This window comes from Shewanella sp. SM20, from assembly GCF_025654545.1.
In the GTDB taxonomy this organism is placed as follows: domain Bacteria; phylum Pseudomonadota; class Gammaproteobacteria; order Enterobacterales; family Shewanellaceae; genus Shewanella; species Shewanella oncorhynchi.
This window is the reverse complement of record NZ_JAKKRK010000031.1, coordinates 1-56,985: the sequence shown is the minus strand read 5'-3', so window position 1 is coordinate 56,985 and position 56,985 is coordinate 1. Positions and strand designations below refer to the sequence as shown.

At 45.2% G+C, this 56,985-nt stretch carries 58 protein-coding genes and 1 pseudogene; 36 read left to right on the top strand and 23 right to left on the bottom strand.

What is annotated here, in order from left to right; all coding sequences use genetic code 11:
• The first annotated feature begins 97 nt into the window (after positions 1 to 97).
• Entirely contained in the window at positions 98 to 934 is an 837-nt protein-coding gene (locus L5M18_RS14090) for a molybdate ABC transporter substrate-binding protein (protein ID WP_263197418.1), read from the top strand.
• 78 nt (positions 935 to 1,012) lie between these two features.
• Here the strand turns inward: L5M18_RS14090 and mgtE are convergent, their stop codons facing one another.
• From mgtE to L5M18_RS14035, 11 genes are all read right to left on the bottom strand, one after another.
• Positions 1,013 to 2,377 (bottom strand): magnesium transporter, encoded by a 1,365-nt coding sequence (gene mgtE, locus L5M18_RS14085; RefSeq protein WP_113939980.1) that lies wholly within the window; start codon positions 2,375 to 2,377, stop codon positions 1,013 to 1,015.
• A gap of 244 nt (positions 2,378 to 2,621) precedes the next feature.
• Entirely contained in the window at positions 2,622 to 2,897 is a 276-nt protein-coding gene (locus tag L5M18_RS14080; RefSeq protein ID WP_006083073.1) for an HPr family phosphocarrier protein, read from the bottom strand.
• On the bottom strand, positions 2,884 to 3,738 hold the full coding sequence (gene rapZ, locus L5M18_RS14075; RefSeq protein WP_105251390.1) for an RNase adapter RapZ: 855 nt from the start codon (positions 3,736 to 3,738) through the stop codon (positions 2,884 to 2,886). The genes L5M18_RS14080 and rapZ overlap by 14 nt, the downstream gene beginning before the upstream one ends.
• Positions 3,735 to 4,178 (bottom strand): PTS IIA-like nitrogen regulatory protein PtsN, encoded by a 444-nt coding sequence (ptsN, locus tag L5M18_RS14070; protein ID WP_006083071.1) that lies wholly within the window; start codon positions 4,176 to 4,178, stop codon positions 3,735 to 3,737. Before ptsN ends, rapZ begins: the two co-directional genes overlap by 4 nt.
• Positions 4,179 to 4,180: 2 nt before the next feature.
• Positions 4,181 to 4,468 carry a ribosome hibernation promoting factor gene (hpf, locus tag L5M18_RS14065; RefSeq protein WP_006083070.1) on the bottom strand — a complete coding sequence of 96 codons (288 nt, stop codon included), beginning with the start codon at positions 4,466 to 4,468 and terminating at the stop codon, positions 4,181 to 4,183.
• A gap of 28 nt (positions 4,469 to 4,496) precedes the next feature.
• Positions 4,497 to 5,975, bottom strand: a complete 1,479-nt coding sequence (locus L5M18_RS14060; RefSeq protein ID WP_105251391.1) for an RNA polymerase factor sigma-54 — start codon at positions 5,973 to 5,975, stop codon at positions 4,497 to 4,499.
• A 107-nt stretch (positions 5,976 to 6,082) separates the two neighbouring features.
• Positions 6,083 to 6,814, bottom strand: a complete 732-nt coding sequence (gene lptB, locus L5M18_RS14055; RefSeq protein WP_105251392.1) for an LPS export ABC transporter ATP-binding protein — start codon at positions 6,812 to 6,814, stop codon at positions 6,083 to 6,085.
• Positions 6,811 to 7,365 carry a lipopolysaccharide transport periplasmic protein LptA gene (gene lptA, locus L5M18_RS14050; protein WP_105251393.1) on the bottom strand — a complete coding sequence of 185 codons (555 nt, stop codon included), beginning with the start codon at positions 7,363 to 7,365 and terminating at the stop codon, positions 6,811 to 6,813. The genes lptB and lptA overlap by 4 nt, the downstream gene beginning before the upstream one ends.
• Positions 7,352 to 7,912, bottom strand: coding sequence for an LPS export ABC transporter periplasmic protein LptC (lptC, locus tag L5M18_RS14045; protein WP_263197417.1), 561 nt, complete (start codon positions 7,910 to 7,912; stop codon positions 7,352 to 7,354). The genes lptA and lptC overlap by 14 nt, the downstream gene beginning before the upstream one ends.
• A complete protein-coding gene (gene kdsC, locus L5M18_RS14040) occupies positions 7,909 to 8,460 on the bottom strand; it encodes a 3-deoxy-manno-octulosonate-8-phosphatase KdsC (protein WP_028759542.1) in 552 nt (183 codons plus the stop codon). The genes lptC and kdsC overlap by 4 nt, the downstream gene beginning before the upstream one ends.
• Positions 8,460 to 9,437, bottom strand: a complete 978-nt coding sequence (locus tag L5M18_RS14035) for a KpsF/GutQ family sugar-phosphate isomerase (protein WP_168825500.1) — start codon at positions 9,435 to 9,437, stop codon at positions 8,460 to 8,462. The genes kdsC and L5M18_RS14035 overlap by 1 nt, the downstream gene beginning before the upstream one ends.
• A gap of 643 nt (positions 9,438 to 10,080) precedes the next feature.
• On the opposite strand from L5M18_RS14035, the gene mlaF reads away from it, so the two are divergent.
• Genes mlaF through murA form a run of 7 tightly spaced genes read left to right on the top strand, consistent with a single transcriptional unit; the run spans position 10,081 to position 14,712 of the window.
• Entirely contained in the window at positions 10,081 to 10,899 is an 819-nt protein-coding gene (mlaF, locus tag L5M18_RS14030) for a phospholipid ABC transporter ATP-binding protein MlaF (RefSeq protein ID WP_263197415.1), read from the top strand.
• Entirely contained in the window at positions 10,896 to 11,681 is a 786-nt protein-coding gene (gene mlaE, locus L5M18_RS14025) for a lipid asymmetry maintenance ABC transporter permease subunit MlaE (RefSeq protein WP_105251396.1), read from the top strand. The genes mlaF and mlaE overlap by 4 nt, the downstream gene beginning before the upstream one ends.
• 56 nt (positions 11,682 to 11,737) lie before the next feature.
• Positions 11,738 to 12,211 carry an outer membrane lipid asymmetry maintenance protein MlaD gene (gene mlaD, locus L5M18_RS14020; RefSeq protein ID WP_028759401.1) on the top strand — a complete coding sequence of 158 codons (474 nt, stop codon included), beginning with the start codon at positions 11,738 to 11,740 and terminating at the stop codon, positions 12,209 to 12,211.
• 11 nt (positions 12,212 to 12,222) lie between these two features.
• Positions 12,223 to 12,885 carry a phospholipid-binding protein MlaC gene (locus tag L5M18_RS14015; protein ID WP_263197413.1) on the top strand — a complete coding sequence of 221 codons (663 nt, stop codon included), beginning with the start codon at positions 12,223 to 12,225 and terminating at the stop codon, positions 12,883 to 12,885.
• Entirely contained in the window at positions 12,882 to 13,166 is a 285-nt protein-coding gene (locus tag L5M18_RS14010) for a lipid asymmetry maintenance protein MlaB (protein ID WP_105251398.1), read from the top strand. Before L5M18_RS14015 ends, L5M18_RS14010 begins: the two co-directional genes overlap by 4 nt.
• 19 nt (positions 13,167 to 13,185) lie before the next feature.
• Complete coding sequence (locus tag L5M18_RS14005; protein ID WP_006086065.1) at positions 13,186 to 13,443, top strand: BolA family protein; 258 nt, start codon at positions 13,186 to 13,188, stop codon at positions 13,441 to 13,443.
• A 9-nt stretch (positions 13,444 to 13,452) separates the two neighbouring features.
• Complete coding sequence (gene murA / locus L5M18_RS14000; protein WP_105251399.1) at positions 13,453 to 14,712, top strand: UDP-N-acetylglucosamine 1-carboxyvinyltransferase; 1,260 nt, start codon at positions 13,453 to 13,455, stop codon at positions 14,710 to 14,712.
• A 97-nt stretch (positions 14,713 to 14,809) separates the two neighbouring features.
• Here murA and degS read toward each other — a convergent pair whose 3' ends face one another.
• Both degS and degQ read right to left on the bottom strand, forming a co-directional pair.
• The gene (degS, locus tag L5M18_RS13995) at positions 14,810 to 15,892 is read right to left on the bottom strand and encodes an outer membrane-stress sensor serine endopeptidase DegS (RefSeq protein WP_105251400.1); all 1,083 of its coding nucleotides are present in this window, start codon (positions 15,890 to 15,892) and stop codon (positions 14,810 to 14,812) included.
• Between the two features lie 115 nt (positions 15,893 to 16,007).
• Entirely contained in the window at positions 16,008 to 17,360 is a 1,353-nt protein-coding gene (gene degQ / locus L5M18_RS13990) for a Do family serine endopeptidase DegQ (protein ID WP_263197411.1), read from the bottom strand.
• 412 nt (positions 17,361 to 17,772) lie between these two features.
• On the opposite strand from degQ, the gene zapE reads away from it, so the two are divergent.
• The 8 genes from zapE (at position 17,773) to rlmB (ending at position 25,679) form a co-directional block, all read left to right on the top strand.
• Positions 17,773 to 18,885, top strand: coding sequence for a cell division protein ZapE (gene zapE, locus L5M18_RS13985; RefSeq protein ID WP_263142838.1), 1,113 nt, complete (start codon positions 17,773 to 17,775; stop codon positions 18,883 to 18,885).
• A gap of 290 nt (positions 18,886 to 19,175) precedes the next feature.
• The gene (rplM, locus tag L5M18_RS13980) at positions 19,176 to 19,604 is read left to right on the top strand and encodes a 50S ribosomal protein L13 (protein ID WP_105251403.1); all 429 of its coding nucleotides are present in this window, start codon (positions 19,176 to 19,178) and stop codon (positions 19,602 to 19,604) included.
• Between the two features lie 14 nt (positions 19,605 to 19,618).
• A complete protein-coding gene (gene rpsI / locus L5M18_RS13975) occupies positions 19,619 to 20,011 on the top strand; it encodes a 30S ribosomal protein S9 (protein WP_006083052.1) in 393 nt (130 codons plus the stop codon).
• Positions 20,012 to 20,149: 138 nt separating this feature from the next.
• Positions 20,150 to 20,338: a DUF2065 domain-containing protein gene (locus L5M18_RS13970; RefSeq protein ID WP_105251404.1), complete on the top strand. Its 189-nt coding sequence runs from the start codon at positions 20,150 to 20,152 to the stop codon at positions 20,336 to 20,338.
• Between the two features lie 72 nt (positions 20,339 to 20,410).
• Positions 20,411 to 21,706, top strand: a complete 1,296-nt coding sequence (locus L5M18_RS13965; RefSeq protein ID WP_028759421.1) for an adenylosuccinate synthase — start codon at positions 20,411 to 20,413, stop codon at positions 21,704 to 21,706.
• 112 nt (positions 21,707 to 21,818) lie between these two features.
• On the top strand, positions 21,819 to 22,475 hold the full coding sequence (gene motX, locus L5M18_RS13960; protein WP_113939975.1) for a flagellar protein MotX: 657 nt from the start codon (positions 21,819 to 21,821) through the stop codon (positions 22,473 to 22,475).
• A gap of 39 nt (positions 22,476 to 22,514) precedes the next feature.
• On the top strand, positions 22,515 to 24,938 hold the full coding sequence (rnr, locus tag L5M18_RS13955; protein ID WP_263197409.1) for a ribonuclease R: 2,424 nt from the start codon (positions 22,515 to 22,517) through the stop codon (positions 24,936 to 24,938).
• A complete protein-coding gene (gene rlmB, locus L5M18_RS13950; protein ID WP_263197406.1) occupies positions 24,939 to 25,679 on the top strand; it encodes a 23S rRNA (guanosine(2251)-2'-O)-methyltransferase RlmB in 741 nt (246 codons plus the stop codon).
• A 126-nt stretch (positions 25,680 to 25,805) separates the two neighbouring features.
• On the opposite strand, the gene L5M18_RS13945 is transcribed toward rlmB, so the two are convergent.
• Together L5M18_RS13945 and L5M18_RS13940 are read right to left on the bottom strand one after the other, a co-directional pair.
• Positions 25,806 to 27,248 carry an MFS transporter gene (locus L5M18_RS13945; RefSeq protein ID WP_263197404.1) on the bottom strand — a complete coding sequence of 481 codons (1,443 nt, stop codon included), beginning with the start codon at positions 27,246 to 27,248 and terminating at the stop codon, positions 25,806 to 25,808.
• A gap of 242 nt (positions 27,249 to 27,490) precedes the next feature.
• Positions 27,491 to 28,234, bottom strand: coding sequence for a YdiY family protein (locus L5M18_RS13940; RefSeq protein ID WP_168825486.1), 744 nt, complete (start codon positions 28,232 to 28,234; stop codon positions 27,491 to 27,493).
• Between the two features lie 213 nt (positions 28,235 to 28,447).
• Between L5M18_RS13940 and rpsF the strand changes: the two genes are divergently transcribed.
• Genes rpsF through rplI form a run of 4 tightly spaced genes read left to right on the top strand, consistent with a single transcriptional unit; the run spans position 28,448 to position 29,886 of the window.
• On the top strand, positions 28,448 to 28,843 hold the full coding sequence (rpsF, locus tag L5M18_RS13935; RefSeq protein WP_105251410.1) for a 30S ribosomal protein S6: 396 nt from the start codon (positions 28,448 to 28,450) through the stop codon (positions 28,841 to 28,843).
• An 8-nt stretch (positions 28,844 to 28,851) separates the two neighbouring features.
• Positions 28,852 to 29,157 carry a primosomal replication protein N gene (priB, locus tag L5M18_RS13930; protein ID WP_105251411.1) on the top strand — a complete coding sequence of 102 codons (306 nt, stop codon included), beginning with the start codon at positions 28,852 to 28,854 and terminating at the stop codon, positions 29,155 to 29,157.
• Between the two features lie 12 nt (positions 29,158 to 29,169).
• Positions 29,170 to 29,397: a 30S ribosomal protein S18 gene (gene rpsR, locus L5M18_RS13925; protein WP_006083042.1), complete on the top strand. Its 228-nt coding sequence runs from the start codon at positions 29,170 to 29,172 to the stop codon at positions 29,395 to 29,397.
• 36 nt (positions 29,398 to 29,433) lie between these two features.
• On the top strand, positions 29,434 to 29,886 hold the full coding sequence (gene rplI / locus L5M18_RS13920) for a 50S ribosomal protein L9 (RefSeq protein WP_113939970.1): 453 nt from the start codon (positions 29,434 to 29,436) through the stop codon (positions 29,884 to 29,886).
• A 268-nt stretch (positions 29,887 to 30,154) separates the two neighbouring features.
• Here the strand turns inward: rplI and L5M18_RS13915 are convergent, their stop codons facing one another.
• Positions 30,155 to 32,353, bottom strand: a complete 2,199-nt coding sequence (locus L5M18_RS13915; RefSeq protein WP_263197402.1) for a S46 family peptidase — start codon at positions 32,351 to 32,353, stop codon at positions 30,155 to 30,157.
• Between the two features lie 125 nt (positions 32,354 to 32,478).
• On the opposite strand from L5M18_RS13915, the gene dnaB reads away from it, so the two are divergent.
• Together dnaB and alr are read left to right on the top strand one after the other, a co-directional pair.
• Entirely contained in the window at positions 32,479 to 33,885 is a 1,407-nt protein-coding gene (dnaB, locus tag L5M18_RS13910) for a replicative DNA helicase (protein ID WP_105251415.1), read from the top strand.
• 103 nt (positions 33,886 to 33,988) lie between these two features.
• Positions 33,989 to 35,065 carry an alanine racemase gene (alr, locus tag L5M18_RS13905; protein ID WP_263197399.1) on the top strand — a complete coding sequence of 359 codons (1,077 nt, stop codon included), beginning with the start codon at positions 33,989 to 33,991 and terminating at the stop codon, positions 35,063 to 35,065.
• Between the two features lie 424 nt (positions 35,066 to 35,489).
• On the opposite strand, the gene L5M18_RS13900 is transcribed toward alr, so the two are convergent.
• Complete coding sequence (locus L5M18_RS13900; RefSeq protein WP_105251417.1) at positions 35,490 to 35,954, bottom strand: chemotaxis protein CheX; 465 nt, start codon at positions 35,952 to 35,954, stop codon at positions 35,490 to 35,492.
• 745 nt (positions 35,955 to 36,699) lie between these two features.
• On the opposite strand from L5M18_RS13900, the gene dusA reads away from it, so the two are divergent.
• The 3 genes from dusA to L5M18_RS13885 all read left to right on the top strand — a co-directional run bounded on the left by dusA (position 36,700) and on the right by L5M18_RS13885 (position 38,572).
• Positions 36,700 to 37,719 (top strand): tRNA dihydrouridine(20/20a) synthase DusA, encoded by a 1,020-nt coding sequence (gene dusA, locus L5M18_RS13895; RefSeq protein WP_263197397.1) that lies wholly within the window; start codon positions 36,700 to 36,702, stop codon positions 37,717 to 37,719.
• 210 nt (positions 37,720 to 37,929) lie between these two features.
• Positions 37,930 to 38,220 carry a hypothetical protein gene (locus L5M18_RS13890; RefSeq protein WP_263185669.1) on the top strand — a complete coding sequence of 97 codons (291 nt, stop codon included), beginning with the start codon at positions 37,930 to 37,932 and terminating at the stop codon, positions 38,218 to 38,220.
• A 151-nt stretch (positions 38,221 to 38,371) separates the two neighbouring features.
• Positions 38,372 to 38,572, top strand: a complete 201-nt coding sequence (locus L5M18_RS13885; protein WP_263197396.1) for a PspC domain-containing protein — start codon at positions 38,372 to 38,374, stop codon at positions 38,570 to 38,572.
• A 131-nt stretch (positions 38,573 to 38,703) separates the two neighbouring features.
• Here the strand turns inward: L5M18_RS13885 and L5M18_RS13880 are convergent, their stop codons facing one another.
• A complete protein-coding gene (locus L5M18_RS13880; RefSeq protein WP_028761866.1) occupies positions 38,704 to 39,441 on the bottom strand; it encodes an enoyl-CoA hydratase in 738 nt (245 codons plus the stop codon).
• 33 nt (positions 39,442 to 39,474) lie between these two features.
• Between L5M18_RS13880 and L5M18_RS13875 the strand changes: the two genes are divergently transcribed.
• Genes L5M18_RS13875 through L5M18_RS13865 form a run of 3 tightly spaced genes read left to right on the top strand, consistent with a single transcriptional unit; the run spans position 39,475 to position 41,677 of the window.
• Positions 39,475 to 39,957 carry a copper chaperone PCu(A)C gene (locus L5M18_RS13875; protein WP_113941529.1) on the top strand — a complete coding sequence of 161 codons (483 nt, stop codon included), beginning with the start codon at positions 39,475 to 39,477 and terminating at the stop codon, positions 39,955 to 39,957.
• An 11-nt stretch (positions 39,958 to 39,968) separates the two neighbouring features.
• Positions 39,969 to 40,937, top strand: a complete 969-nt coding sequence (locus tag L5M18_RS13870; protein WP_105251468.1) for a DUF2333 family protein — start codon at positions 39,969 to 39,971, stop codon at positions 40,935 to 40,937.
• Positions 40,938 to 40,939: 2 nt separating this feature from the next.
• A complete protein-coding gene (locus L5M18_RS13865; protein WP_131524113.1) occupies positions 40,940 to 41,677 on the top strand; it encodes a TIGR04219 family outer membrane beta-barrel protein in 738 nt (245 codons plus the stop codon).
• A gap of 76 nt (positions 41,678 to 41,753) precedes the next feature.
• Here the strand turns inward: L5M18_RS13865 and tolC are convergent, their stop codons facing one another.
• The gene (gene tolC / locus L5M18_RS13860; protein ID WP_105251469.1) at positions 41,754 to 43,061 is read right to left on the bottom strand and encodes an outer membrane channel protein TolC; all 1,308 of its coding nucleotides are present in this window, start codon (positions 43,059 to 43,061) and stop codon (positions 41,754 to 41,756) included.
• Between the two features lie 244 nt (positions 43,062 to 43,305).
• On the opposite strand from tolC, the gene nudF reads away from it, so the two are divergent.
• From nudF to parC, 7 genes are read left to right on the top strand one after another with little or no spacing between them, the layout of a single operon-like run.
• Positions 43,306 to 43,908, top strand: coding sequence for an ADP-ribose diphosphatase (gene nudF / locus L5M18_RS13855; protein WP_028759445.1), 603 nt, complete (start codon positions 43,306 to 43,308; stop codon positions 43,906 to 43,908).
• Between the two features lie 6 nt (positions 43,909 to 43,914).
• Positions 43,915 to 44,355, top strand: coding sequence for a DUF1249 domain-containing protein (locus L5M18_RS13850; protein WP_263197395.1), 441 nt, complete (start codon positions 43,915 to 43,917; stop codon positions 44,353 to 44,355).
• A 15-nt stretch (positions 44,356 to 44,370) separates the two neighbouring features.
• Entirely contained in the window at positions 44,371 to 45,210 is an 840-nt protein-coding gene (gene cpdA / locus L5M18_RS13845; RefSeq protein WP_173246864.1) for a 3',5'-cyclic-AMP phosphodiesterase, read from the top strand.
• A gap of 26 nt (positions 45,211 to 45,236) precedes the next feature.
• Entirely contained in the window at positions 45,237 to 45,812 is a 576-nt protein-coding gene (locus L5M18_RS13840; protein ID WP_105251472.1) for a YqiA/YcfP family alpha/beta fold hydrolase, read from the top strand.
• 56 nt (positions 45,813 to 45,868) lie between these two features.
• Entirely contained in the window at positions 45,869 to 47,755 is a 1,887-nt protein-coding gene (parE, locus tag L5M18_RS13835; RefSeq protein WP_263197392.1) for a DNA topoisomerase IV subunit B, read from the top strand.
• 52 nt (positions 47,756 to 47,807) lie between these two features.
• Positions 47,808 to 48,980 carry a PQQ-dependent sugar dehydrogenase gene (locus L5M18_RS13830; RefSeq protein ID WP_263197390.1) on the top strand — a complete coding sequence of 391 codons (1,173 nt, stop codon included), beginning with the start codon at positions 47,808 to 47,810 and terminating at the stop codon, positions 48,978 to 48,980.
• Positions 48,973 to 51,249, top strand: coding sequence for a DNA topoisomerase IV subunit A (gene parC / locus L5M18_RS13825; RefSeq protein ID WP_105251475.1), 2,277 nt, complete (start codon positions 48,973 to 48,975; stop codon positions 51,247 to 51,249). Before L5M18_RS13830 ends, parC begins: the two co-directional genes overlap by 8 nt.
• Before the next feature lie 168 nt (positions 51,250 to 51,417).
• On the opposite strand, the gene L5M18_RS13820 is transcribed toward parC, so the two are convergent.
• A complete protein-coding gene (locus tag L5M18_RS13820) occupies positions 51,418 to 52,476 on the bottom strand; it encodes a porin (protein ID WP_263197389.1) in 1,059 nt (352 codons plus the stop codon).
• A 435-nt stretch (positions 52,477 to 52,911) separates the two neighbouring features.
• Positions 52,912 to 53,976 (bottom strand): porin, encoded by a 1,065-nt coding sequence (locus L5M18_RS13815; protein ID WP_263197387.1) that lies wholly within the window; start codon positions 53,974 to 53,976, stop codon positions 52,912 to 52,914.
• 426 nt (positions 53,977 to 54,402) lie between these two features.
• Between L5M18_RS13815 and tcdA the strand changes: the two genes are divergently transcribed.
• A complete protein-coding gene (gene tcdA, locus L5M18_RS13810; RefSeq protein ID WP_219255115.1) occupies positions 54,403 to 55,212 on the top strand; it encodes a tRNA cyclic N6-threonylcarbamoyladenosine(37) synthase TcdA in 810 nt (269 codons plus the stop codon).
• An 86-nt stretch (positions 55,213 to 55,298) separates the two neighbouring features.
• On the opposite strand, the pseudogene L5M18_RS13805 reads toward tcdA, so the two are convergent.
• Together L5M18_RS13805 and L5M18_RS13800 are read right to left on the bottom strand one after the other, a co-directional pair.
• A pseudogene (locus L5M18_RS13805) lies at positions 55,299 to 55,664 on the bottom strand (ATP-binding protein); the annotation flags it as partial.
• A 34-nt stretch (positions 55,665 to 55,698) separates the two neighbouring features.
• Positions 55,699 to 56,910, bottom strand: coding sequence for an IS256 family transposase (locus L5M18_RS13800; protein WP_263195317.1), 1,212 nt, complete (start codon positions 56,908 to 56,910; stop codon positions 55,699 to 55,701).
• Positions 56,911 to 56,985: the final 75 nt, after the last annotated feature.

Below are 56,985 nucleotides of genomic sequence, written 5' to 3'. Positions count from 1 at the left end.
CTTGGGATGACTTCAGCTTGATCCCTTTATCTATTTCACGTTCTGTATGGGGATAAGTCACAAGAATGACTTTTAGTGCCTAAAGGAGAATATGACTATGATAAGCAAAAATATGTTAGTAGCCTTGAGTTTAAGTCCTGTCATCATGGTGACTGCTGTACAAGGAGTGCCGATGAAAGCCGAAGTGACCACAGGAGCCGCGCCGATAGAACTGCGCGCCGCAGGCAGTTTAAAGGCTACGATGAGTGATATTATTGCTGCTTATCAAGCACAGTCGCAAATAAGTGTTGTAGCGCAATATGCGCCCTCAGGTTTATTGTTAAAGCGCATTCAAGAGGGCGAGAAAGTCGATATCTTTGCCTCGGCGAATATGAAACATCCACAGGCATTAGTGGATTCGGGTCAGGGCGAAGCGGTGCAAATGTTTGCCCGTAATCAACTCTGCGCCATTGCTCAAGACACAGTTCAGGTGACGAGTGCGACGTTACTCGATACCTTGTTAGATCCTAAGATTAAAGTCGGTACCTCAACCCCGAAAGCCGACCCCGCGGGGGATTATGCCTGGGCCGTTTTTGCTAAGGCCGAAGCGGTAAAACCCAATGCGAAAGCCGCGTTAGAGACCAAGGCATTACAACTGACGGGCGGCCCTGAGAGCGTTAAACCGCCTAAAGATCGCAACCCCTATGGCTGGGTGATGGAAAACAAGCAAGCGGATATCTTTTTAACCTATTGCACTAATGCTGTGCTGGCTAAAAAAGAAGTGCCAAGTTTACAAATCATTGACTTACCGCAGGAACTCGCCGTGGGTGCCGACTATGGTTTACTGGTTTTACAAGGCGCTAATACTGCCGCTAAGCCGTTAGCTGAGTTTATTCTATCGACAAAAGGCCAAGCGATTCTGAGCAGTTATGGTTTTCAACCTCCGGCAAAATAACCTTTTTTAGCTTTCAAGCCGGATAAAAAACGGCACCTTTGGGGTGCCGTTCTGTGGTTAGCTCAAACTGTTAAAGCGTTAGTTCATCAGGTAGAGCGTCGCTAACCCGAGGAAGGCGAACAGGCCAACCACGTCAGTGACTGTGGTGAGCACCATACCGCCAGCGAGGGCAGGATCGATTTTAAGTCGTTTTAAAATCAATGGAATACTCGCACCTGCAAGCCCAGCTACTGTCATGTTGATCAGCATGGCGCTACCAATTAATCCCGCCAGTGCCATATCATCCTTCCATAGCCACACGGCGACAAAGACTAAAATCGACCACATCAAGCCATTGAGAAAACCAATCGATAGCTCTTTACCGATAAGCCAGCGGGCGTTGCTTTGGCCGATATGGCCTAAAGCAATACCGCGGATCACGAGCGCTAAGGTCTGATTACCGGCAACACCGCCCATGCTAGGGACAATCGTCATTAGGATGGCGATAGTGGCAAATTGTTCAATAGTGCCTTCAAACATATTGCTGACCGACGAGGCGAGCAGGGCGGCGAATAAGTTTATAGTGAGCCAGAGCGAGCGACGTAGGGTACTTTTTAGCACAGGACCAAAGGTATCTTCATCTCCGTCCATCCCCGCCATACCCATCATGGAATGTTCAGCATCTTCGCGGATAACATCGACTACGTCATCGATTGTGATACGCCCGAGCAGCTTACCATCACTGTCGACGACAGGTGCCGATACCCAGTCATTGCGTTCGAATTTCTGTGCGACTTCGCTGTCGGACATGCTCACAGGAATACTTTGAATATTGGGATCCATGATATTGCGAATTGTGGTGCTTGGCGCGCAAGTCAGCAGATCTGCCAGCCTAACACCGCCAAGGACTTTGTCCTGTTTGTCGACCACATATAAGGTATCTGTGGTGTCGGGTAGGTTGCCCCTTTGCCGAAGATAGCGCAGCACCACATCGATATTCACATCGGGTCTTAGGGTGACAGTATCTGTGTTCATCAAGCTGCCGGCGGTCTCATCTGGATAAGATAGGGCTTGTTCTACCCTCAGGCGATTTTGCTCCGTCATCGACTGCAACACTTGTTTGTAAACGGCGTCGGGAAGACTTCGCAGAATATAGGCGAGATCGTCGGTGTCCATGCTTGCTGTCGCTTTCGCGACTCGCTCAGGGCTCATGCTGCGGATCAGTGGGTCTTTGAGTTCTTCACTCAACTCATCGAGTATGTCGCCTATTTGTTCCTGATCGATGAGCTGCCACAGTACTTGTCTGGCACTTGGCGGTGATGATTCTAAGATCAGCGCGATATCTGAGGCGGCCATTTTTTGCAGCATATTGCGCACGTGTACGAACATGCCGCTGCTAAGCGCTTGGTTTAACTGGTCAAGACTATGTCCGGTGTGATCGTTTTCTGCATTATCTACGGGCATTTGTCCTCCATTGTGCGGCAAATTGGTTTGAGATCTTGGTGTTGGGCTATGATTTAGCGGTGACTAAGCGTCAGTCGATGACACAGATTAAGGCGGCTAAGGTAAGGCCAGCGCAATGACCGCTAGTGTAATCGCCAGTAGCTTGTATCGTTGAGCGACAAATGTTTTGCCATGTCTGAATGGCAAGTTTTTTAAACTAGACATGAAGTGAATCTAACTATGAAGTGCTTAGTGTGAAGTGAAACTAACAGGCTTCGTCAAACTTAGCGTCGATTAAGGCACAAATGGCATCGAGAGCCGGCTCTGCATCTGGGCCTTCGGCGATCAGCTTAATGGTTTTACCCATGCCAGTTTCAAGCATCAGTAAGCCAAGTACACTGGCGGCCGATGCTTGTTTATCGCCTTGGATTAAGGTGATGGTCGCATCAAACTCGGAAGCCAGTACCACCAACTTAGTGGCGGCACGGGCATGTAAACCGAGCTTATTACAGATGGTTATCTGACGTTCAAGCTTTGGCATTATTGAGCTCTCGATGACGGGCATACACTTTATGTTTACCGTTACTAAAGCGTTTGGCCAATTGCTCTGCGACGTAAACCGATCTGTGCTGTCCACCTGTGCAGCCAATGGCCACAGTTAAATAACTGCGATTGTTACGCTCGAGGTGCGGCAGCCAAGTCTCCAGTAAATTTTCGATTTGCCAGATGAACTTATTGACCAGTGGTTGGCGATTTAAGAACTCAGCTACGGGTTCATCCAAGCCAGTCAATGGCCGCAGCGCCAGCTCCCAGTGGGGATTGGGCAGGAAGCGCACATCGAACATAAAGTCGGCTTCGGTGGGCATTCCGTGCTTAAAGCCAAAGGACTCGAAGTTGATCACGAGTTCTTTATCGACACTACCAAGGAGAATTTGTCGGACTTGGTCGCTTAAATCATAGATATTCAAATTCGACGTATCTATGTAGTGATCGACCAGTTTTGACATAGGCTCAAGCAGTTTCCCCTCCAGCTTTATCGCTTCTTGCAAAGAGACTCGGCTCTTCGACAAAGGATGCAAACGGCGGGTTTCGCTGTAACGCTTGAGCAGAATTTTATCGCTGGAGTTAAGGAAGAAGCTCGTTAACTCAGTATCTGGAGGTAGGCTAGCGAGTTGTTTCACTAAGACCTTATCCTGCTCAGGCATGTTACGCACGTCGACACTGATGGCGACGAGATCGTTACTGCCTTTGAGTTGCTCAAGCAAACTGCCAATCAATGGCAAGGGAAGGTTATCGACACAATAATAGCCGAGATCTTCGAGTACCCTAAGGGCGACAGATTTGCCTGAGCCTGAGCGGCCCGACACTATGACCAGTTTCATCCAGTGATTACCTGATAGAGTTCCGTTTCATCATGCGTCTTGCGTAATTGCTTTAATATTTGCTTGTCGCTCAGCTTTTCGGCCATGCAAGACAAAGTACTTAAGTGCTGCTGACATTGGTCTGCAGGCACCAGTAGTGCAAATAAAATATCAACAGGTTGCTTATCGATAGCATCAAATGCTATCGGCTCTTCACACTTAATGAGTATGGCAATGGGCTGATCTATATCGGCTAGTCGACCATGTGGAATGGCGATGCCGTTACCTATACCTGTGCTCCCCATCTTTTCGCGCGCCACTAGGCTTTCGAATATCTCTTGAGATGAGAGGGTCGGGTACTGGGCAGCGACTAAGTCGCTGATGAGTTCCAGTACCTTTTTCTTGCTGCCCGGAGTGGCGCAGGTAGTGCACTCCGGCCGCAGTATGGTACAAAGTTCCATTATTAGTGTTTTGTTAACTTCTCTTTGTGTTTAATAACCTGACGGTCAAGCTTGTCAATCAGGGCGTCTATAGCGGCATACATGTCAGCATGCTCTGAAGTTGCAAAAACTTCACCACCTATGAGGTTTATTCTCGCTTCAGCAATCTGTTGCATTTTCTCAACATTGAGCACAACGTGCACATTATTGATCTGTTCGAAATGGCGTTCAAGTTTTGAAAACTTTTCTTCTACATATGCACGTAACGATTCGGTAATTTCGACATGGTGTCCACTTAGGTTTATTTGCATAGAAACGTCCTCCGATATCCACTGTAGGTTATAAACTTTTACGCTGATTAGAAGGTGGAATAAGCATAGCCTCTCGGTACTTCGCAATGGTTCTGCGGGCTACGTTGATCCCTTGTTCTGCCAGAAGTTGTGCCATCTTACTATCGCTTAATGGTTTTTTCTGGTTTTCCGCTGCCACCAGTTTCTTTATAAAGGCTCTGATTGCTGTGGATGAGCACTCACCACCATCGTCAGTCCCGACGTGGCTAGAGAAGAAGTATTTTAGTTCAAAAAGTCCCTTAGGGGTATGCATGTATTTTTGAGTTGTGACCCGTGAGATGGTGGACTCATGCATTTCTACCGCTTCAGCAATATCGTTAAGCACCATAGGCTTCATGGCTTCTTCACCATACTCAAAGAAACCTTGCTGATATTGCACTATGCAATTAGCAACTTTAAGCAAAGTGTCGTTACGGCTTTCTAGACTCTTAATAAACCATTTAGCCTCTTGCAGATGGCCGCGAATAAATTGGCTATCGGCTTGGTTTTTTGTGCTGCGTGCCATAGAAGCATAATGTTGATTTACATTGATTTTGGGCATGCAGTCAGGATTAAGCTCAACGACCCAGCGGCCATTTTTCTTCGACACAGACACATCTGGGATAACGTATTCGTCATTATTGGGCGTGATCAACAAACCTGGGCGAGGATTGAGGGTTTGGATGAGTGCTATACCATCCCTTAATTCATCTTCTTTTAATTTAGTCTTACGCATCAACAACCTAAAATCACGGGCGGCGATCAGATCTAAATGATCTTTGATCAGCATACGGGCGTTTTCTAGGTTGGGAGTATCAGCGGCGAAATGCGACAGTTGGATCAGCAGGCATTCACTTAAATCGCGGGCGGCAACGCCTATGGGATCAAAATGCTGAATGCGCTTGAGTACGGCTTCGACTTCGTCAAGCTCAACTTCAGGATTGCCCATGGCTTCGAGAATTTCTTCAGTGCTTTGGGTGAGATAGCCCTGATCGTCGATTGCATCAATAATGGCGGTGGCAATGGCTAAATCGGTTTCAGAAAACGGCGTGAGGTTTTTTTGCCATTCTAAGTGTTCGTACAAACCTTCACTGGTCTCGCCTTGGAAGGGCATATCGTCTTCACGACTGCCGCCGGGGCCTGAGTTTGGGGAGGCGGTAAACACTTCATCCCATGTGGTGTCCATGGGGAGCTCATCGGGCATGGATTCTTTGGTTAGCGACTCTGCCGTGTCTATGGTGGAGCTGTCTTTTTCTGGTGGCAGAGTGCTAGATTCACTGAAATCCGTATCGGATAGCGTTTGGTTTACAGGGGTTTTAGTGGCGTCGAATTGATCCTCTTCCAGCTCGAGAAGGGGATTAGAATCTAATGCTTGCTGGATCTCTTGCTGCAGTTCTAATGACGACAGTTGCAACAGACGTATGGCCTGTTGTAATTGTGGCGTCATGGTTAACTGTTGACCCAGTTTGAGCTGGAGTGACGCTTTCATGTTACCGCTGATCCCTACGTTATTATTGTTGGATGAGGTCGCTTATTATTATCTTGAGTGAAGCCCAATGGCGGTATAAATTGCCTCCATTGGCTTCGCTCGATTAACTATAGCCTGAATTGTTCACCTAAGTACACAGCCCTAACTTGCTGATTGTCTAAGATCTCTGCTGGAGTCCCTTCGGCAATCAGGTTTCCGTGACTCACAATATAAGCATGTTCACATACATCTAATGTCTCGCGGACATTATGGTCTGTGATCAGTACGCCAAGGCCGCGACTTTTGAGTTGTTCGATAATCTTCTTGATGTCGATAACCGAAATAGGATCGACGCCGGCAAACGGTTCATCGAGCAAAATGAACTTAGGATTAGCGGCTAAAGCTCGCGCAATTTCGACGCGACGACGTTCGCCACCCGACAATGACATGCCTTGGCTGTCACGGATGTGGGTGATATGAAACTCTTCGAGCAGATGTTCTAGTTCTTCTTCTCGTTCTTCGTTTTTAAGTTCTTTACGAGTTTGCAGTACGGCCATGATGTTGTCATGAACAGTTAGCTTACGAAAGATACTGGCTTCCTGCGGTAAGTAACCTATGCCTTTGCGGGCACGCAGATGCATAGGATCTGCGGTTAAATCATCATCGTCGATAAAGATATGTCCCTTATCGCTCTTCACTAGCCCGACAACCATGTAAAAGGTCGTGGTTTTACCCGCGCCGTTCGGACCGAGTAGGCCAACGACTTGACCGGTTTTTACCGTCAGACTGACGTCTTTAACCACTTGGCGACTCTTGTAACTTTTCGCCAGATTTTGTGCTCTTAAGGTGATTTGGGTCATTTAGAGTCCTGCTTTTTTACAGGTTTATCCGCCGGAGCGTCTGATTTAGCATCATCTTGATAGTTTTCAGGCTGAATAATAGTGATCACGCGATCGTCACCACTGCCAGTACTCTCGGCCATCAATTTCTGTTGAATCATGTTATAGCGGATTAAATTGCCTGTAACTTGGCTACCCGCTTGATCTAATGACGCCATACCTTTCAGTGTTAAGGTGCGGCTTGCCATATCGTAACGAATTTCTTTCGCGCTCGCCGATGCAGGACGGCCATCGTCTAATATTTGGCTATACGTAGCAGGGTTGCCTGTTGCGACCAAAGTTTTGCTATTTTCACCTTCAGCAGAAAATGCACGCAGTTCATTTGCTTGGATTTTTATTGAGCCTTGGGTCACTTCCACCGGACCAAAGAAGATGATCTGGTTGTTTTTGATATCCGCAGTTTGGCTCACGGCTTTAATTTTGACTTCTTGCTTTAAGTCGCCGACTTTCGCGAAAGCACTCATGCTCATAATTAGCATTAGGCTGGCAAGTAATACGTTATTTTGCTTCATATGTTCCTACTACCTGACTGGTCAATTGCACTTCTTGCGCGTTGAGGTCGGCATAAAGGCCTTGGCCTTGAATATTAAAATCTTTCCCTGTGACGTAAATGGTACGGTCAGAGGTCATTATCATAGTGTTGAGATCGAGTTCCAGATAACTGGTGGACAAGGTCTGAATCGGTTCTTCTGGGCTAATGGCATCGATAATAACATTATTTTCTAATACAACCTTGCCAGTTTCCTTGTTTAGCTTGCCCTGATCTGCCCTGAGTTGCCATTGTGCTTTACCTTGGTCTGGATAAACAAGATAAACAGGTTGAGTAAAGAAAGTTTGATTCGTTGAATCATAATGTTCCATGTGTTTCGCCGTCACACGGCTATTCACTAGTCCTTGCTCATTGAACTCAGCACTGCGCAGATCTTCAACGATGAAATCTGGGGTATTTTGATCTTTAACTCTGTTATCGGAATCACCGCTGTGTTTGTTCTGGACCTGCCAGTAAAGCGCTAGTGCAGTTCCAAAAAAAGCGATAATCGCGAGTGTCACACGACTCATATACTCATTCCATGGGCCGAAGTGAATTTATTTTGACTTAGGAGTAACAGATCTGTGAGTTCACGCAGTGCACCGTGGCCACCATTGAGCGTAGTGACAAAGTGGGCGTGCTGACGCACATAGGGATGACCATCGGCAACACTGACCGCTAAACCGACGACATTCATCACGGGGAGATCGACAATATCATCACCGATATAAGCCACTTCTTCTGGGGTGACACCATAAAGTGCGAGCAATGCTTCATAGGGCTCGAACTTATTATCTACGCCTTGGTAAATATGGGTAACACCAAGGGCTGTCATACGGTTTTCAACGATTTTGGATTGACGTCCTGTGATCACGGCGAGGTTGAAACCGCTGGTGAGTAGTGAGCGCACGCCATAACCGTCACGGGTATGGAAGGCTTTGAGCTCTTCGCCGCTATTGCTCAAGTAAATACGGCCGTCGGAAAACACCCCATCGACGTCACAGATTAACAGTTTAATCTTTTGCGCGCGTTGCCACACATCATCACTGATTGGGCCGTAAAATCCTTGCTGTGGCATTAAATGACTCCTGCTTTAACCATGTCTAGCATGTTAAGAGCGCCGATAGGATGGCGGTCTTTATCAATAACAATTAATCCGTTGATGTTTTTTGAGTCCATCACTTGCAGCGCTTGGGCGGCCAATACATTATCCGTGATCGTGACGCAGTTACGGGTCATCACATCGGCAATGGGCGTCGTGCGTAAATTCACTTCGGCATCAATAACGCGGCGTAAATCACCGTCGGTGAAGATACCAACCAGCTTGCGCTGATCATCAATAATCGCCGTCATGCCTAAGCCTTTCTTGGAGATTTCGTACAGAGCTTCTGTGATGCAAATATCGTGGTTGACGAGCGGTAAGTCATCACCGCTATGCATGACATCGCAGACTTTTAACAGCAACTTACGTCCTAATGCACCGCCGGGATGGGACATAGCAAAATCATCACGGGTAAAGCCTTTTGCTTGCAGCAGCGCAATGGCGATGGCATCGCCCATCACTAAGGTTGCTGTGGTACTTGAGGTGGGGGCAAGTCCAAGTGGGCAAGCCTCTTCTGGGACTTCAATACATAAATGCACTTTAGATAATCGCGCCATATTCGATTCGGGTTTACCCGTTACCGCAATAACAGGCACGCCCATACGTTGGATGACCGGCATTAAGGTGAGGATTTCGCTCGACTCACCAGAATTTGAAATCGCTAAAATCACATCGTTATCGGCCAATACACCCAGATCTCCGTGGCTGGCTTCACCCGGATGCACAAAAAATGCGGGCGTTCCTGTGCTGGCGAGGGTGGCAGAAATCTTATTGCCGATATGGCCCGATTTGCCCATTCCCATGACAATCACTTTGCCTGTGCAGTTGAGGATCAACTCGCAAGCCTCTGCAAACTCAGCCGAATCAACATATTGATAAAGATTGTCTAGGGCTGACTTTTCAATGTCGATAACTTTACAACCCCATTGGCGCAGTTGTGATTTGTCTACCATGTCTATCTCTCTTTTTGCATTGTCTTTGTCGCCCCATTGATGGGATTGGAATAGCACAATTTGGTACGCGATAAAGATGATATGTAATAGGCTTTCTGCCAAGTATTAGTTTGTTTTCAGACAATTTAGCTTATGTCTTACTGTGGTTTATTACCGAAAACAGCAAAACAATTGCGGCAGGCTAGAGCGATTGATCCGACTCGTCAAGTTCAGCTGCGTTAGCTATTCACGCACAATAACGTGTTTAGCGGCAGAAGGTCTTGAGCAATATCATCGTCTTTGTCGTTTATTTCAATGGATTTATCCCATATTGCAGCGGGTATTACCCTATGGGATGCCTCTATTGCGCAATTGCGTATCGACTCTCCCCGATAAAAGTGGGCAAAGAGTGAGCTAAGTGCGAACGAATTAGCCAATACTGCCAATTCTGCAACTAGGTTGAAAACATTAAGTAACATTTTACCTGTGCAGAGTGAAAACTTAGGGCGCATTTTCGCTGTAAATGAGGCAAATTGAAAGTATCGCAGGGCGATAGTGTCGATTCGGTTGTAGGTTAAAGCGCAATTACGTACAATTTGCGGCTCTTCGATTGGTCAGTCTCGGAAGACTAGGATCACCTCATTTGCAAATGTCGGAATCAAGCATGACTCAAGAACAAACGCCGTTGGTTGAGATCCGTAATTTGGGGTTTAGCCGCGGTCAGCGTGTGATATATGAAGATATTAGCCTGTCCATTCCAAGGGGCAAGGTGACGGCGATCATGGGGCCGAGCGGCATAGGCAAAACGACCCTGTTGAAATTGATTGGCGGCCAATTAACGCCTGACCATGGACAAGTGTTATTCGACGGTCACGATATCCATGGCGTGGGTCGTAATGAATTATTTAGTCTGCGTAAGCGGATGAGCATGCTGTTTCAAAGTGGCGCGCTGTTTACCGACATCAATGTGTTCGATAACGTGGCGTTTGCGCTGCGTGAACATTCTGGACTGCCTGAAGACATTATTCGCACTATCGTGCTGATGAAGCTTGAAGCCGTAGGTTTACGTGGTGCCGCTCAGATGATGCCAAGCGAATTGTCCGGTGGTATGCAACGCCGCGCCGCATTAGCTAGAGCCATAGCGCTTGAACCTGAAATGGTGATGTACGATGAGCCTTTTGCAGGGCAAGACCCAATATCGATGGGCGTGTTAGTAAAGCTTATTCGTGAGTTATCCGATGCGCTGAATCTGACTTCCATTGTGGTGTCCCACGATGTGGATGAAGTGCTTGGCATTGCCGATTATGTATATGTGGTGGCTGACAAAAAAGTCATCGCCCACGGTACCCCTGAAGAATTAAAGTACGCTGATAATCCGCAGCTGAAACAGTTTATTCAAGGTGCTCCGGACGGCCCTGTGCCGTTCCATTATCCGGCAAATGATTACCAGCAAGAATTAATGGCAAAAGGAGTTGGCAAGTGAAGTTAATCGACAGTATTGCCGACTTAGGCCGCAGCGCGATTGAGCTAGTGCTCGGTTTTGGCCGTGCAGGCCTTATGCTGTGGGGCGCGATTTTTCGCTGGCCACGCGTGCGTAAAGGTTTTCCATTATTAGTGCGCCAGATTTATGTGGTCGGTGTGCAATCTATGGTGATTATTTTAGTCTCAGGACTCTTTATCGGCATGGTGCTCGCACTGCAAGGCTACAACATCTTAGTTGGTTTTGGCACCGAAGAAAGCTTAGGTCCTATGGTGGCGCTCAGTTTACTGCGTGAGTTAGGGCCAGTTGTTACCGCGTTATTGTTTGCGGGACGGGCGGGTTCAGCATTAACCGCTGAAATTGGTTTAATGAAAAGTACTGAGCAGCTTTCTAGTTTAGAAATGATGGCGATTGACCCATTAAGGCAGATTATTGCACCGCGCTTTTGGGCTGGAGTGATCAGTATGCCATTGCTGGCGTTGATGTTTACCGCTGTAGGTATTTATGGCGGGCACCTTGTTGGCGTGGAATGGAAAGGGATCGACAGTGGTGCGTTTTGGTCGATTCTGCAGGCGTCTGTCGAATGGCGTCAGGACATAGTTAACTGCTTGATCAAAAGTGGTGTGTTTGCCGTAGTGGTCACTTGGATTGCGTTATATCGCGGTTATCAAGTGATCCCAAATCCGGAAGGCATCAGCCGTGCAACGACCCAGACTGTCGTTCAGTCGAGTCTCGCTGTATTGGCATTGGATTTTTTACTGACAGCCCTGATGTTTGGCCGCTAACGGAACACTGCGGATTTCGACACAGGTTAGATGGATTAACAGAGTGGTAGCTGAACATGTTGACACGAAAAATTGAATTATTAGTGGGTGTGTTTCTTTTAACAGGATTGGCCGCTTTTTTGGTCTTAGTCTTTAACGTCGCCAATATTGAAGTAAAAAGCAGCGATAGCACTTATACCATACAAGCCAATTTTACCAACATTGGTGGTTTGAAGGTGCGTTCGCCAGTCAAGGTTGGCGGTGTTGTCGTTGGCCGAGTGAGCAGCATAGATTTAGACCCAGTTAAGTTAGTGGCTGTGGTCACATTAGTGATGGACAAGCGTTACGATAAATTCCCTGAAACCAGTAGTTTAGCCATTTTGACTTCGGGTTTGTTGGGCGAGCAATTCTTAGGGTTAACACCGGGTTTTGTCGACGATGATGTCAGTATGCTCAAAGATGGCGATAAGATTGACGACACACGCTCGGCATTAGTGTTGGAGGAGCTGATTGGTCAGTTCTTATATAGTATGGGTTCGAAGGATAAATAGGGGTTACCGCTATGTTTAAAAACTTATCTCGTTTTTTATTGCTGTTAGTGATGGTTTTAGGGGCAACGAGCGCAGTCGCCGCTGATGTGGTTGTCGATACGACAGATCCGTATGCCATGGTGAAAGCCGTTGCCAATAAAACATTCGACCGTTTTCACAAAGATAAAGCATTAATCGACGCAAATTCAGACCATTTAAAGGTGATTGTTCGTGAAGAACTCATGCCTTATGTCGATTATAAATACGCTTCTTATAAGGTATTAGGCCAATATCTTAAGGATTCAACCGAAGAGCAACGCAATCGTTTCGTCAATGCTTTTGAAGGTTATTTAATCTCTACTTATGCCCAAGCCTTTACTGAATATACTAATCAAAAAGTGGAATTCTCACCTGGGATTGATTTCAGCAAAGAGAAAATGGTCGATGTAAACGTGCAGATCATCGAAGCCGGTCGCCCACCGATTAAACTGTTGTTTAAGGCGCGTCGTTTAAAGGATGACTCATGGAAGGCATTTGATTTAGTTGCCGAAGGTGTGAGCTTACTGTCTTCTAAGCAGTCGGAAATCTCTAATCTAATTCGCCAACAGGGCATCGATCCCGTGATTAAGATGCTTGAAGATCGCACTAAAGAGAAAGTGGTCATGAAGGCTAAGTCAGGGAAGTCACAGTCGTGATTGAATTTGTCCAACAGGGGACAGTTTGTCATCTCAAAGGGCGCATAACCCAAGCCGATGTCATTACACTTTGGCCACAGCGGCAACAACTGCTGAATGAGTCAACCCAGATATTGTCTCTGTCTGGGCTCGAATACAGTGATAGCGCTGGCATGGCATTTTTGCTGGCGTTAGTGCGTGAACATCGCAGCCAACTTGTATTGAGTTCTGCTTCACCACAACTTAAAAAACTAATTGATTTATATGATTTAGATGCCTTCTTTACCGAAGAAGCGCATTGAGAATAGGGTAATAGATTTCATGGAATGCAGCTTAATCGAACAGATTTTACGTGATGCGTTAGGGCTTGAAGAAGTTCACGCTAGCTCGGATGGTAGCCATTATAAAGTGATCGCCGTAGGTGAATGCTTCGATGGTATGAGCCGAGTCAAACAGCAACAAGCCATTTATGCACCGTTGACGGCACACATTGCCAGCGGTGAATTACATGCATTAACGATCAAAACTTTCACGCCGACTCAATGGAAACGCGAAAAAGTTTTCAACATGCCTAGCTAGTGAGGAAAAGTGGATAAACTAACAATTCAGGCAAGCCCCCCGCTTGCCGGTGATGTGATTATTTCGGGTGCTAAAAATGCAGCTTTGCCTATTCTGATGGCGGGTGTATTGGCTGAAACCGATTTTGTGGTTTCTAACGTGCCCAATCTGCGTGATGTGAGTACGAGCTGTAAGTTATTACGCTGTCTCGGCGCTGAAGTGACTGAACTCGGTGACGGACAGATCCGCATTTCTACCACTAATCTGAATGAGTTTTGCGCTCCCTATGATCTAGTGAAAACCATGCGTGCTTCTATCTTGATCTTAGGGCCGTTATTGGCGCGTTATGGTACTGCTGACGTGTCATTGCCTGGCGGCTGTGCCATTGGCGCAAGACCAGTGAACTTGCACTTACATGGCCTCGAAATGATGGGCGCCAAGATTGAAGTGAAAGAAGGTTATATCAAGGCCCGTGTTGATGGTCGTCTTAAAGGCGCACATATCTTTATGGACATGGTGAGTGTTGGAGCCACCGAAAACTTACTGATGGCCGCAGCATTAGCCGATGGCGAAACCGTGATTGAAAACGCGGCACGCGAACCTGAAGTGATCGATCTCGCTAATTGCTTAATTGCTATGGGTGCAAAAATCACTGGTGTAGGCAGTGCGACACTGCGTATTCAAGGGGTTGAGCGTTTACAGGGCTGTAATTACCGCGTGATGCCAGATCGTATTGAAACCGGTTCCTTCCTCGTTGCTGCCGCGGTAACTCGTGGCCGTATTCGTTGTTTAAAAGCCGATCCTGCTTCACTGGAGTCGGTCATCGCAAAACTTGAAGATGCAGGCGCGACGATTACTACGGGCGAAGATTGGATTGAGCTCGATATGCAGGGTAAACGTCCGAAGGCGGTGAATATCAAGACGGCACCTTATCCTGGCTTTCCGACTGATATGCAGGCGCAGTTTTGTGTACTCAATGCCTTAGCGCAAGGCACGGCAACCATAACTGAGACTATCTTCGAAAATCGTTTTATGCATGTGCCCGAACTTATCCGTATGGGCGCTACCATGGAGCTTGAAGGTAATACCTGCATCATTCAAGGGATTGAATCTTTAAGTGGTGCTCAGGTAATGGCGACGGATTTACGTGCGTCAGCGAGTCTAGTGATTGCGGGCTTAGTGGCCGATGGTAAGACGATTGTCGATCGTATCTATCACTTAGATCGTGGCTATGAGCATATTGAGAATAAGTTTCAAGGTTTAGGCGCACAGGTTGTGCGTATTCAGTGATCTGTTACTGACTTAAGCTAATTTTGAATCATTAAAAAACCAGCTAAATGCTGGTTTTTTGTTTTCTGCCTTTGAGCGCGTAATGCTGAGTGACGCTCTAGTTATCGATCACAACCTTCTCATCGATAATCACAGGCAACTCTTGTTGTTTACCTTGGCGTATCACAGTCATCATCACTTTCTTACCCGGTGTGGTTTCAGCGATGCGGTCCATTAGCATTTCAACGCCTGGCACATCTTCACCATCGTATTTAATAATCACATCCCTTGGCATTAGCAGGGCTCGGGCCGCAGGGCCATTAGGATCGACACCCGTAACGAGCACACCTTTGAGATCGGGTAGATTAAGGATTTGTGCCACCACAGGATTAATCGGCTCGCCAGAAATTCCTAAGGCACCACGGATCACGCGGCCGTTTTTAATCAACTTACCCATAATGCTGTGGGCTAATTTAATCGGGATAGCGAAGTTAATCCCATGGCCGCCACCTTCTTCACCCACTTGGAATGCTGCGGTATTAATACCGATAAGGCTGCCGTTAGTGTCAATGAGTGCGCCACCCGAGTTACCCGCATTAATCGCTGCATCGGTTTGTAGGAAGTCTAAGTAACCTGAACTTAAGCCGTTGCGCCCCGTGGCACTGATGATGCCTTGGGTAATGGTTTGGCCTAAATTGTAGGGATTACCAATAGCGAGTACGACATCACCGACTTGAGGCGGACTGTCGAGATTAACGGGGACAATTGGTAAGTTATCGCCTTCAATTTTGAGTACCGATAAATCGGTTTCAGGATCGAAACCAACCACTTCAGAGGTAAATTTGCGTCCATCTTGCAGGGCGACAACAATCTCATCGGCCTTCTTAATGACATGATAATTAGTGAGAATATAACCTTCTTTACTCATTATCACCCCAGAGCCTAGACCTTGAAGTGAGCCTGAATTAAGCGGCCGATTTTGATCTATGCTGAGGCTATAAATATTTACAACGGCAGGAGCTGCACGGCGTACCGCCTTGGCAAAGGATAGCTCGACTGTGTTGTTGGCACGGGTTTGTAGCAGACTACTGCCGAGGGATTGGTTATCGAAATAACGTGTCACCAATAAAAACATGGCCGCCATGATAAGGCCGAAAAGGGTGGCTTTACCGAGATATAACAGAGTGTCTTTTATAGTCATGGCAGGATGGATCTAGAAAAAGGTGAGTTAGATTAACATGTTTAATCGATGTAAGCATAGGGAACCTAAGCTCCCTATGCTTATCTATGGCAGAAAAAATGGCCTATTTTGTCGATTAACGTAGGACTAAATACAACATGCTCTTATCACGCATTATCTTCAGTGCAACGGCACCTTCTTGATCTTTAAGTTGTGCTTTAAGTGTCTTAAGATCTTTAATCGCAGTACGGTTAATACCGACAATCACATCTCCTTTTTGTAAGCCACTCATGGCCGCTGGTGAGCCTTGTGCGACATCGGTAATTTCAATGCCCTTAGATGAGTTTTCTAAGGACGCACCTTGCAACATAGGATGCACGGCGCCCGCCGCAGATTCACTGGTTTGGCTCGCTTCACCTAAGGTCACTTTAACTGTTTTCTTATCACCGTCACGGATGAGTCCTAACTCAACGTTAGCACCTGCACCCATAGTGGCGACTTTAGCCCGAAGTTCTTGGAATGACTTAATACCACGGCCATCAACGCTGATGATAATATCGCCTGCTTTTATACCGGCCTTCTCTGCGGCACTGCCCTTGGCTACTTCATTCACGAAGCCGCCGTGTTGAGTGTCTAAACCGAAACCTTGGGCGAGTTGGCTATCGAGATCACGTCCCGAAATACCTAATACACCGCGGCGTACTTCTCCGTGTTCGGCAATTTGTGCCACGAGGTTTTTCACCATATTAGCAGGGATGGCAAAGCCAATACCGACGTTACCGCCGCCCGGTGCTACGATTGCGGTGTTAATCCCAATTAACTCGCCGTTAAGATTGACGAGTGCGCCACCCGAGTTACCACTGTTAATCGCGGCATCGGTTTGAATAAAGTTTTCCAGCATTTCAATGCCTAAGCCGCTACGGCCTAAAGCACTAACAATGCCCGAGGTGACGGTTTGACCTAAGCCGAAGGGGTTACCAATGGCAACGGCAAAGTCACCTACGCGTAAATCATCGGAATCAGAGGATTTGATTGCGATGAGATTTTTCGCTTCAATTTGCAATAATGCGATATCTGACTCTGAGTCAGTACCAATCAGTTTTGCTTTTACTTCACGGCCATCGTGAAGACCAACTTGAATATCATCAGCACCGTCAATCACATGGTTGTTCGTGACGATATAGCCTTTTTCTGCGTCAATAATGACGCCTGAGCCTAAGCCTCTAAAAGGACGTTCTTGCACTTGCTCTTGTGGCGCATTAGGGCCGAAAAAGTAACGGAAAACATCAGGTACTCTTTGCTTAGAAACATGAGTCCCCGTTACCGCTACTGATACGACTGCGGGCGTCGTACGCTCAAGCATAGGCGCAAGACTTGGAATGGATTGTCCCTCAACCGTCTGTGGAATGGCGGCCTGTGAGACGACAGGCATTATAGTCAGGGTCGCGGCTAACATTGCGGCTGAAAGTACAGATAATTTTGTTTTCATCTATTCATAACTCCAAATAAGGGTTGAAAGATCTGGATGTAATGCATCAGCAATCGTGCGAGTGCCAGATCAAATCTGTATCGGTACCGGCTATTTGCCTAGGTAATCACTCTGACTCGCACCTTATTGAAAAAGTTCATTATATTAATAAATGTTAATTTTTTCAGCCTATTTTGTCGGCTGTTTCATACTTGTTTCTGAACAGAAATCTGTGGGCGAGATTAGGATTTTTCAAGCCCCAATATTAGCGGATTTTGCCGATTAAAATGACCTACAGCATAGATGCTTATTAGACGTTTGTATGCAGTTTAGCGTTAAGGTAAAAGTCGTATTCTGCATTAATATATCCTGCGTCATATTGGCCGTGCTAATATCGTCACAGTTTTAATAAAGGACATAAGAGAATTTAAACGTGCCTCAGTTAAGCCCTTGGCAGCATTATCAAAAAGATCTTACCCGTGACGGTTTTTCCCATGATCCGGCTCAAGAAATTGCCGTTAAGGCGTTACAACGTGTCTATGAAGACTTAACTACGGCAGAAGAGCCGAGTTCTATTGTAGGGAAATTGTTTAGCGCATTAGGCTTAAAATCGGCACCAGCATCACCTAAAGGCCTGTATCTTTGGGGCGGAGTTGGGCGCGGTAAAACTTACCTGATGGATACTTTTTTTGATGCCTTGCCTGGCGATCAAAAGCTGCGGGCTCACTTCCATCGTTTCATGCATCAGCTACATTTAGATTTAGATGAGCTGAAAGGCGTGCGCGATCCCTTGTTGGTGATTGCGAAAAAGATGGCTGCAAAATATCGCGTTATCTGTTTCGATGAATTCTTTGTCTCTGATATTACCGATGCCATGCTATTAGGTACGCTGTTTCAAGCGTTATTTAAAGAAGGCGTTGTACTGGTTGCAACCTCGAATATTATCCCCGACGACTTATACAAAAATGGCTTACAGCGCGCACGTTTCTTACCTGCGATAGCTCTAATTAATCAACATTGTGAAGTGCTCAATGTGGATTCTGGCATTGACTATCGATTGCGTACCCTTGAGCAAGCAGAGATTTATCATCATCCATTAGATGCACAAGCTGATGCCAATCTTATACGTTATTTTAGTCAGTTAGCGCCTGAGTCTGAGGTGCTTACTGCTGACATCGAAATAGAAGGCCGCAGTATTAGTATTCGGCAACAGGCGCAGGGAGTATTGTTGGCCGATTTTAGAGCGCTCTGTGATGGTCCACGAAGCCAGCGTGATTACATGGAACTTGCGCGGATTTATCACACTGTCCTCGTGAGTGGCATAGAACAAATGGGCGCCTTTTTGACTGGCGATGACATCGCTAGACGTTTTTTAGCTATGGTCGACGAATTTTACGAGCGCAATGTAAAGCTGATTGTATCGGCTCAAGTGCCACTCGAAGATATTTATGCCGATGGTTTGCTTAACTTCGAATTTAGGCGTTGCCGTTCACGCTTAATTGAGATGCAATCCCACGATTATTTAAAAACCGAACACCTGCCGTAACCCAGTAGTGTAAGAGTTTTGCATTAGCTGCGGCCTTAAATCACCAGAGGCTTGTTAATCCTTAGGATGACAAGTCCGATTGGTCGATATTTTATAATTTTTATCAAAATATCAGGTGATTTTTAACTCAGCTTTGTCTATACTCCGCCACCTGCCCACGTTACTCCGCCAATTGGGCGGAAGTTGTAAGCCGAAGTCGGTGCTCGAAGGGGTACTAAAAGGCAATTTTGTGTTGTTTGCAAATGCAGACAACATGTGAGACAGAAAATTAACTTTGGGTTTTTGTAATAATGAAGACTTTTACTGCTACACCAGAAACTGTAACTCGTGACTGGTTCGTCGTCGACGCAGACGGCAAAACTTTAGGTCGTATCGCTACTGAAATCGCTGTCCGTTTACGCGGTAAGCATAAGCCAGAATACACTCCACACGTTGATACCGGTGATTACATCATTGTTGTTAATGCTGAAAAAGTGACTGTTACTGGTAACAAAGCGAAAGGCAAAACGTACTACTCGCATTCAGGCTTCCCTGGTGGCATTAAGCAAATCAGCTTTGAAAAGCTGCAAGCGCAAAAGCCAGAAATGATCATCGAGAAAGCAGTTAAGGGTATGTTACCAAAAGGTCCTCTGGGCCGTGCCATGTTCCGTAAACTGAAAGTTTACGCTGGCGCAGAACATAACCACACTGCACAACAACCTCAAGTTCTTGATATCTAAACGGGATTAAGCAAATGGCTGCAACTCAGTACTACGGCACTGGCCGTCGCAAAACCTCTACAGCTCGCGTTTTCGCTAAAGCAGGTAGTGGCAACATCGTTGTAAATCAACGTCCTTTGGATCAGTATTTTGGTCGTGAAACTGCTCGTATGGTTGTTCGTCAACCTTTAGAGTTAGTTGAAATGACTGACAAGCTGGACATCTATGTAACTGTTAAAGGCGGTGGTATCACTGGCCAAGCAGGCGCAATCCGTCACGGTATTACCCGTGCTCTGATGCAATTAGATGAAGCACTGCGTCCATCACTACGTTCTGCTGGTTTCGTTACCCGTGACGCTCGTAAAGTTGAGCGTAAGAAAGTGGGTCTACGTAAAGCACGTCGTAAGCCACAATTCTCTAAGCGTTAATTCGTTTTTGGAATATCAAAAAACCCAGCCTATGCTGGGTTTTTTATTGGTTAAAAATTGACGGTATAAGAAAACTCTTTGGTTGGAGTATGCTGATATACAATAAATTTATATTAAGCGAGTGAGTTTGAGGTAAGCATGACTTTTCAGATTTTTATGCTAGCAGTGGCACTTGTGTTGGTTTTGGAAGGCCTTGGTCCATTATTATTCCCAAATAAATGGCGTCGTTATTTAAATGAACTCTCCCATCAAAATCAGCAAGTTATCCAGCGACTTGGTGGGGCATTAGTCACGGCTGGAGTCGTTATTTGGGTTATTTTTGCGTAAAAAATAGCCTGCTTGCCCTTATTAACTAAGATCTGTTAAAATTCTTTTTTAACCGCAACCTTGCAGCAAATAATGGGCAAAAACGTAGTTGTTCTCGGCACCCAATGGGGTGACGAAGGAAAAGGTAAGATTGTCGACCTTCTAACAGAACAGGCAAAATATGTAGTTCGCTATCAAGGCGGCCACAATGCTGGTCATACCTTGGTTATCGACGGTGAAAAAACCGTTCTTCATCTGATCCCATCGGGTATCTTGCGCGATAATGTGAAATGCATTATTGGCAACGGTGTGGTGCTTGCACCTGACGCCCTGATGAAAGAGATCAACATGCTGAAAGATCGTGGAGTTCCTGTTGAGGAACGTCTGTTGATCTCTGAAGCGTGTCCGCTGATCCTTCCCTTCCATTGTGCCCTTGATATTGCCCGTGAAAAAGCGCGCGGTAATAAAGCTATTGGTACAACTGGCCGTGGTATTGGACCTGCGTATGAAGACAAGATCTCTCGTCGCGGTCTGCGAGTAGGCGACCTGTTCAATGCTGAACTGTTTGCTGAAAAGCTGAAAGAAGTTATGAAATACCATAATTTTATGCTGACAGAGTACTATCAAGTCGAAGCGGTTGATTACGAGCAAACGCTAGCAGATGCTTTGGCTATGGCCGATTATCTGAAGAGCATGTGTGTTGATGTGACTGAACTATTGGATACTGCGCGTAAAGCCGGTGAGCCAATTCTGTTCGAAGGCGCTCAAGGTACATTACTCGACATTGACCACGGCACATACCCATTTGTAACCTCTTCAAATACCACTGCTGGTGGTGTTGCGACGGGTTCTGGTTTTGGTCCGCGTCACTTAGACTATGTCTTAGGTATCATGAAGGCTTACACCACTCGCGTAGGTGCAGGTCCATTCCCAACTGAACTATTATGTGAAGTCGGTGATCATTTAGGTACTAAAGGTCATGAGTTTGGTGCAACAACGGGTCGTAAGCGTCGTCCAGGTTGGTTGGATGCTGTGGCAATGCGCCGCGCAGTTCAAATCAACAGTGTTAGCGGCTTCTGCTTGACTAAGTTAGATGTACTTGATGGTCTGAAAGAAGTGAAGATTTGTGTCGGTTATCAGAATCCTGATGGCACTATCTCTAAAGTCACTCCGCTGGCCGCTGAAGGTTATGAACTGGTTACGCCGGTTTATGAAACTATGCCGGGTTGGAGCGAGTCGACTTTTGGCGCGACATCAATTGAGCAACTGCCTCAAGCAGCGATCAATTATATCAAGCGTCTTGAAGAGTTATTAGAAACACCTATCGACATTATCTCTACGGGTCCTGATCGTAACGAAACCATGATTTTGGTTAATCCGTTCAATTAAGATCTGTTAAGGCCGTGTTTCACGGCCTTTTTCTCTGCTTCTTTATGCCTTTCTCTGTTTTATTCTGCGGTTAGAAATTCAGCTCAAGCTCAAGAAATAGGTTATACTGCCGATGCAAGTATTCATCCTACTGTCATTGAGAGTCGTTATGCTACGTACAGCACTCGTTGCGCTACTGCCTTTAGTATCTTCAATGTGCTTTGCTGAAACGCAGGCGGTGGATATTTATAGTCAAGATCAATTGCTTGATTTGATCCGTAGCAATCAATACTTAGCGAAAGTGAAACGTGATGATTGCCAGTTAGTCCAAGACATTGAGGCGCGAGCCCAAGTCTTAAAACAGCCTTTATATCAATTTCTTTGGGGCGAAATGCTCAATCATGGAACGTGTGTGAAGGCTAACCCTGTGAAGGGTATTGCTTTGTTACGTGACTCGGCCGAACAAGGTAGCTCAGAAGCGATGTTAAAGCTTGCCGAGTATTATCAGAGTGGGAAATTTGTCATCCGCAATAAAGACAGAGCAGTGCATTATTTACTGCCTGCGGCTGCAAGTGGCAGTTTATCCGCTCGTATGATGTTAGTTCGTTTATTCGGTGAAGGTTATGGTAGTCCTAGGGATTACGAGATGGCCTATCACTGGTTATATAACGATGTATTTGCGGACGAGGCGACTAAGAATAAAGCCTTGTCTTTACTGCAGGTGTTAGCAGCTAAAATGCCCCCCAGTGCAGTGGCGCGGGCCCAGCAAGAACAGTTGCGAACCCGTTAAGTGGTCTCTTAATCTAGAGACACATTATTTGGATATTGAATGATCAAAGACCCTCATTTTGAGCGTGAACAGGATAAGTACGAAAACCCTATCCCAAGCCGTGAGTATATTCTCGATTACTTACGTTCTCAAAAATCACCTATCACCCGTGACAGCATTGCCGCGGCGTTAAACATCCAAGAGGAAGAACAACTTGAGGCCTTGCGCCGTCGCCTACGTGCGATGGAACGCGATGGCGAACTGGTGTTCACTCGTGGGCAAAGCTATGGCTTACCCGAGAAAATGGATCTGATCCCCGGCACTGTGCTCGGACACAGAGAAGGCTTCGGCTTTTTCAAACCCGATGAAGGCGGTGATGACTTATTTATTTCGAACCGCGACATGCTGATGTATTTCCACGGTGATAAAGTGCTGGCGCAAAAAGCGGGCACAGATCGTCGTGGCCGTCGCGAAGCGCGTTTGGTTCGTCTGATCCAGCCGCGAAGTGCCGCGATTGTTGGCCGTTATCATATCGATAGCGGTATGGCATTTGTCATTGCCGATGATAAGCGTATTACCCAAGAAATTTTAGTCGCGAATGAAGATCGCAACGGCGCCCGTCAAGGCGATGTGGTTGTGGTTGAATTAACGCGTCGCCCAGGTCGTTTTGTTAAGGCTGCGGGTAAAGTGACTGAAGTGCTTGGTAAGCAAATGGCGCCGGGGATGGAAATCGAAATAGCCCTGCGTAATTATGATTTACCCCATACTTGGTCACCTGTGATTGAGAAGAAACTGCGCCGTATTCCCGATGAAGTAACCGACGCCGATAAAGTCGGTCGTGTGGATTTACGTCATCTGCCATTAGTGACTATCGACGGTGAAGACGCCCGCGATTTTGACGATGCCGTGTACGCGGAGAAAAAAGCCGGTGGCGGCTGGCGTTTATGGGTTGCGATTGCGGACGTCAGTTATTATGTGCGTACCGATTCTGCCTTAGATACCGAAGCGCGTGCCCGTGGTAACTCTGTGTATTTTCCATCACAAGTGATCCCTATGCTGCCGGAAAAAATCTCCAACGGCCTGTGTTCGCTTAATCCCCACGTCGACCGTTTATGTATGGTCGCCGAGATGACCGTATCTGCTAAAGGTAAGTTATCAGGTTATAAGTTTTATCCGGCTGTGATGTATTCCCATGCCCGTTTCACTTATACCCAAGTGGCAGCAATGTTAGAAGGCGGGCCGATTGCGCCTGAGCATGAAGCCTTGTTCCCGCATCTGCAGTGTTTACAGTCATTGTATTTAGCGCTAGATGAGCAAAGAGCCGAGCGTGGTGCGATTGCGTTTGAAACCATGGAAACGCAGTTCATTTTCAATGAGCAGCGCAAGATTGATAAAATCGTGCCGCGTGGCCGTAATCAAGCCCATAAAATCATTGAAGAATGCATGATTTTAGCCAACGTTTCTGCGGCTAAATTTGTGAAAAAACACAAAGGCGACGTGCTGTACCGAGTGCATGAAGCACCATCTGAGCAAAAGTTGGCGAACTTTAAAGAGTTCCTTGCTGAGCGTGGTTTGACTATGCCTGGCGGACTTGAGCCAACGCCGTCAGATTACCAGAACGTGATGCTGCAAATTGCCGACCGTCCCGATGCTGAACTTATCCAAGTGATGTTACTGCGTTCTATGCGTCAGGCAATTTACACCCCAGATAATGAAGGTCACTTCGGTCTAGCCTTAGAAGAATATGCGCATTTTACCTCGCCCATTCGCCGTTATCCGGATTTAGTCTTACATCGTGTGATCCGTTATTTACTGGCGAAAGAAAGAGGCGAAGCCACAGAAAAGTGGACGCAGGATGGTGGCTACCACTATCAACTCGATGAACTCGACCAATTGGGCGAAGAGTGTTCGACTACAGAACGGCGTGCCGATGAAGCGACTCGCGATGTTAGCGATTGGCTCAAGTGCGAGTTTATGCAAGATCACGTCGGCGATACCTTTGAAGCTGTGATTGCCTCAGTGACGAGCTTTGGTTTGTTCGTGCGCTTAAATGAGCTGTTTATCGATGGCTTAGTGCATATCTCAAGCCTAGGTAGCGATTACTACCAATTCGACCCTATGCGTCAACGTCTTATCGGTGAGCACACAGGTCAAGTTTATCAAGTCGGCGATCCTGTGACGGTTAAGGTTGCTGCAGTCAACTTAGATGACAGACAGATTGATTTGGTTATGCTGGGGGATGACGGCAAAGGTGGTAAGCGTAAAGTATCTGCCAGCCGTGATAAGCCGATGACAGCCCGTGAGCGCGTTAATCGTGAAGGCGCTAAGCAAGGTAAAGCAGGCAAAACCGCGGCATCTAGCGCCAAGGCTGAAACAGGCAAAACCAAACCTAAGGCCAAAGCTGGCACTAAAGCTAAAAAAGCAGCAGTAAAAGATCCGGCTAAAAAGCCAAAAGCCGCTAAGCGGAGCACGAGAAAGAAATAAATGAAAAAACAAGATATTATTTTTGGGATCCACGCAGTTGAAGCCCTGTTAAAACACAGCCCTGAGCGCATTATTGAGTTGTGGCTGTTACAAGGTCGTGACGATGAGCGCTTAACTGTGCTGGCCGAACAGGCCAAAGCCTTTGGCACGACGATTCAAGTCGCTTCTCGTAAAGCCTTAGATGACAAAGCGGAAAGCAGCCAACATCAAGGCATAGTCGCGCGCGTTAAAGCGGCGAAAGTATTGAATGAGCAAGATTTAGATGTGTTGCTTGCTAACACTAAGCAAGCATTCCTGTTGATCTTGGATGGTGTGACGGATCCCCATAACTTAGGCGCTTGCCTACGTAATGCCGATGCGGCTGGCGTACAAGGTATTATCGTGCCTAAAGACAATTCAGTTGGCTTAACTGCGACTGTGAGTAAAGTGGCATGTGGCGCTGCGGAAACAGTGCCTTTATTCCAAGTGACTAATCTTGCGCGCACTATGCGTCACCTGCAGGATAAAGGTGTGTGGATTGTGGGCACTGCGGGCGAGGCAGATTGCGAGCTTTATCAAGCCGATCTCAAGGGATCATTAGCGATTGCCATGGGCGCGGAAGATAAAGGTTTACGCCGTTTAAGCCGTGAGTCTTGTGATTCACTGATCTCTATCCCTATGGCCGGTAGTGTGTCTAGCTTGAACGTATCGGTTGCAACGGGTATTTGCTTATTTGAAGCAGTGCGTCAGCGTCGTAGCTAATATGCTCACGTTTGCCTGATCTCACATATGCAGTATCAGGCTTGAAGTAACAACTTGCAGTAACAACTGGTCGTAATAAAAAGGCGGATTAACGATATAAAGTTAATCCGTTTTTTATTGGCCTTTTTACGTCATCGCTTTGTCTAGGCTAACCTGATTGCTATCAGTTTCATCTATTTGAGCGGCTTCAGGCTCTGCTTGCTCAATATCGAAACTAAAGGCGAGTTGTTCCTCATCACTGTCATTATCATCGATAATATCGTCATCGACGCCATCGGCCCCTAAATCATGCTCCGATTCATCTAAGTTAGCGCTTGGCGTCATATGCTCTTGAATTGATTCAACATCAACCCGTGGGTCCAACGCTGCCGCCAGTGGTGACGAGACTAAGTCGCCTGTCGCCATTATGTAGTCTTGGGTGACATTGGTTTCGACTTTTTGCTGTGAATGTACATAACGTAAACGCACAAAGAGTATTAAGGTACAGGCTGACATAAAGCCATATAACATGTTATTGCCAAACCATTGCATTAATGTCGATGCGATAAGCGGACCTATACTGGCGCCTAAGCCGAAGGTTAATAATATTGTTGCTGATAAGCCGACTCGCTCATTTTGCTCTACTCGAGAGTTGGCAAGCGCTGTGGCAAGCGGATAAAAAGTGAAACCTAAAATACCAAATAGGAAAGTCATCACCAGTGAAATCACCGGATGATAGGGGGTTAAGGCGATAGCTAAGGCTAAGATACCGAGCAATATACAGTTGATACGGATAAGGCGACTGCGGGACATAATGTCGGACAATTTTCCCATTGGCCATTGTGCCAGTAATCCCGCTAAAATCGTTGCCGTCATATACGTGGCGACTTTTTCAGGTGGTAAACCTAAGTTACTGGCGTAGGCGGGAGCGAGACCATAAAACGAACCCACTATCATGCTACCAATCGCGATTGTCGTGAGTGCTTGTGGCGCTTTTTTCCAGTAATAGGCAATTTTGAGTGGGGCAGGGACTAAGGGCGCAGGGTGAAGACGACGCGTGAGTGAAATCGGTACAATACAGAGTGAAAAACAAATCGCGATAAGTAGCAGTGGTTCTAGTCCTAATTCGGGGAAAATACTGATTGCACCTTGGCCCAAGATTAAGCCGAAGTAAGATACGATCATATAACTCGCAAACACTGTGCCCCTTTGATTACTTTCAGCTTGTTCGTTAAGCCAACTTTCTAACACCATGTATTGGCACATCATCCCCATGCCGACCACGAGTCTGAGGAGCAGCCAAACCGCTAGCTCATCCACGAGAGCATGGCCTAATGCCGATGCCGCGACTATGCCTGCACTGGCGACAAAGGCGCGGATATGGCCCACTTGAGCGATAAGTCGATGACCAATCTTAGAGCCTGCCACTAGGCCAACATAGTAGGCCGACATCATGCCGCCAATCCATATTTGTGGCACATTCATCACTGAGAGCCTGAGCCCAAGATAGGTGGTAAGCAAGCCGCCGGCTAATACCATTAATAACGTGGTGCTATATAAAGAGGCGAAAGTGCGCAGCGGATTAGTCATATACAACTCCGAAAACACAAACTAGATTGATAATGAGGAGTGAGTATATCAGGGGTTAGTGTTTATGTTGTGTTGCAAATTGTTGGTAAATCTTGATTAATTGCGCATTTCTGCTCAAAAAATCACTGAATTATGTCGGAACAACTCAAGGGGATGCTTGTGAAGCATTCACATAGACGCCAGCCGAGTAGGCTATTAGCGTCATGTTAGTCTATGTATTTCGTCGTATTTTTTAAAAGGAGTTATCTAAAAGTGTAAAGCAAGTTGAAGGTGGTGATGGTATCCATGGGTTGGCTTCCTTCTGGTACCACTTCAGTGTATTTGATGTTCATACCGATCTTAAATGCCCAATCTTGGAACACCAGATTTTTATAGTTCATATCTAAGGTGAGGGTGTTGTTGTTCTCGCCTACTTCCGCGGTGAGATCGGCATTGAGACTGCTGTATTCCTGTAGTTTTTGAGAGAATTTGGCAGCGGTACGAAGAATGACATCTTTTTCGGCATCAGGGCTGGGGATGGTTACCGATTCTGCAGGTAAGTTATATCGATAACCTGGGCCGAACTCGAGACTGAGTTTTGTTTTATAACTACTGATAGCATTGAAACCGTAACCACTCGAAAGAGTCGATATTTGCGTGTAACTACCGAATTGATCCCAAGTAAAATCACCACGTCCGAAGACATAACCCTTAGTCAGTTTATAGTTCGATTGTAACTGTAGCTCATATTTTTCGGAGGTTGTTTGACTTTTTTCTGAGGCAAAATAGGCTTTTAGTGTGGCTTCTTGCTTGGTTTGCTTTGTATCGTAAATCAGTTGGGTTCGACCATTAAAACTGCTGGATTCGGTATTGCCTGTGTTCAGTTGCAAGCCGGCTTCGATTTCCGCGGTAAAATCGCTGGGCGGTTCCTGATAATCAGGTGGAACAAGCGCAAGCGCTGGAAATGAAAGGAAAAACAAACTGATTGGCGCAATAACTTTTAGCATTATGTTTTATTCTTGGTTAGCTGATTTCAGACGTCCGAATGTAGGCGAACCGCCATCATACCTGTATTGATTGGCGAGGCAAAGTTATTGCTTGAGTTTCTGGCTTGCTTTCTGTACTATCTCGCGCTCAAATCAGTCACTATTTTTCGTTCCTTGCCTCCATTTGGTTTGACTGAGCCAATACCGAGGCTACATAACCGTAAGGAGCAATAAATGCGTCATTACGAAATCGTATTTATGGTTCACCCAGATCAAAGTGAACAAGTACCAGGTATGATTGAGCGTTACACAGGTGTTATCACCGAAGCTAACGGCACAATCCACCGTTTAGAAGATTGGGGCCGTCGTCAACTGGCTTATCCAATCCTTGACCTGCATAAAGCTCACTACGTTCTGATGAACGTTGAAGCTAAAGCAGAGACGATCGAAGAGCTAGAAACAGCTTTCCGTTTCAACGACGCAGTTCTGCGTAACATGGTAATGCGTACTAAAGTTGCCGTTACTGAAGCATCTCCAATGGCTAGAGCTAGAGATGAGCGCGATTCACGTCGTGGCCCAGCTGGCGAACGCTCATATGATGAAGCTCACGCTGAAGAAATCGCTGAGTAAGGTAATCTGTGACCACCAATAACTTGGTGTTGTCAGGAACGATAACTCGTTCAAGACGCTTTAAAAGCCCAGCAGGTATTGCACACAGTGTAATTATGTTGGAACACAAATCGCAGCGTTATGAAGCCGAAATGCTCCGCAACGTCTACGTACAAATTCAAGTGATATTGAGTGGCCCACGCTTTGAAAGCGTCGCAGAAGATCTGAAAGCAGGTGTGGAAGTACAAGTGCAAGGCTTTATGACGCTTCAACAGGGGCGTAATGGTCAGAACCGCTTAGTCATCCATGCCGAAAATGTCGAATTGAAAACTTAGGAGACTGTCAACATGGCACGTTATTTCCGTCGTCGCAAGTTCTGCCGTTTCACCGCTGAAGGTGTTGCAGAAATTGATTACAAAGATATCGTTACTTTAAAGAACTACATCACTGAAAGCGGCAAGATTGTTCCTAGCCGTATCACTGGTACTAGTGCTAAATATCAGCGCCAACTAGCTCGCGCTATCAAGCGTGCTCGTTATCTTTCTCTACTGCCATACACTGATTTACATCAGTAATTGCAGTATTCCTAATCGAATATAGAGGATTTGATAATGAACGTTATTCTGCTTGATAAAATCGCTAACCTAGGCAACTTGGGTGACCAAGTTACTGTTAAAGCTGGTTACGCTCGTAACTACCTTTTGCCACAAGGTAAAGCTGTTGTTGCTAACGAAAGCAACGTTAAAGTATTTGAAGCTCGTCGTGCTGAATTAGAAGCTAAATTAGCTGCTGAATTAGCTGCTGCTAACCTACGTGCTGAGAAAATCACTGCACTGGAAGCTGTTGTTATTGCTTCTAAAGCGGGTGATGAAGGCAAACTGTTTGGTTCAGTTGGCAACCGTGACATCGCTGATGCAGTGACTGCTGCTGGTGTTGAGCTGGCTAAATCAGAAGTTCGTTTACCATTAGGCGCTCTGCGTACTACTGGCGACTTCGAAGTTGAAGTTCAGTTACACACTGAAGTTAAAGCTGTTGTTAAAGTTTCTATCGTTGCAGAAGCTTAATTACTCCTTGCTTTAATCTTAAGAGAAACACCGCTTCGGCGGTGTTTTTTTATGGCTGAAATTTAGGATTTGAGTGTATTTAGGTTTGGATATCGACTCTGCGATGGATTTAATGCGATTAGTATAATTGCTAGGTGATATACGCCTACTCATTCAATCTCATCATCTCAAAGTGCATTCGCTGCTAAAATACGAGCCCAAATAAAAGCCGCTTACTGCAAAACAGTGAGCGGCTTTTTGTTTAGATCAACTGATTCAGCTCTGGGTGTTAATTTCTTACTAAATCCAGTTCTTTAATCAGATTATCGGCATGGTCGACTTCGTCCATCATCCACAGGATATAGCGGATATCCACGTGCACGGCACGGGTGATGGTTGGGTTGAAGAACCAATCCTTGGTAATTGCTTCATAGGTAGAGTCGAAGTTAAGGCCAACGAGTTCTCCTTTACCGTTGAAGACGGGTGAGCCGGAGTTGCCGCCTGTGGTGTCCACGCTCGATAAGAAGTTAACCGGTACAGAGTTAAATTCTTCGGGTTTGTCTAAGCAAGAGAAGAGTCTGCAAATCCAGCCGCGAGGATCTTGATAAACCGACTTCACTAAATGATTGCCAAAACGTTGTTCGCTAATCGCATCGAGGAGCTTTTTCGGCGCATTATAGGGCTCAACGCCTGTGTGTTTTGCGACTATGCCATCAAGACGAGTAAACGGCTGTTTATAGAGCGCATCACGTGATTGATAACCATCAACCATGCCATAGCTGATCCGTAGCGTACCGTTGGCGTCAGGGTAGACTGGCCAGTTGTTTGCTTTGTAGTATTCGATCACGGCCGCCATATAATCAGGGCGAGCACTAGACAGCTTGCCGTCTAAGATTTTTTCTGACTTTTCCTGTGCCATATTCGTGTCATAAAGTGCTACGGCTAAACGAATAAAGGGATCGGCACTGGTTTCGAAAGCGCTAGCATCGGCATTCATCCACGCGAGGCGCTTAGCTTGGTCTGTGAGCGTAGTGAGTGAGTACAAACCATCGAGTTTAGCTGCGAGATCGGCATCTTTAGTGTTCGCACTTAGCATTTCATCGAGTGCAGCTACGCGATTTGATTGGCTAAGGTAAGCATTTAAATCCTGTAGCCACAAAGTCTTATCAACAGTGACATCAAAACTTGAATCGATACGTTTAAGACGTGAGCTTAGCATAGCAATATCACGTTCTTGGTAGCCTTGCTCACGCTCGGCATCGGGCTTTTGTTTTTCTTTAGCAAGACGGTAGAGGCTGTTTGCTGCGGTTAACAATGTGCTAGATTGGGCATTGGTAAAGTAGTAATTACTTTGGAATGCTTGTTGTTGCTCGGCGAGTAACACTTCTAACTCAGCAATGAGATTTTGATTTAGCTTAGGGTTTTGTTTAAGCCAAGCTAAAAAATTATCTTCACGGCTTTGCTTAATGCCAATGATATCCGTTGCTTTAAAACCCGCTAATAGGCCGTTGAGTTTCTTCATCCGGTTGGCCATTGAGGCCATATTACCTGCGTACTTAATGGCGATATCGGCATCTTTTTGTCCCATAGCCTCGATAGTATCAATCTGTAATTGATAGCGCTTAGCTTGGGTTGGGTACAACCAATCACTGGCAAATTTAAGTTCACTGGTCAGGTTGTAACGGCTAGTCGTGCCAGGGTAACCCGCCACAAACACGCCGTCACCGGCTTTTACGCCATCGGCATTGACCTTAAGGTAGCTCTTTGGCTGGTAAGGAATATTATCGTCGCTATAAGCGGCAGGTTTGCCATCTTTACCCACATAAGCCCGTAGGAAGGCAAAATCACCCGAATGGCGTGGATATTCATAGTTATCAATATCGCCACCATAGCCCCCTACACTTTCAGGTGGTGCGTAGACTAAGCGCACATCGCGGATCATCAATTGCTTGATTAAGTAGTATTCTAAGCCGTTATGGAAACTGCGCACATTACAACGATAGTTAGCATCGGCTTCACAGCTTTTGATGAGCGCTTTACTGTGATTTTGAATGTCTTCGTAACGACTTAGCGGGTCTTGGCTGAGGTCTTTATTGATTTGCGCGGTAACATTGGTCACTGCTTCTGTGATGTATAAACGTTCGTTAGGACCGGCAGAGGGTTCCTTGTCCATCGATGTTGCTAAAAAGCCTTGTTCTAGGTAGTTATGCTCTTGCTTAGTGTTATATTGTATCGCCTTGTATGCACAATGGTGGTTTGTCACAACTAGCCCTTGGGGGGAGACAAAACTGGCGGTACAATAGCCTAGCCCAACCACAGCGTTCATTGGATAACTTGTCAGATCGGCCAGTTTTTCTGCCGGAATATCGATTCCGCGTTCACTGAGTTTGTCTGCAATTGAAGGCATTTGATAAGGTTGCCATTGTCCTTCGTCGGCAGTTGCTATGCCGGATGTCAGTACTAAGGCCGCAACCAATGCAATACGCATGTTCTTTCCTTATTGATTGTTAAAGTGTCCGTTGGAATGAAATAACAGGCGAGTGTAAACATCCTGTTTGCTTGACGCGGGTTTTATATCATATTTTGTTAAGTTGTTGGAAATCGGGAGCGTTAATGTCACAACAAGGTGCTTTTAAGCCTAAAAGTAAGCCAAGAGATTTGCAGCTTGATGGACTCAAGCTGCCACCGCATTCAATTGAGGCTGAACAATCGGTATTAGGCGGCTTGATGTTAGATGCCGAAGCGTGGGACAGGGTCGCAGAGGCTGTCGTAAAAGAGGATTTTTACTCTCGCTCACATAAGATGATCTTTTCTGCCATGCACAGATTGGTCGATTTAGGGCAACCGATCGATTTGATCACTGTTTCTGAACAGTTAGAAGTTGAGAACCAATTAGAAGATGCCGGTGGTTTTGCCTATTTAGGTGAGATTGCGAAAAATACCCCAAGTGCGGGTAATATTTTATCTTACGCTGAAATCGTCCGTGAACGTGCTGTCGTTCGTGACATGATCCGCGTCGCACATGAGATTGCAGATGCAGGCTATAACCCAGAAGGTCGGGACTCGGGTGAATTACTCGACCTGGCTGAGAGTAAAGTATTTAAGATCGCAGAGATGCGAACTAATGCTAATGAAGGTCCCGAAGGCATTAAAACTATTCTGGAAAAAACCGTTGATAAGATTGAGCAGCTTTACAATAACCCCCATAACGGTGTGACTGGAGTATCGAGCGGTTTTAACGATTTGGATAAGATGACCGCTGGTTTCCAGTCTGGCGACTTGATTATCGTTGCGGCGCGTCCTTCTATGGGTAAAACCACCTTTGCGATGAACTTGTGCGAACAGGCCGCAATGAATGAAGATAAACCCGTACTTATTTTCAGTCTCGAGATGCCGTCAGAACAGATTATGATGCGTATGTTGGCCTCCTTAGGCCGCGTCGATCAAACTAAGATCCGTACTGGTCAACTCGATGACGAAGATTGGGCGCGGGTTTCATCGACCATGGGTATCATGCTCGAGCAAGGTAAAATGTATATTGATGATGGTTCGGGATTAACCCCGACCGAAGTCCGTAGCCGCGCGCGTCGTATCGCCCGTGAGTACGGTGGTTTATCTATGATCATGATAGATTACCTGCAGTTAATGCAGGTGCCCGCCTTAAAAGATAACCGTACCTTAGAAATTTCTGAAATTTCACGCTCGCTGAAAGCATTAGCCAAAGAGTTGGAAATCCCGATTATTGCCCTGTCGCAGCTTAACCGCTCGCTCGAACAAAGGGCCGATAAACGTCCTGTTAACTCGGATTTACGTGAATCAGGCGCTATCGAGCAAGATGCGGATCTCATCATGTTTATTTATCGCGATGAAGTGTATAACAACGATTCTCAAGATAAAGGCACGGCAGAAATCATCATTGGTAAGCAACGTAACGGCCCCATTGGTCGGGTGCGGCTCACTTTCCAAGGGCAATTTTCGCGTTTCGATAATTATGCTGGGCCGCAGTTTGAAGAAGATTAATTGACGTTTAAAAACAGTCAGTTTGCGTTTGCAGAAGATGAGCTGTATTGATGTATTTTTTTATATCCGTGACTTTTTATTTCCTGAGTAAACAAGGTAAATTTTGAACCCTTTTCCCCGTGCAGAAATTAGCAGTAGTGCACTGCAAACCAATCTCGCTGCGTTGCGTCAGCAGGCACCAGCGAGTCGTGTGATGGCCGTCGTTAAAGCGAACGGTTATGGTCATGGATTATTGAATGTCGCTAATTGTTTAGTCAGTGCCGATGGCTTTGGCCTAGCACGATTGGATGAGGCCTTAGAATTACGAGCGGGCGGCGTGACAGCGCGTTTATTATTACTAGAAGGTTTTTTCCGTGCCACCGATCTTCCGTTACTCGTCGGGCATGATATTGACACTGTAGTGCACCACAGCTCTCAGCTTGAAATATTAGAGCAAACTGTGTTGTCAAAACCTGTCACTGTCTGGCTTAAAGTGGATTCAGGCATGCATCGTTTAGGTTTTACGTCCGAACAATTTTCAACGGTTTACGCAAGGTTAATGGCCTGTCCAAATGTGGCAAAACCGATCCATTTGATGACACATTTTGCCTGTGCGGACGAGCCTGAAAACACCTATACCTCAGTACAGATGGCGGCTTTTAATACGTTAACGGCAGGCTTGCCCGGATTTAGAACCTTAGCAAACTCTGCTGGTGCCTTGTATTGGCCTCAGAGCCAAGGCGATTGGATCCGTCCTGGTATCGCACTCTATGGTGTATCTCCTGTTACTGGTGATTGCGGTGCGAATCACGGGCTAGTTCCTGCGATGGAATTAGTATCACAGTTGATTGCGGTACGGGATCATAAAGCCAATCAGCCAGTGGGCTATGGTTGTTTCTGGACCGCGAAGCAAGATACTCGTTTAGGCGTAGTGGCGATTGGTTATGGTGATGGTTATCCTCGCAATGCACCGGAAGGCACACCCGTGTGGGTCAATGGTCGCCGCGTACCCATAGTCGGCCGTGTTTCTATGGACATGTTGACTGTTGACTTAGGCCAAGGGGCGCAAGATAAAGTTGGGGATAGTGCATTGCTGTGGGGTAAGGCATTACCCGTGGAGGAAGTCGCTGAACATATCGGCACTATCGCTTACGAATTAGTCACTAAGCTTACGCCAAGGGTTGCTGTTTGCTTAGCTTAACCCTGACAGATAGAATTATTCTGGGACACTTTTTAGCAAGAAAACGGTGATTAAACACCTTTTTCTTTTATGTAAAGTGTCAGGATGAATAATTGCCACTACACGAATGGTTACTGCAAATAACACTATGAATTATAGTTATTTGTTAGCGGGAGAAGTGTCGAACCTGTAGGGCTGAGATAAGCAAAATAGTGGTTTGCAGTTCACAGTTGGAGACGCAATATGTTTTGGACCTGAGGATGAAGCTGTGCTGAACTGGTGTTAGGCGGCAAAATAGACGATAAAAATACCTCAATTCAGGTTACGGTAAACCAGCCGTTCTGATCTTTGTTATCTGGCTTTAAATAAGCGAATGAAACATAAGATCCAGAGCGACAGGATAGTTAATGTATTTTGAGCTGACTGGCTTGATGCATTTAAGCTATTAGTTTTCAAAACATATTTCAATATAAGCAGTACCATGCGGGCTTGTAAATGGCATGATAATCTTAGTGCCATTAGCTTTATGGGAAATAGTATGGCCTTTTCCTGATACGACCATAGGAGTGGCCATTTCAAATTCATAGCCTTTTTGCCCCAAAAGATTTTTTGCGCCACCAGTCACCATATTCGTAATTTCGCCTACTAAGTCAGTCACTTCCTCGTTAATTTTACCCGGGTTTTCGCCCAGCATATTCTGCATTATCTGCAAAACAAGCTTTTGTTCGAAGGTAATTGACAGTGATCCTTTTGTTTGGGGTCCAACAAGACCGATTAGGCCGGATACATCACCCTTAGCTAAGTTATCTACTTTGATTTGGGGTTTGCCCGGCGTCAAATCCATACTCGCCATCGTAGATATGACATTGAGCAAAGATTGGAGGAAAGGATTAATAAAATTAACGTTCATGCCTAAGTTTGTCCTCTTTTGAGCCTAAACCATGGAGTAATGGCATTGCTTAAGGCTATTAGAAAAGTTGCTTATTGACAGCAATCTTGATCACACTCTATCAGCTTAGATGAGACAGCTATAAATGTGAGGCTAATTTAAAGATATTCTTATCATTTATCTGAGTTATAGGCAGCTAAAGCTCCATATAACCGTGTCCTTTATTGTTTAGACCGCTTTGTATGATGGTTTATAAGTTTGTTTGGAAGACGCTTATCGTCAAATAGCGTTGTTTTACGTCTCATACATACAAAAAATGGCAATATATCGGCTGGATTAGCCCCATTCATAGTGGCTCATGAGTGCCGATGCTGCAAAGTTTTTTAGCCTTTTTATGGAGTAACTCGACTTTTATTTGCACTTGAACTTGTGAGAAGGCGTTGCTACTCAACTATCTATCCCATCGCGTCTTACGTAATCCCATTTTATATGGCTATTTTCGGCATTGTGGAGTGCTATCAAAAAGGCGTCTTGGCCTTGAGTGTCTTAGCTGACTTTGTAAAAGTACGATGTTCGCTGTAAACTGTCTCACTTTTTGCTTCACCCTAACGACGCATTTGTAGTGTGTTGTTCAGTACGTGTTTTCAGGTCAATTACTGGGAACACCATCTTGAGCGCTCAATCTTATAATTTGGGATACCTCACAGGATGCCCGGCAATTAGACAAATGCACAAATGTGTAAAAACAGCTTAAAATGTGAGTGTAATGATTCAATCTAAAATGAGTAAAACCCCAGTTATATCAACTATTCCAATTGATAGAACCTTTTCAATTGCGCCCATGTTGGATTGGACGGACCGTCATTATCGTTATTTTGCACGTTTGATGTCGGCTAATGCTTTGTTGTATACGGAAATGGTGACAACAGGAGCGATATTGCATGGTCGCGGTGATTACTTGGCGTATAACCAGGAAGAACATCCTTTGGCGTTGCAGTTAGGTGGCTCTAATCCCTTAGATTTGGCTCGTTGCGCTAAACTCGCTGCTGATCGTGGCTACGATGAAGTTAACCTTAATGTGGGTTGTCCTTCCGATCGAGTGCAGAATGGTCGCTTTGGCGCGTGTCTGATGGCGGAACCTGAGTTAGTGGCTGAGTGTGTTGACGCCATGAAACAAGTCGTTGATATTCCTGTGACTGTGAAAACGCGTATCGGAATTGATGAACAAGATAGTTATGCGTTTTTAACCCAGTTTATTGATGTGGTCAGTGAAAAAGGGTGTACGGATTTTACTATCCATGCGCGTAAGGCGTGGCTTCAAGGGTTAAGCCCAAAAGAGAATCGCGAGATCCCGCCGCTCGATTATGAGCGTGTGTATCAACTTAAGCGTGATTATCCTGCACTTAATATTGGTATTAATGGCGGCGTAACAACTCTCGAGCAAGCACAAGTTCATTTAGTGCAGCTCGATGGAGTAATGATGGGGCGCGAGGCTTATCAGAATCCTTATATTCTGGCGCAGGTGGATCAAATATTGTGTGGCAGTCAAAAAGCAGTGATCAGCCGAGAGGCTGTGATTGAGGCTATGTTGCCTTATATTGAAGCGCATTTGCAGTCGGGTGGCCGGCTCAATCATATTACTCGTCATATGATAGGTTTATTTCAAGGTTTACCAGGTGCCCGTGCGTGGCGTCGTTATTTGAGTGAAAATGCCCATAAAAACGGCGCTGGGATAGAAGTGGTAAAACAGGCTTTTCAGAATATTCAGGCTGAAGTCGCTGAGTGATTTCTAATCAACTTAAAAGATGGTGAAATTTACTAATTTGAGTAGTATTTTTCACCACTTGTTATTTTCCAATCCATCCCTATATCTCATCTTGTCCACATAAAATTTTTTAAAATGATTAAAATCATGATCTTAAAAATACTTTTATAAGTTGGCACGCAGTTTGTAATACTCCTTTCGTCAAGTTAATTAATCGAAAGGGATGCCATCATGTTTACGTTAACCATTAAAAAATCAGTACAAATGAGTGTGTTATTAGGCGCGTTAGTCGGTAGCGTTGCAGCACACGCAGAAGCCGCACCAATATCAGATGTTGTGGGAACTATTGAGCAAACATTAACTGCGCAGACACAAGAATTGTTCGTCAGTGTAAAGCGTGAATTTGTGATGTCATTGCAAACACAACTGGCTGAAAGTATGTATGACTTCAACAGTCAACTTAGCTTAAACGCTGAAAATAAAGGTGAATCGGCAGGTGCCGATGAATATAGCGCTAAGTAAAGGATCTGCTTATGTGGTTTGTAGCACCTTTGATGACATTGCTACTGTTACCTGTAATTAGTCTTGCGTTGTTTTCAGGCATTATTTGCTGGTTTCAGTGGCATAGTGTTAGTGATAAATAAGTTCGCGATCAACTGAGCCGAGGTTTTAGATGAAACGATTAAAAGTGCGTATGGAGAGTCCAGAGCGATTAGTGTGTGGTGTTGCCGCTGGTATGGCATGGAAATTTGATTGGTCTTGTTTTTGGACTCGTGCGGTGTGGATTGGTGCAGTTGTATTTATGCCGGGTGTGAGTTTGTTAATTTACTTTGTTTTAGCATTGTTAGTTGACCAATGGAAAAAACCAGCCTAAGCATGCAGTGATGGCTGGTGTTGATGAGCTAATAAGTGGCTTGTTTTGATTTAAAATGATGCAGTTAAACCTATCAACAAGAGGGTACTTTGACCCTCATGCGAAAATGTATATGCATACTGCCTTGCAGACTACTTTTTCAAAAAAGCCTGAAATCTGCTTTTGGCTTCATCACTTTTTAGCCTAGCGCTAAATTGTTCAAGTTCCTGGTGCATTTGGTGTTGTACACGATTTTTATGCGGACGCATTAATTGACGTGTGATTTGTAGTGCTTGTGGCGGTTGATTGGCCAATTTTTTTGCCTGAGATAATGCATAACTGAGTAAATCTTCATGGGCCACAATTTCGTTGATCATATTGAGTCTATGGGCCGTCTCGGCATTAAAACTTTCACCAAGTAGCAGTAACTCAGCCGCTTTTTGATAACCAATGAGTTCTGGTAAGAGTAGGCTAGCCCCCGCTTCCGGCACGAGAGCCAAGTTGACGAAGGGAAGTTGAAATTTCGCCGTGTTGTCAGCGTATACCAGATCGCAATGTAGCAGTACGGTTGTACCAATACCGACGGCGGCACCAGAAACGGCAGCCACCAGAGGTTTTTTGAGTTCGAGCAGACAAAATAAGAAACGTACTGCGGGATGATTTGGCCCTAAGTCACTATTTTTCAAAAAGTCAGCAACATCATTGCCTGAGGTGAAACAATTATCTTGGCCATGGAGCATAAAGGCACGAATGTCGTTGTCTGCTTCACCTTCGATCAGGTATTCTGTCAGTTGTTTATACATATTAAGATCAAGTGCATTGCGTTTATCAGGGCGATTAAAGCTAATAATACGCACGCCCTGATCATCCTGAACCTGTATATGACTCATGGGTTGTTTCCTTTACGACGACATTGGGTAGACATGGAGTTTAAGACATTGAAACCAATATTCAAACAGCTGTTTAATTGTCTAGTTTTATCTTGTGCATCATTTTCAGCGTTGGCGAACGTAGTCATGACTGAAGGTCATATACGCGCCATGCCTGAGACAGTACCAAATACTGCCGCTTACTTTACGCTTGAAAACCACACAGATAAAGCGATTCGTCTTATCGGTGTCAGTACGACTGTGGCAAAGGATGCCCAATTACACACGATTATCGAAGACCAAGGCATGGTGAAGATGCGCCATGTTGAAGGTTTTGACATCCCCTCCCATGGCACATTAACGTTAACGCCGTCAGGGGATCACGTCATGTTGCTTGGCTTAAAAGCGCCATTGGTGTTAGAGCAACAAGTTGAACTGCAATTAGAGTTTGACGGTGGCGAGAAAATGGCAATTACCCTGCCTGTTAGTAAAGCAGTAGAAAACGCCGCAGAGCAAGAGCATCATCACCATCATTAAGGAGTCGCTTGATGCAAATTACATGGAAAAAAGTTACCGGGGTCGGTTTATTTTTAGTATTAATCGGTTATGGCGTGAGTGTATGGTGGAGTATCGAACCGGATCCGATTAGCCCTCAACAATTAACAGCATCCAATAAAAATATTGTTGGGTACGCTACCACTACATCGCTAATCCTCACTGTCGAAAATTTACTCGATAAGCAAGGTGGTTGGTTATCAAACGATGTGATGCCACCTTCCATCTTCATGGATAACATGCCCGCATTTGAATATGGTGCTTTGGAGCAAGCCCGTGATTTAGCCTTGATTATGCGTAAAGAGTTTAGCCGCTCACAGTCACAATCTGCGGCGGACAAAGATTTAGGCGAAGCCCAATCTAAGCTCAATATTGACCACACTAGCTGGTTAGTACCCAGTGCCGAAAGCGAATATCGCGATGCAATCAAATTGCTGAAGCTTTATCGTGCCCGCATGATGGACCCTAATAATCAAGATGCACAGTTTTATGCCCGTGCTGACAACCTTAATGAATGGTTGAAAGAAGTGCAGAAACGTCTGGGCAGTATGTCGCAGCGTTTATCTGCCAGCGTTGGCCAAGAGCGCTTAAATACAGACCTAGCCGGTGACAATTCGGCGCGTCAATCAACCCCAAATTTGACCAGCCATCAGGTAAAAACCAGTTGGTGGAAAATTGATGATGTCTTCTATGAGAGCCGTGGTGCTTCATGGGCGTTGTTGAACTTTATGCGCGCAGTTGAAGTTGACTTTGCTGACGTATTGAAGAAGAAAAATGCTGAAGTAAGCCTAAGACAGATCATTCGTGAGCTGGAGGCGACTCAGCAAACTGTCTGGAGCCCTGTTGTGCTGAATGGCAGCGGTTTTGGCTTAGTCGCTAATCATTCATTGGTTATGGCTAACTATGTATCCCGTGCGAATGCCGCGGTGATTGATTTAACGAACTTGCTATCTCAAGGTTAATTATGAAAAAAACTCTCCTCGCCAGTGCGGTATTAGGATTCTGTATGGCCTCATCTGCCCAAGCGGCCACTGTGGTTGGTTTCACAATTGGTGGCGACTACTGGCGCGCCGATACTAGTGGTACTTTTGCCGATAAAGGTCAACCACAACAAACATTTGATTACAGTTCATCTGCTCAAGGCAGTTATTGGATTGCAGTTGAGCACCCATTGCCATTTGTCCCTAACATTAAAATCCGTGAAAATAGCCTAGATCAGAAAGGCGGCATGTCGGATGCTGATTTCAACTTCAATGGTCATGATTTTAAAGGTAATGTGACTGCTTATACTGATTTGAGTAACACAGACTTCGTGCTGTACTACGAAATATTGGACAACGACATAGTGTCGTTGGATCTCGGTGCAGCATACAAGTTAATGAATGGTTCACTGCGTGTTCAAGATCCTGGCCATCCAGAAGAGAAAGATGTCGATAGCGGTATTGTGATGGGTTACGCCAGTACGCATGTAGGTATGCCTGGCTTAGGCTTGTACGGTTTTGCTGATTTGATGCAGGGCGTCAATGAGTCAAGCGTGCACGACTATGCAATTGGTTTAGGTTGGCAATTTGATGGTTTGGCCGTCGATACGCGTGTACGTGTAGGCTACCGTGAATTTTTATTCGATGTGAGTAATTTCTCGGGGGTGAGTGCTGATACTAAATTTAAAGGTTATTTTGCGGGTGTTGAAATCAACTTCTAATTTTGTTGATTTTAACTTCTAAGCATAAAAAAACCGCCAAATGGCGGTTTTTTATATTTAATGACTGAGAGCGTTGTTACTGTGCAATCAAGCCATTATTGATGGCGATAACATCATCTTCATTCAATGTACCTGCAGCTTGCTTTAGTGCAACAACTGAGTTGATGTAGCTATAGCGCGCATCGGATAATTTACGTTTTGAGTCGTACAAGTCACGGGTACGGTTCAAAACATCAACGATAGTACGAGTACCCACTTCGAAACCCGCTTGAGTGGCTTTTAGGGCACTTTCTGATGAAATAACAGATTGCTCATAAGCTTTGATTGAGCTGATAGAAGCACCTACGTTGTTGTAGTTATTACGAACGTTTTTCACTACACCACGGTAAATTTGCTCAAGCTTTTCACTTGCTTCAACATACTGGAATTGTGCTTCATTAACTTGTGAGCTGACTTTAAAACCTTCGAAAATCGGAATGCTTAAGTTGACACCAACGCTGACATTATCAAAATCAGGTTCGTTGAGATTCCCCATTTTTTGCTCAAGACCTTTGTTGTAACCGGCATTTAAGCTTAAAGACGGCATGTGGCCTGCTTGATAAAGCTTAATAGTCTCTTGGGCAATATCTTTACCAATACGTTGAGTCATTAAATCAACACTATTGGTTTCAGCAATTTTTAACCATTCGCTAGATGACGTTGGCGCTGGCGTAACGGCTGAGAAACGGTTGGTATCTAGCACATTAATCGTCTTGTGATCGATGCCGGTGATTTCACGTAAGGCTTCATAACTATTGGCGAGCGTGTTTTCGGCTAAAATTTCAGTGGCTGAGGCTAAGTCATATTGCGCTTGAGCTTCATGCACATCGGTAATCGCGGTTAAACCCACTGCGAAACGTTGTTTAGTTTGTTCAAGTTGACGCTCGATTGCGCGTTTTTCTGCACCTTGGAACTCGTAGTTGTCTTTCGCCGTTAATACATCGAAATAGGCTTTAGTGATACGAGTAATCAAGTTTTGTAATGCGGAAGCATAAGCGGAATCAGCTTGAGAAGCGGCTTTCTCAGCAAGACTTAAACCAACCCAAGCACTGTGATCATAGATGACTTGATTTAATTTCAGGCTACCTACTAGACCACTTGCATCATCCTTCGGATCATTCCAAGCTTTGTCATAACCGACGTTTGCACTAATGGTTGGCAACAGCGGAGCGCGGTTTTGCTCGATTTTCTCAAACAAACCATTACGCTGGGCTTGGGCTTGCAATACGAGCGGGTCGCTAGTCAGTGCTTGCTGATAAATTTGCAACAAATCATCTGCTTGCACCGCTGAAGCGGAAGCCGCAAGTGTTAATGCTGCGCATAAATTATGGATCTTAAATTTCATTTGCTGTCCTTATTAGACAAAATCCCCCCACGGAGGAATATTTTAACTTCGTTTAGACTAAGTAATGCCTTTACCAAGGCGGTTTGCGCTTCCCGACGCTTCCCGATACAGCTAAAACTTAATGACCTAGAGTCTAAGAACTCTGACACTTTCAAGTCAAATTCGAAGTGTAACAGATTTTATTTTAAAAATGTGCTCAAATTGCCTTGATTATAGGCGCAAATTTAACTTTTAAGGATAGAGTATGAAACCCCCTGTTTTTTCGCAAACGGATATTGAGATCTTAGGAAAAAAATCCCTTTATCAAGGGTTTTTCTCAATGGACGAATACACTTTCAAGCATAAATTATTCGCTGGTGGCTGGAGTAAGCCTGTCACTCGCGAAGTGTTTGAACGGGGTCATGCTGTGGTCGTCCTTCCCTATGATGCCAAGCAAGATAAAGTCGTACTCATCGAACAGGTACGCTTTCCTGCATTAGCAACCGCTAAATCTCCTTGGCTTCTTGAGTTAGTCGCGGGTATGATTGCGCCCGCAGAAACGCCTCTGGATGTTGCACACCGAGAATTAATGGAAGAAACTGGCTTAATGGCTAAGCAAATACACAGTGTAAATAGCTATTTAGCGAGCCCAGGTGGTAGTACAGAACGTTTCTATTTCTATTGGGCTGATGTCGATTCAAACGACGCCCGTGGATTGCATGGATTAGCTGAAGAGCACGAAGATATTCGATTGCATGTCATGAGCCGCGAGCAAGCTTATGAGCGAGTGGTTGCGGGCGAGATTGATAATGCGTCGACCGTTATTGGATTACAATGGTTACAATTAAACTATCAGCAACTGGTTTAAGTTGGGATGAATTTGGCTACTTCGAGTCTAAAACGGCGCTATAAACCCAACGTCAGTGATTTTTTAGCACTGTGCGGGCGTAATTATGGCTACATGTTGAAATGGTTACCGTTAGAGATAGCTATCGGTGAGTCATGGCGACTCGAAGGTGAGTTTGGTATATTAGTAGTGCGAATTTTAGAAAATACCAAATATACTCAGCTAGTTGAGATATCTCGTCCCATCGAAATCAAGGAGTTTATCAATACTCCCAAGGTGTTAGTGAGAATTTATCACGATGCTAAATTAGCAGAAGTGTTAACTGGCCAACAGATTTACCAATTACGCCCAGTGTATGATTATCCCAATGTACGCATGTATCAAAGTGATGAAAAGTACCAGGTGAATGTATTCCTGGAAGAGTTATTAAAGATTGGTTACCAACACAGTGTCGTGTGCCAGTCTTAGAATTGGGTATTCAATGTGCTGAAAGAGGCTGTCTCTTACTCCATAGCTGAAGGGGAAAGCGTGCGTATCGTGCAAGTCACTGATCCGCATCTTTTTGCCGATCCTGAAGCTCAGCTATTAGGAGTTAATACTAGCAAAAGTTTTGCTGCTGTATTAAATACGATTAGAGCTGTGGACTATCCTGCTCACTTGATGCTCGCCACGGGCGATTTGAGTCAAGACTATTCGGCTGAGTCCTATCAGCAATTTGTGAAAGCAGTCACCCCCGTTGGCTTACCTTGCCATTATCTTCCTGGAAATCATGACGATCCACGGATCATGTATCTGCACATGCAGGGTGAACAGATTTTTGGGCAGCAGCGTATTCTGGCGGGAAACTGGCAAATCCTCATGTTGGATTCAACCGTGCGGGGAAAGCCTGGCGGCAATATGGCCGAGACTCAGTTCGAATTAATTGATGAAGCCATTACCGCACATCCTGAATGCCATACTTTACTGGTGATGCATCACAATCCCATCGTTGTGAATTGTACTTGGTTGGATCAGCACTGCATGGACAATGGCGCCGAGTTTATCGCGCGAGTGGCAAAATATCCGCAGGTCAAAGGATTGCTCTGGGGACATGTGCACCAATGTATTGATACCCATCATAATGGGCCCCATGGCACGTTGCAGTTGATGGCGACACCTTCCACTTGTATTCAATTTAAGCCGTTATCGCCTTATTTTGCCTTGGATGGCGTTCAACCGGGTTATCGTTTGCTGGAGTTGAAAGCCGATGGTAGCATCAACACTAAAGTGTATCGCGTACCGGGTAACCATTTTTCCCCCGACAACAACTCTAGCGGTTATTAACGCGAATAGCCGCAGCCTGAGGAAATATGCTGCTTTATATTCACGGTTTTAATAGCTCTCCATTTTCAGATAAAGCTGTGATGACGGCTAAGTACATGGCGCGGCATCATCCTAGTGTGGCCTTCCATCAGCCCCAATTGCCTAATACACCTAAGGCTGCGATGGTGCTCTTAACCGCTTATGTTGAGGCTGCGATTGATGCCAAAGAGCCATTAGCTTATATAGGCTCATCTTTAGGTGGGTATTTCGCCAGCTATTTAGCCGAAACCTACGGTGGCAAAGCGGTGTTAGTTAATCCTGCGGTAAAACCCTTTGAGTTGTTCGATGAGTTTATGGGGCCGCAATTCAATCCTTACACTGAACAGCATTATCTTGTCTTACCTGAGCATAAGTCTGAAGTCGCTGAATTTAATACGGCTGTGATCCGCAATCCGGATCGTTTTTTGGTATTATTGCAGACAGGTGATGATGTGCTGGATTATCGCGAAGCGGTCAATAAGTATCATCACTGTCAATTGCGAGTTGAAGCGGGTGGTGATCACAGCTTTGTTGGTTATGAGTCGCATCTGCAAACTGTAAGCCAATTTTTACACTTACCTTGACAAACTGACATGCCGAGCCGCAACATGGCCGGATATAACAACCTATAGCGTGCCCTATGACAAATCAATACACCTCTGACGCCATTGAAGTTCTCAACGGACTCGATCCTGTTAAACGCCGTCCAGGTATGTATACCGACACCTCCAGACCGAACCATTTGGGCCAAGAGGTCATAGATAACAGTGTCGATGAGGCATTGGCTGGTCACGCGACAAAAATTGAAGTTGTTCTACATACAGATAACTCCCTCGAAGTCACTGATGATGGCCGTGGTATGCCAGTGGATATCCACCCAGAAGAAGGCATTCCTGGGGTTGAGTTAATTCTGACCAAATTGCATGCTGGCGGTAAATTTTCGAATAAAAACTACCAGTTCTCCGGTGGTTTACACGGTGTCGGTATCTCGGTGGTTAACGCTTTGTCGCGCCGTGTCGAAGTCACGGTTCGCCGTGATGGCCAAGTGTATGACATCGCTTTTGAAAATGGCTTTAAGGTTGAAGATTTACGCCCAACAGGGACCTGTGGCCGTCGTAATACGGGGACTCGAGTGCATTTTTGGCCCGATGCGAGCTATTTTGATTCGGCTAACTTCTCAAATTCAAAACTGATTTTTCTACTTCGTGCTAAAGCGGTACTGTGCCCAGGTTTACGGATCAAATTCACCAATAAACAGACAAACGAAGTCCATGAATGGTTCTATGAAAGCGGCCTAACTGATTATTTGAAGGCAGCGATTGGCGACAATTTAAGGTTGCCAGAAGAGCCGTTTGTCGGCTGTTTTAAGGGCCAGCTAGAAGCCGCAGATTGGGCGATTACTTGGTTGCCAGAAGGCGGTGAATCCATTGGCGAGAGTTATGTAAACTTAATTCCGACTCCGCTCGGTGGTACCCATGTGAATGGTTTCCGCCAAGGTTTATTGGAATCGATGCGCGAATTTTGTGAGTTCAGAAATTTAATTCCCCGTGGCATTAAACTTTCACCTGAAGATATTTGGGATCGCGCCGCGTTTATATTGTCGGTGAAGATGCAAGAACCGCAATTCGCTGGTCAAACAAAAGAAAAGCTTTCTAGTCGCCAATGCGCTGCTTTTGTGTCTGGCGTTGTGCGTGACGCATTCTCACTCTGGTTGAACTCAAATACCGAATTAGCTGAATCCTTAGCCGAAATGTGCATTAATAATGCCCAGAGTCGTTTAAAGGCCGCCAAAAAAGTGGCCCGCAAAAAGGTGACTTCGGGACCTGCACTGCCGGGTAAGCTGACAGACTGTAGTGGCCAAGATCCGATGCGCGGAGAGTTATTCCTCGTGGAAGGGGATTCTGCGGGTGGCAGTGCTAAACAGGCCCGCGATCGTGAGTTTCAAGCCATCATGCCGCTGCGTGGAAAAATCTTGAATACCTGGGAAGTCGATGCTTCGCAGGTGTTAGCTTCACAGGAAGTCCATGATATTTCGGTGGCGATTGGTTGCGATCCCGATAGCAGCGATATCTCTGAATTACGTTATGGCAAGATTTGTATCCTTGCGGATGCCGACTCAGACGGACTGCACATTGCTACCTTGTTATGCGCGCTATTTTTGAAGCATTACCGTATCTTAGTTGAGCAGGGTCATGTGTATATTGCTATGCCGCCGTTGTTCCGTATTGATATCGGCAAAGAGGTTTATTACGCCTTAGATGAGGCAGAAAGAGCGGGTATTTTAGACCGTATTGCCGCTGAGAATAAAAAGGGTAAGGTACAAGTCACCCGCTTTAAGGGCTTGGGTGAGATGAATCCTTTACAACTTCGTGAAACAACGATGGATCCAAACACCCGTCGTTTAGTACAGTTGACGATAGATGACATCGAAGAAACGGATGCTTTGATGGATATGTTGCTCGCTAAGAAGCGTTCGCCGGACCGTAAAAACTGGCTTGAAGATAAGGGTGACATGGCTTTACTTTAATGTTGTGCACTATTGCCGATAACAATAAAACATAGGCATAAAGAAAATTACAATGTTGTATATTAAAACTAATAATTATAATTGCTTAAAGGTGTTTTCTGCCGGTTTTACGCTCTTAGTGAGTGTGACGTTATTGCTCTGCAATAGCGCCTTTGCGGGTTCCCAATCGATCATGATTACCGTCGCTAAGGGGTTTGGTTTATCGCTTTATGCCTCGGATATTGGCGATGCTAAGCAGATGGCGATGGGGGCTAATGGCACTTTATTTGTCGGTTCCAATAAGAGCGGCACTATCCATGCTCTCGTTGATAGTAATCAAGATGGTCGTGTCGATAAGCGCTATGTGATAGCCAAAGGGCTTGAATCACCCGATGCGATTGCATTCCACAATGGTGACTTGTTTGTCGCCACTGAAAATCAAATAGTGCGCTTTGTTGATATTGAGCAAAGATTGCGCCGCCCGAGTCGACCCAAAGAGATTTACAGTGACTTGCCTTACTCAGAGAAGAAAAGTTCTCGGGCAATTAATTTTGGCCCAGATGGCCGTTTATATGTGTCTATTGGTGCGCCCTGTAACGTCTGTGAAGCGCCAGTGCCTTACAGTAGTATCATAGCGATCAATGTTGATACAGGCGCGAGTGAGCAGATTGCGGCTGGTGTGCGAGATGCAAGTGGATTTGATTGGTCGCCAATAGACAAAAAATTATGGTTTGCCGATCAAGGCCGTGATTGGATGGGGGACAACTTGCCACCCGATGAGATTAACCGCATTGATGTCATAGGGAGTCATTATGGCTTCCCTTATTTACATGCCAGTAGTGTTGTCGAACCCGCCTATGAAAAACCGAAAAATTTAAAAATCACTCTGCCAATGTATGAGTTGCCAGCCCATGTTGCACCCACGGGACTTGCATTTTATCGCGGCAGTCAATTTCCCGATATTTACCATAATCAGTTGTTTGTCGCCGAAAATGGCTCGTGGAATCGTTCGAGTAAAGTTGGCTATCAAGTGGTGATGTTGAAGATTGAAGATCAAAAAGTGGTGAGTCGTGAAACGGTTGTTAGTTTCCTTGACGGTGAATTTCCCGTTGCTCGACCCTTTGCGCTGTTATCGGCATCCGATGGTGCTATGTACATCTCCGATGATTTAAAAGGTAACGTGTATCGCTTGTTTTATAAGGGCGATAGTACTGAAGAAACACAGGAACTAGAAGAAAATGAGTGACGCTATCAAGTTAAGTCTCGATGGGGTAGAGCAAATGCCATTGCGGCGCTTTACCGAAGAGGCTTATCTGAACTATTCCATGTACGTCATTATGGACCGAGCCCTGCCACACATTGGTGATGGACTTAAACCGGTACAGCGTCGAATTATCTATGCGATGAGTGAGTTAGGTTTGTCGGCTCAATCTAAGCATAAAAAGTCGGCTCGTACGGTTGGTGACGTATTAGGTAAATACCATCCTCACGGCGATAGTGCCTGTTATGAGGCTATGGTATTGATGGCGCAGCCATTTTCATATCGCTACCCGTTAGTCGATGGCCAAGGTAACTGGGGTGCCCCCGATGATCCTAAGTCATTTGCGGCTATGCGTTATACCGAAGCACGTCTCTCTAAATTCTCTGAAGTGTTACTCAGTGAACTGGGGCAAGGTACGGTTGAATGGGGTGCTAATTTCGATGGCACGTTAAAAGAGCCAAAAGTACTGCCGGCACGTTTACCGCATATTTTACTCAATGGTATTACTGGTATTGCCGTAGGTATGGCGACGGATATTCCGCCGCATAACGTGAGAGAATTAGTCTCCGCCTGCGTAGCATTGCTCGATGATCCTAAGCTTGAACTCGAGCAATTGATGGCCTTTGTACCAGGCCCTGATTATCCAACTGAAGCCGAGATTATTACCCCGTCTGCCGATATTGCAAAAATTTATGAGTCGGGCCGTGGGTCATTAAGAGCACGTGCGGTTTACACTGTCGATGGCGGTGAAATCATTATAACGGCGCTGCCGCATCAAGCCAGTAGCGGTAAAATCTTAGAGCAAATCGCCGGTCAAATGCAGGCGAAGAAATTGCCTATGGTGGCCGATTTACGCGATGAGTCGGATCATGAAAACCCAGTGCGTCTTGTGGTGGTGCCGCGCTCCAATCGCGTCGATTGCGATCAACTGATGGCGCATTTGTTTGCCACCACAGATTTAGAAAAGAGCTTTAGAGTTAACTTAAACGTGCTGGGTCTCGATGGACGTCCGCGAGTTAAAGGGTTGAAAACCTTATTAACTGAGTGGTTAGAGTTCCGCGTTGATACGGTTAAACGTCGTTTAGAATATCGTTTAGACAAGGTGGTATCGCGGTTACATATACTCGAAGCCCTAATGATCGCTTTCCTCAACATTGATGAAGTGATCGAGATTATTCGTTTTCACGATGATCCTAAAGCCGAGTTGATGGCCCGTTTTTCACTCAGTGATAAACAAGCCGAATCGATCCTCGAGTTAAAGTTACGGCATTTAGCTAAGTTAGAAGAATTTAAGATCACGGCCGAACAAAATGAGCTTGAAGCCGAACGCGAAAAACTGGAGCAGTTATTGGGCTCAGAGCGTCGCTTGAAGACGTTGATCAAGAAAGAATTAATTCAAGATGCCGAAACCTATGGCGATAATCGTCGCTCGCCAATCGTATTGCGTAATGAGTCCAAAGCATTAACTGAACAAGAGTTAACACCGACAGAAGCCGTGACGGTTGTCTTATCTGAAAAAGGTTGGGTGCGTTGTGCTAAGGGCCACGATATCGATCCTTTGTCGCTCTCCTATAAGTCTGGCGACCAATATCTATGTAGCGCGATGGGACGTAGCAATCAGGCCGCAGTGTTTATTGATTCGTCTGGGCGGGCTTTTGCGACGGATAGCCATACTCTGCCATCGGCCCGTAGCCAAGGTGAGCCTATTACGACTCGCTTCAATATGGCACCTGGCGAAACCATGCAGCATGTGTTGATGGGTGAAGAAGACCAATGTTACTTGTTAGCAACGGATGCGGGTTACGGTTTTATTTGTTCATACAACGATATGGTGTCGCGCAATAAGGCAGGTAAAGCCTTGCTGAGTCTACCAACAAACGCTAAATCATTAACGCCTAAGTTGATCGACCGCACTAAAGAAATGTCACTGCTAGCGATCACAAACGAAGGGCGGATGTTACTGTTTTCGCTAGAAGCGTTACCGCAATTATCCAAGGGTAAAGGTAATAAAATTATTGGCATACCAACCGAAAGGGCCAAGAGTCGCGATGAACTTATGACGCATTTACAATTAGTGCCTAGTGATACGCCGGTTACCTTGTGGGCAGGTAAGCGCAAACTCACACTGAAGCCAAGCGATCTTGAGCATTATCGAGGTGAACGTGGTCGTCGTGGTGCTAAATTGCCTAGAGGATTACAACGTGTCGATAGCGTTGAATTAGGTGACGGTGGTGATGCTTTAGCGAGCATCTAATGCTTTGTAATGGTTTCAATGCTGTAAAGAATTAAATGGGTTAACTAAAACCACCTTAGTTTGGCTTAGGTGGTTTTTTATTTTTGGCGCTTTTGGATTAGATTTGAGACATAAAAAAACCTACTGTATCGCTACAGTAGGTTTTTAATTTATCTCTTGGTTAAGAGATTAGAAGTCGTAACGTACGCCTACAGAGAATACGTTGTCATCTTGTAGATCTGTTTTAGCATTAGCAACAGTAAAATCACCACGGTACATAGCGTATTGACCATAGATCATAGTTGATTTCGCTACGCGATAATCAGCACCAATGTTGAAGTTTTGGAAATTGATGTCATCAGCACCTTTTACGCCGCCCAGTTTAGTGTAAGCGCCACCTAAACCAGCTTCATCAATGCCGTATTCAGCCTTCAGGTTTACACCGTTCAGATCATAAGAAACGTTAACAAAGTAAGTGTTACCTTCGATGTCATTGTTCACAACATCTTCAGAGTTTTGGAATAAACCACCAACTTTGAATTGACCGAATTTTGCTTGGCCAACTAAACGGTATGCATCAACACCCGCGATGCCTTTGTTATAGGCTACTGCAGCGTAGTAGTTTTGCTCTTTAAACTTGCTGTCACCTAGAGTTGCGCTTAATGCATATAGGCTTTCAGAAGTCTTAGCTGTAGTGTCGTTATCATCAAATTGATAGTTAGCGTTTAATGTCACTAAGCCTGCAATTTTTGGTGAATAGTACCAAGCACCATCGGCAGTACGAGTTTGGGCACTGACTAAACGGTCGATATCGGCGTTAGTGTTACCGAAAATATCCACAGCACCTTCGGCTTGTTTGAATACTGAGTCATTACGACCCACTAACACAGTACCAGCGTTAGTTTTTAAACCTAAGAAAGTGTTACGTGCTTTGAAAACATCACCTGCACCAGAAGTGTTTTCAACTTGGAATTCCATTTGGTAGATAACGTCAAAGCCATCAGCGATTTTTTCTGAGCCTTTAACACCTAATAGAGAGAAGTTATTTTCTAAATAAGTACCTGCGTTATTTTCATCGGCATAGTTTGCATTTAAGCCGTTAGTACCTGATTGTAGAGTGGCACCTGTGTCAGTATGGGTTAGAGCAAGCTCTAAACGACCATAGAAGCTTGGGCCTTCGGCTAGCGCACCGAATGAAGCCAATGCCAATACTGATGCAACTGATGCAGAGATGAATGTCTTTTTCATGTTTTGTGCTCCCTCGAACCTAAGTTCTTATCCATTTTTCATGGTTTTTGTGTGGTTTAACGCATTTGCTACCTGAGTCGGTAACAAAGTTGCCGCCGATTTTTACAGTTTTACGACTCGCAGGCTGTGGCGCAGATCATGTTTTTGGCTCTCCTTGCCTATATTCGGGCCATTTCTGGGATCTTTCCTTATATCTTGACTGCAAATTTACCTGAAAGGGGTAAAACTCTATTTTTCACTTACTACTTAAGTGGTAGGTAAGGCGGATTGCCTTAGATAGTGCGTCGGCGAGGGTAACTGTAGCATATACTAATGCTGTAGCAAGTCTGTCATATTGGTTATAGATTTGTGTTTGGGGGCGATATCTAAGCAGAAAAAGCGGCCGAAGCCGCTTTTTTATCAATAAATAACCTTGGGGTTAGTTGATTAATCTATTTAAAAATCAACGCGTAAACCAACAGTAAAGATGTTGTCATTCAGGTCTTGCTTTACATCGGCCAACATAAGATCGCCATCGAAGCGTGTGTAGTGACCATAGACCATAGTCTTAGTGCTCAGGCGGTAATCAGCTCCCACACTGAACTGTTGCAGGTCAACATCACGGACCTGTTCTAGGCCACTGTTGTTTTGGTCACCAACATAACGGCTCACGTACTTGCCTAGACCTGAGTCATCTTTGCCGTACATCATCTTTAGTTTTAAGTCGCCAATTAAGTAGGCTGCGTTGACAAAATAGGTATCGCCTGAGAGATTGGCAAACTTATCATCCACATGCTCACTGTGTTGATATAAGGCACCTAAGATTACGTCACCGAATTTAGCTTGGGCCACACCACGATAGGCTTCAACGTTATCAATACCATCACTATAGGCGGCAGCGACATAGTAGTTTTGTGCTTTAAGGGCTTTATCCCCTAAGGTGGCGCTCAGAGCATACATTTGATCTTTGCTATACACGTCGTTGCCATTGCTATCCACTTGGTCATAGTTATCACTCATCAGATAAGTGGCATTAAGCGTCACGAGATCGGCAATTTTAGGTGAATAGTAAGAAATGCCATCGGCGGAGCGTGTTTGGCCTGCAACCAGTAAGTCGATATCAGCATTGGTATTACCGAAAAGATCGAAGCTACCTTCAGCTGCTTTAAATACGGTATCGTTACGACCCACTAAAGCCGTACCTACGGCACTTTTGATACCTAGGAATGTATTACGGGCATTGAAGGTTTTATTTGAGTTATCAAAGTTTTCGACACCAAATTCCATTTGATAAATGATGTCAAAGTAAGGGCTTACAGCTTCAGAACCTTTTACGCCTAACCAAGAGAAGTTGTTTTCAAGAACAGTGCCCTCCTTTTGGTTTTGAGTTGCATAACCTGTGTCTGAATTGGTAATGGCAAGATCAGCATGACCATAGAATTCAGGGCCATCGGCGAGTGCTGTGAATGAATAGAGTGTGAGGCTAGAAATAATAGCCGTCGTCAGTAGATTCTTTTTCATCTTCATTTTCCTGTGCTTATCGCTGTTATATGCATTGATAACTTCAGTATCTATGCATGCTGTTGAGCTTTTGTGTGGCAAAGTCTGCACAGACTTGAAATGATAAAGTGTGATCCTGATCAAGTTTTATATAAAGGGCGGCTTATTCAACATATTGTTTTACAAGTGAAATACAGGTTTTTATTAAGTCGATTACCAAATGACTCGATTGTAAATGATGGGCCTTTGCTTTTATTACACTCATTTAGTATTCGTATCCCTTTGCATCTAGTGTTTGGTGGCTGAGGATCTGATTTCGGTTTATGTCGATATCGTTTAGAATCCACGGCACATTTCTGGTGTTGCTATTAAGCTGCCCCTGTTGGCATCCATTCGATGCTAGGGCAAGCGCTCCTGCTGTTATTGGGTAATATAAGGTAAGTATTTATGACTGAGGCCTATCTAAATCGATTTGGCGGAATTGGCCGTTTGTATGGACAAAAGGCGTTGGCTAAATTTGCCACATCCCATGTGATGGTAATTGGCATTGGTGGCGTCGGTACTTGGGCGGCAGAGGCCTTAGCGCGGAGCGGCATAGGGCAGATAAGCTTGATAGATTTAGATGATATCTGTGTCACTAATACTAACCGACAAATACATGCTCTTAGCTCCACCATCGGCGGTTCTAAAGTTGCTGTGATGGCACAACGGATCCGTGAAATTAATCCTGATTGCCAAGTGAATGAAATTGAAGATTTTATTACATTGGATAATCTAGGCGAGTATTTGCTTGGAGCTAAAGAGGGTGGCAATATTGATTATGTTATTGATTGTATTGATGCCGTTAAGCAGAAGGCTGCGTTAATTGCTTGGTGTAAACGTCAAAAAATTAAGATAGTGACAGTGGGCGGTGCGGGTGGACAGACAGATCCGACGCAAATTCAGTTAACTGATCTCGCTAAAACCTACCAAGATCCTTTGCTAGCCAAAGTGCGTAATATTTTGCGCCGCGAGTATAACTTCTCTAAAAACGTGCAACGCCGGTTTGCTATCGATGCTGTTTTTTCCAGTGAGCAGTTAGTGTATCCCCAAGCCGATGGCTCAGTGTGCGGTACTAAAGCGGCGGCTGATGGCAGCATGAGGATGGATTGTGCTTCTGGTTTTGGGGCTGTGACTATGGTCACTGGGACATTTGGTTTTGTGGCGGCAAGTCGCGTGTTAGCGCGATTGGCACAGCAGGCTCAAGAGGCGGTTTAAACTCTTAATCTAGATTCAGCCAAGATATCACCGCTTTCAAGGGCGGTGATACCCCTTCAATATTATGTAATTTCATTAGGTTATAGTTAGATATAAAAATCTTGTTGATTATTGACTGGTTCACATTGAGTGTATGGAAATTTAATATCAAATTGTGGGCCGCCTAGTTTTGAGTCTGCGCGATAACTCATAGTGCCTTTCAACAGTGTTGCGGCATTAAAGGCCGCTGATAATCCTAAGCCAGTACCACCTTTATTACGATTTGTAGTAAAGAAGGGTTCGAACATGTGCTCAGCAACATCGGCTGGAATGGCTAAGCCATTATTTTGAATGCTGATTTGAATTGATTCTTCATCCAAAGTCGCACTAATGTGGATAAGATTGTCTTCATGTCCTTGGAATGCATGGGTAAAGGCGTTCGAGAGAATATTACTAACAATTTGATTTAACAAATAGAGGGTGTAACAGATTCTGTGTAACTGCAATTTAGTTAATATGCTTCACAATTCTGTCTTCGAACTCAATAATAAATCGGCTCATCGCAGTACGCCAGTTTTGAATGGGCATGGTCCATTTTTTACTGGCTTCTTTTATGGCAAGGTAAATCATTTTCTTGGCCGAGTCATCATTAGGAAACACCTTACGTTTTTTCAACGCTCTCCTAATCACGCTATTTAATGACTCAATGGCATTGGTCGTGTAGATAGCCTTACGAATATCCTGAGGGTAGTTGAAGAACGTAGTTAAGTTATGCCAATGGTTATGCCACGACTTGCTGATTTGAGGGTATTGGTCATCCCAGGCATTGCTGAAATGCTCGAGTTCGAGTAACGCTTCTTCCTCCGTAGCGGACTGGTAGATGCTTTTAAGACCAGCGGTTACCGCCTTATAGTCTTTCCACGATACGTACTTTAACGAGTTCCTAATCATATGCACGATACAGAGTTGGACATGAGTGGTTGGATAAACGGTATTTATGGCGTCAGGGAAGCCTTTTAGGCCATCTACGCAAGCGATGAGAATGTCCTCAACGCCTCGTTGTTGCAGCTCAGTGAGTACACCTAGCCAGAACTTAGCGCCTTCATTTTCCGCTATCCAAAGCCCCATCAGCTCTTTGTGGCCTTCAAGGTTAACACCTAGCGCTAAGAAAATAGATTTGTTGATAACCCGCTTATCCTGACGGATTTTTACGACGATGCAATCAAGGTAAACTATGGGGTAAATGGCATCTAAAGGCCGGCTCTGCCACTCTACCACTTGCTCGAGAACGGCATTGGTTACACGAGAAACCAACGTTGGCGATATATCTGCGCCGTACCATTCATCAAAGGCTTGAACGATATCGCGGGTACTCATGCCTTGAGCGTAGAGCCACAATATTTTATCGTCCATCGAGGTAAATCTGGACTGGTGCTTTTTGACCAATTTAGGCTCAAAGCTGCCGTCACGGTCTCGTGGCGTATCAAGCTCAAACTGGCCATCTTCAGTCTGAATACGCTTACTGGTTTTACCGTTACGGCTATTAGTTGAGGTAGATTTTTGATGCTTATCATAGCCGAGGTGCTCGTCCATTTCGGCATTAAGGGCGGCCTCAACCGTTATCTTTTTAAGCATTTGACTGAATTGATTTAAGTCTTCAGGTGTTTTAATGCTTTTAGCTGCTTCTTTAGCAAAAGCTTCAATATCTTTGTTGTTCATGAGTAATCTGCCTATCCTTGACTCTCTATAGAGTACTTTTTGATAAGCAGTTACACAAAATTAGTTACAGTCTCT

Excerpts from the sequence above, each read along its gene's own strand:
- L5M18_RS14090 (WP_263197418.1), top strand. The coding sequence starts at position 98 with ATGATAAGCAAAAATATGTTAGTAGCCTTGAGTTTAAGTCCTGTCATC.
- mgtE (WP_113939980.1), bottom strand. The coding sequence starts at position 2,377 with ATGCCCGTAGATAATGCAGAAAACGATCACACCGGACATAGTCTTGAC.
- L5M18_RS14080 (WP_006083073.1), bottom strand. The coding sequence starts at position 2,897 with ATGCCAAAGCTTGAACGTCAGATAACCATCTGTAATAAGCTCGGTTTA.
- rapZ (WP_105251390.1), bottom strand. The coding sequence starts at position 3,738 with ATGAAACTGGTCATAGTGTCGGGCCGCTCAGGCTCAGGCAAATCTGTC.
- ptsN (WP_006083071.1), bottom strand. The coding sequence starts at position 4,178 with ATGGAACTTTGTACCATACTGCGGCCGGAGTGCACTACCTGCGCCACT.
- hpf (WP_006083070.1), bottom strand. The coding sequence starts at position 4,468 with ATGCAAATAAACCTAAGTGGACACCATGTCGAAATTACCGAATCGTTA.
- L5M18_RS14060 (WP_105251391.1), bottom strand. The coding sequence starts at position 5,975 with ATGAAAGCGTCACTCCAGCTCAAACTGGGTCAACAGTTAACCATGACG.
- lptB (WP_105251392.1), bottom strand. The coding sequence starts at position 6,814 with ATGACCCAAATCACCTTAAGAGCACAAAATCTGGCGAAAAGTTACAAG.
- lptA (WP_105251393.1), bottom strand. The coding sequence starts at position 7,365 with ATGAAGCAAAATAACGTATTACTTGCCAGCCTAATGCTAATTATGAGC.
- lptC (WP_263197417.1), bottom strand. The coding sequence starts at position 7,912 with ATGAGTCGTGTGACACTCGCGATTATCGCTTTTTTTGGAACTGCACTA.
- kdsC (WP_028759542.1), bottom strand. The coding sequence starts at position 8,460 with ATGCCACAGCAAGGATTTTACGGCCCAATCAGTGATGATGTGTGGCAA.
- L5M18_RS14035 (WP_168825500.1), bottom strand. The coding sequence starts at position 9,437 with ATGGTAGACAAATCACAACTGCGCCAATGGGGTTGTAAAGTTATCGAC.
- mlaF (WP_263197415.1), top strand. The coding sequence starts at position 10,081 with ATGACTCAAGAACAAACGCCGTTGGTTGAGATCCGTAATTTGGGGTTT.
- mlaD (WP_028759401.1), top strand. The coding sequence starts at position 11,738 with ATGTTGACACGAAAAATTGAATTATTAGTGGGTGTGTTTCTTTTAACA.
- L5M18_RS14015 (WP_263197413.1), top strand. The coding sequence starts at position 12,223 with ATGTTTAAAAACTTATCTCGTTTTTTATTGCTGTTAGTGATGGTTTTA.
- L5M18_RS14005 (WP_006086065.1), top strand. The coding sequence starts at position 13,186 with ATGGAATGCAGCTTAATCGAACAGATTTTACGTGATGCGTTAGGGCTT.
- degS (WP_105251400.1), bottom strand. The coding sequence starts at position 15,892 with ATGACTATAAAAGACACTCTGTTATATCTCGGTAAAGCCACCCTTTTC.
- degQ (WP_263197411.1), bottom strand. The coding sequence starts at position 17,360 with ATGAAAACAAAATTATCTGTACTTTCAGCCGCAATGTTAGCCGCGACC.
- rplM (WP_105251403.1), top strand. The coding sequence starts at position 19,176 with ATGAAGACTTTTACTGCTACACCAGAAACTGTAACTCGTGACTGGTTC.
- rpsI (WP_006083052.1), top strand. The coding sequence starts at position 19,619 with ATGGCTGCAACTCAGTACTACGGCACTGGCCGTCGCAAAACCTCTACA.
- L5M18_RS13970 (WP_105251404.1), top strand. The coding sequence starts at position 20,150 with ATGACTTTTCAGATTTTTATGCTAGCAGTGGCACTTGTGTTGGTTTTG.
- L5M18_RS13965 (WP_028759421.1), top strand. The coding sequence starts at position 20,411 with ATGGGCAAAAACGTAGTTGTTCTCGGCACCCAATGGGGTGACGAAGGA.
- motX (WP_113939975.1), top strand. The coding sequence starts at position 21,819 with ATGCAAGTATTCATCCTACTGTCATTGAGAGTCGTTATGCTACGTACA.
- rnr (WP_263197409.1), top strand. The coding sequence starts at position 22,515 with ATGATCAAAGACCCTCATTTTGAGCGTGAACAGGATAAGTACGAAAAC.
- rlmB (WP_263197406.1), top strand. The coding sequence starts at position 24,939 with ATGAAAAAACAAGATATTATTTTTGGGATCCACGCAGTTGAAGCCCTG.
- L5M18_RS13945 (WP_263197404.1), bottom strand. The coding sequence starts at position 27,248 with ATGACTAATCCGCTGCGCACTTTCGCCTCTTTATATAGCACCACGTTA.
- L5M18_RS13940 (WP_168825486.1), bottom strand. The coding sequence starts at position 28,234 with ATGCTAAAAGTTATTGCGCCAATCAGTTTGTTTTTCCTTTCATTTCCA.
- rpsF (WP_105251410.1), top strand. The coding sequence starts at position 28,448 with ATGCGTCATTACGAAATCGTATTTATGGTTCACCCAGATCAAAGTGAA.
- rpsR (WP_006083042.1), top strand. The coding sequence starts at position 29,170 with ATGGCACGTTATTTCCGTCGTCGCAAGTTCTGCCGTTTCACCGCTGAA.
- rplI (WP_113939970.1), top strand. The coding sequence starts at position 29,434 with ATGAACGTTATTCTGCTTGATAAAATCGCTAACCTAGGCAACTTGGGT.
- L5M18_RS13915 (WP_263197402.1), bottom strand. The coding sequence starts at position 32,353 with ATGCGTATTGCATTGGTTGCGGCCTTAGTACTGACATCCGGCATAGCA.
- dnaB (WP_105251415.1), top strand. The coding sequence starts at position 32,479 with ATGTCACAACAAGGTGCTTTTAAGCCTAAAAGTAAGCCAAGAGATTTG.
- L5M18_RS13900 (WP_105251417.1), bottom strand. The coding sequence starts at position 35,954 with ATGAACGTTAATTTTATTAATCCTTTCCTCCAATCTTTGCTCAATGTC.
- dusA (WP_263197397.1), top strand. The coding sequence starts at position 36,700 with ATGATTCAATCTAAAATGAGTAAAACCCCAGTTATATCAACTATTCCA.
- L5M18_RS13890 (WP_263185669.1), top strand. The coding sequence starts at position 37,930 with ATGTTTACGTTAACCATTAAAAAATCAGTACAAATGAGTGTGTTATTA.
- L5M18_RS13885 (WP_263197396.1), top strand. The coding sequence starts at position 38,372 with ATGAAACGATTAAAAGTGCGTATGGAGAGTCCAGAGCGATTAGTGTGT.
- L5M18_RS13880 (WP_028761866.1), bottom strand. The coding sequence starts at position 39,441 with ATGAGTCATATACAGGTTCAGGATGATCAGGGCGTGCGTATTATTAGC.
- L5M18_RS13875 (WP_113941529.1), top strand. The coding sequence starts at position 39,475 with ATGGAGTTTAAGACATTGAAACCAATATTCAAACAGCTGTTTAATTGT.
- L5M18_RS13870 (WP_105251468.1), top strand. The coding sequence starts at position 39,969 with ATGCAAATTACATGGAAAAAAGTTACCGGGGTCGGTTTATTTTTAGTA.
- L5M18_RS13865 (WP_131524113.1), top strand. The coding sequence starts at position 40,940 with ATGAAAAAAACTCTCCTCGCCAGTGCGGTATTAGGATTCTGTATGGCC.
- tolC (WP_105251469.1), bottom strand. The coding sequence starts at position 43,061 with ATGAAATTTAAGATCCATAATTTATGCGCAGCATTAACACTTGCGGCT.
- nudF (WP_028759445.1), top strand. The coding sequence starts at position 43,306 with ATGAAACCCCCTGTTTTTTCGCAAACGGATATTGAGATCTTAGGAAAA.
- L5M18_RS13850 (WP_263197395.1), top strand. The coding sequence starts at position 43,915 with ATGAATTTGGCTACTTCGAGTCTAAAACGGCGCTATAAACCCAACGTC.
- L5M18_RS13840 (WP_105251472.1), top strand. The coding sequence starts at position 45,237 with ATGCTGCTTTATATTCACGGTTTTAATAGCTCTCCATTTTCAGATAAA.
- parE (WP_263197392.1), top strand. The coding sequence starts at position 45,869 with ATGACAAATCAATACACCTCTGACGCCATTGAAGTTCTCAACGGACTC.
- L5M18_RS13830 (WP_263197390.1), top strand. The coding sequence starts at position 47,808 with ATGTTGTATATTAAAACTAATAATTATAATTGCTTAAAGGTGTTTTCT.
- parC (WP_105251475.1), top strand. The coding sequence starts at position 48,973 with ATGAGTGACGCTATCAAGTTAAGTCTCGATGGGGTAGAGCAAATGCCA.
- L5M18_RS13820 (WP_263197389.1), bottom strand. The coding sequence starts at position 52,476 with ATGAAAAAGACATTCATCTCTGCATCAGTTGCATCAGTATTGGCATTG.
- L5M18_RS13815 (WP_263197387.1), bottom strand. The coding sequence starts at position 53,976 with ATGAAAAAGAATCTACTGACGACGGCTATTATTTCTAGCCTCACACTC.
- tcdA (WP_219255115.1), top strand. The coding sequence starts at position 54,403 with ATGACTGAGGCCTATCTAAATCGATTTGGCGGAATTGGCCGTTTGTAT.
- L5M18_RS13800 (WP_263195317.1), bottom strand. The coding sequence starts at position 56,910 with ATGAACAACAAAGATATTGAAGCTTTTGCTAAAGAAGCAGCTAAAAGC.